Annotated in this window: 48 protein-coding genes and 2 pseudogenes; 23 read left to right on the top strand and 27 right to left on the bottom strand. The window is 63.6% G+C overall.

Going from position 1 to position 52,790, the window contains the following annotated elements:
* Nucleotides 1-16 precede the first annotated feature (16 nt).
* The 10 genes and pseudogenes from MRBLAR12_RS08030 to MRBLAR12_RS07985 form a co-directional block, all read right to left on the bottom strand.
* Nucleotides 17-265: pseudogene (locus tag MRBLAR12_RS08030) on the bottom strand (LexA family protein); the annotation flags it as partial.
* A gap of 5 nt (nucleotides 266-270) precedes the next feature.
* A complete protein-coding gene (locus tag MRBLAR12_RS08025) occupies nucleotides 271-1,044 on the bottom strand; it encodes an SDR family NAD(P)-dependent oxidoreductase (protein WP_229995471.1) in 774 nt (257 codons plus the stop codon).
* A gap of 191 nt (nucleotides 1,045-1,235) precedes the next feature.
* Nucleotides 1,236-1,379, bottom strand: coding sequence for a hypothetical protein (locus MRBLAR12_RS08020; RefSeq protein ID WP_229995472.1), 144 nt, complete (start codon nucleotides 1,377-1,379; stop codon nucleotides 1,236-1,238).
* An 11-nt stretch (nucleotides 1,380-1,390) separates the two neighbouring features.
* Nucleotides 1,391-1,504 carry a CAT RNA binding domain-containing protein gene (locus MRBLAR12_RS08015; protein WP_229995473.1) on the bottom strand — a complete coding sequence of 38 codons (114 nt, stop codon included), beginning with the start codon at nucleotides 1,502-1,504 and terminating at the stop codon, nucleotides 1,391-1,393.
* 395 nt (nucleotides 1,505-1,899) lie between these two features.
* Nucleotides 1,900-3,111, bottom strand: coding sequence for a serine hydrolase domain-containing protein (locus MRBLAR12_RS08010; protein WP_229995474.1), 1,212 nt, complete (start codon nucleotides 3,109-3,111; stop codon nucleotides 1,900-1,902).
* A gap of 2 nt (nucleotides 3,112-3,113) precedes the next feature.
* Nucleotides 3,114-3,938 carry an ABC transporter ATP-binding protein gene (locus tag MRBLAR12_RS08005; protein WP_229995475.1) on the bottom strand — a complete coding sequence of 275 codons (825 nt, stop codon included), beginning with the start codon at nucleotides 3,936-3,938 and terminating at the stop codon, nucleotides 3,114-3,116.
* The gene (locus tag MRBLAR12_RS08000) at nucleotides 3,935-4,885 is read right to left on the bottom strand and encodes an ABC transporter ATP-binding protein (protein ID WP_229995476.1); all 951 of its coding nucleotides are present in this window, start codon (nucleotides 4,883-4,885) and stop codon (nucleotides 3,935-3,937) included. Before MRBLAR12_RS08000 ends, MRBLAR12_RS08005 begins: the two co-directional genes overlap by 4 nt.
* Nucleotides 4,882-5,796, bottom strand: a complete 915-nt coding sequence (locus MRBLAR12_RS07995; protein WP_229995477.1) for an ABC transporter permease — start codon at nucleotides 5,794-5,796, stop codon at nucleotides 4,882-4,884. Before MRBLAR12_RS07995 ends, MRBLAR12_RS08000 begins: the two co-directional genes overlap by 4 nt.
* Nucleotides 5,793-6,809, bottom strand: a complete 1,017-nt coding sequence (locus MRBLAR12_RS07990; RefSeq protein ID WP_364744961.1) for an ABC transporter permease — start codon at nucleotides 6,807-6,809, stop codon at nucleotides 5,793-5,795. Before MRBLAR12_RS07990 ends, MRBLAR12_RS07995 begins: the two co-directional genes overlap by 4 nt.
* Before the next feature lie 96 nt (nucleotides 6,810-6,905).
* Nucleotides 6,906-8,501 (bottom strand): ABC transporter substrate-binding protein, encoded by a 1,596-nt coding sequence (locus MRBLAR12_RS07985; protein WP_229995509.1) that lies wholly within the window; start codon nucleotides 8,499-8,501, stop codon nucleotides 6,906-6,908.
* A 118-nt stretch (nucleotides 8,502-8,619) separates the two neighbouring features.
* Here MRBLAR12_RS07985 and MRBLAR12_RS07980 point away from each other — a divergent pair, with 118 nt between their 5' ends.
* Nucleotides 8,620-9,492, top strand: a complete 873-nt coding sequence (locus MRBLAR12_RS07980) for a LysR family transcriptional regulator (RefSeq protein WP_229995508.1) — start codon at nucleotides 8,620-8,622, stop codon at nucleotides 9,490-9,492.
* A gap of 515 nt (nucleotides 9,493-10,007) precedes the next feature.
* Here the strand turns inward: MRBLAR12_RS07980 and MRBLAR12_RS07975 are convergent.
* Complete coding sequence (locus tag MRBLAR12_RS07975; protein WP_229995507.1) at nucleotides 10,008-10,625, bottom strand: TetR/AcrR family transcriptional regulator; 618 nt, start codon at nucleotides 10,623-10,625, stop codon at nucleotides 10,008-10,010.
* A 163-nt stretch (nucleotides 10,626-10,788) separates the two neighbouring features.
* Between MRBLAR12_RS07975 and MRBLAR12_RS07970 the strand changes: the two genes are divergently transcribed.
* From MRBLAR12_RS07970 to MRBLAR12_RS07955, 4 genes are all read left to right on the top strand, one after another.
* Entirely contained in the window at nucleotides 10,789-11,640 is an 852-nt protein-coding gene (locus MRBLAR12_RS07970) for a carbon-nitrogen hydrolase family protein (RefSeq protein ID WP_229995506.1), read from the top strand.
* A gap of 10 nt (nucleotides 11,641-11,650) precedes the next feature.
* Nucleotides 11,651-13,081, top strand: a complete 1,431-nt coding sequence (locus MRBLAR12_RS07965) for an APC family permease (protein ID WP_229995505.1) — start codon at nucleotides 11,651-11,653, stop codon at nucleotides 13,079-13,081.
* 363 nt (nucleotides 13,082-13,444) lie between these two features.
* Nucleotides 13,445-13,723, top strand: a complete 279-nt coding sequence (locus MRBLAR12_RS07960; protein ID WP_364744956.1) for a hypothetical protein — start codon at nucleotides 13,445-13,447, stop codon at nucleotides 13,721-13,723.
* Between the two features lie 91 nt (nucleotides 13,724-13,814).
* The gene (locus MRBLAR12_RS07955; RefSeq protein WP_229995503.1) at nucleotides 13,815-14,207 is read left to right on the top strand and encodes a RidA family protein; all 393 of its coding nucleotides are present in this window, start codon (nucleotides 13,815-13,817) and stop codon (nucleotides 14,205-14,207) included.
* Nucleotides 14,208-14,436: 229 nt separating this feature from the next.
* On the opposite strand, the gene MRBLAR12_RS07950 is transcribed toward MRBLAR12_RS07955, so the two are convergent.
* From MRBLAR12_RS07950 to MRBLAR12_RS07925, 6 genes are all read right to left on the bottom strand, one after another.
* On the bottom strand, nucleotides 14,437-15,663 hold the full coding sequence (locus MRBLAR12_RS07950; RefSeq protein WP_364744953.1) for an MFS transporter: 1,227 nt from the start codon (nucleotides 15,661-15,663) through the stop codon (nucleotides 14,437-14,439).
* Entirely contained in the window at nucleotides 15,641-16,537 is an 897-nt protein-coding gene (locus MRBLAR12_RS07945; protein ID WP_229995501.1) for a dihydrodipicolinate synthase family protein, read from the bottom strand. Before MRBLAR12_RS07945 ends, MRBLAR12_RS07950 begins: the two co-directional genes overlap by 23 nt.
* A 149-nt stretch (nucleotides 16,538-16,686) precedes the next feature.
* Complete coding sequence (locus MRBLAR12_RS07940) at nucleotides 16,687-17,604, bottom strand: EamA family transporter (protein ID WP_414645477.1); 918 nt, start codon at nucleotides 17,602-17,604, stop codon at nucleotides 16,687-16,689.
* A 60-nt stretch (nucleotides 17,605-17,664) separates the two neighbouring features.
* Entirely contained in the window at nucleotides 17,665-18,405 is a 741-nt protein-coding gene (locus MRBLAR12_RS07935; RefSeq protein ID WP_229995500.1) for a B3/B4 domain-containing protein, read from the bottom strand.
* A complete protein-coding gene (locus tag MRBLAR12_RS07930; protein ID WP_229995499.1) occupies nucleotides 18,398-19,003 on the bottom strand; it encodes a helix-turn-helix domain-containing protein in 606 nt (201 codons plus the stop codon). Before MRBLAR12_RS07930 ends, MRBLAR12_RS07935 begins: the two co-directional genes overlap by 8 nt.
* 408 nt (nucleotides 19,004-19,411) lie before the next feature.
* Nucleotides 19,412-20,317 (bottom strand): LysR family transcriptional regulator, encoded by a 906-nt coding sequence (locus MRBLAR12_RS07925; RefSeq protein ID WP_229995498.1) that lies wholly within the window; start codon nucleotides 20,315-20,317, stop codon nucleotides 19,412-19,414.
* Between the two features lie 73 nt (nucleotides 20,318-20,390).
* On the opposite strand from MRBLAR12_RS07925, the gene MRBLAR12_RS07920 reads away from it, so the two are divergent.
* Nucleotides 20,391-21,398: an EamA family transporter gene (locus tag MRBLAR12_RS07920; RefSeq protein WP_229995497.1), complete on the top strand. Its 1,008-nt coding sequence runs from the start codon at nucleotides 20,391-20,393 to the stop codon at nucleotides 21,396-21,398.
* An 87-nt stretch (nucleotides 21,399-21,485) separates the two neighbouring features.
* Here the strand turns inward: MRBLAR12_RS07920 and MRBLAR12_RS07915 are convergent, their stop codons facing one another.
* The gene (locus MRBLAR12_RS07915) at nucleotides 21,486-22,262 is read right to left on the bottom strand and encodes an SDR family NAD(P)-dependent oxidoreductase (protein WP_364744949.1); all 777 of its coding nucleotides are present in this window, start codon (nucleotides 22,260-22,262) and stop codon (nucleotides 21,486-21,488) included.
* Nucleotides 22,263-22,475: 213 nt separating this feature from the next.
* On the opposite strand from MRBLAR12_RS07915, the gene MRBLAR12_RS07910 reads away from it, so the two are divergent.
* On the top strand, nucleotides 22,476-24,089 hold the full coding sequence (locus MRBLAR12_RS07910) for an FAD-binding oxidoreductase (RefSeq protein ID WP_229995495.1): 1,614 nt from the start codon (nucleotides 22,476-22,478) through the stop codon (nucleotides 24,087-24,089).
* Between the two features lie 62 nt (nucleotides 24,090-24,151).
* On the opposite strand, the gene MRBLAR12_RS07905 is transcribed toward MRBLAR12_RS07910, so the two are convergent.
* Nucleotides 24,152-25,126 carry a helix-turn-helix domain-containing protein gene (locus MRBLAR12_RS07905; RefSeq protein WP_229995494.1) on the bottom strand — a complete coding sequence of 325 codons (975 nt, stop codon included), beginning with the start codon at nucleotides 25,124-25,126 and terminating at the stop codon, nucleotides 24,152-24,154.
* Between the two features lie 515 nt (nucleotides 25,127-25,641).
* On the opposite strand from MRBLAR12_RS07905, the gene MRBLAR12_RS07900 reads away from it, so the two are divergent.
* From MRBLAR12_RS07900 to MRBLAR12_RS07890, 3 genes are all read left to right on the top strand, one after another.
* Nucleotides 25,642-26,220 carry a TetR/AcrR family transcriptional regulator gene (locus MRBLAR12_RS07900; RefSeq protein WP_229994210.1) on the top strand — a complete coding sequence of 193 codons (579 nt, stop codon included), beginning with the start codon at nucleotides 25,642-25,644 and terminating at the stop codon, nucleotides 26,218-26,220.
* A 456-nt stretch (nucleotides 26,221-26,676) separates the two neighbouring features.
* Entirely contained in the window at nucleotides 26,677-27,897 is a 1,221-nt protein-coding gene (locus MRBLAR12_RS07895) for an acetyl-CoA C-acyltransferase (RefSeq protein WP_229994209.1), read from the top strand.
* Nucleotides 27,894-28,307 (top strand): PaaI family thioesterase, encoded by a 414-nt coding sequence (locus MRBLAR12_RS07890; RefSeq protein ID WP_229994208.1) that lies wholly within the window; start codon nucleotides 27,894-27,896, stop codon nucleotides 28,305-28,307. The genes MRBLAR12_RS07895 and MRBLAR12_RS07890 overlap by 4 nt, the downstream gene beginning before the upstream one ends.
* 142 nt (nucleotides 28,308-28,449) lie before the next feature.
* Here MRBLAR12_RS07890 and MRBLAR12_RS07885 read toward each other — a convergent pair whose 3' ends face one another.
* The 4 genes from MRBLAR12_RS07885 to MRBLAR12_RS07870 form a co-directional block, all read right to left on the bottom strand.
* On the bottom strand, nucleotides 28,450-29,769 hold the full coding sequence (locus MRBLAR12_RS07885) for an NADH:flavin oxidoreductase (RefSeq protein WP_229994207.1): 1,320 nt from the start codon (nucleotides 29,767-29,769) through the stop codon (nucleotides 28,450-28,452).
* A 125-nt stretch (nucleotides 29,770-29,894) separates the two neighbouring features.
* Nucleotides 29,895-30,923 (bottom strand): ABC transporter permease, encoded by a 1,029-nt coding sequence (locus MRBLAR12_RS07880; RefSeq protein ID WP_229994206.1) that lies wholly within the window; start codon nucleotides 30,921-30,923, stop codon nucleotides 29,895-29,897.
* Nucleotides 30,920-31,879, bottom strand: a complete 960-nt coding sequence (locus MRBLAR12_RS07875; RefSeq protein ID WP_229994205.1) for an ABC transporter permease — start codon at nucleotides 31,877-31,879, stop codon at nucleotides 30,920-30,922. The genes MRBLAR12_RS07880 and MRBLAR12_RS07875 overlap by 4 nt, the downstream gene beginning before the upstream one ends.
* Entirely contained in the window at nucleotides 31,876-33,384 is a 1,509-nt protein-coding gene (locus tag MRBLAR12_RS07870) for a sugar ABC transporter ATP-binding protein (RefSeq protein WP_364744942.1), read from the bottom strand. The genes MRBLAR12_RS07875 and MRBLAR12_RS07870 overlap by 4 nt, the downstream gene beginning before the upstream one ends.
* Before the next feature lie 126 nt (nucleotides 33,385-33,510).
* Between MRBLAR12_RS07870 and MRBLAR12_RS07865 the strand changes: the two genes are divergently transcribed.
* The 3 genes from MRBLAR12_RS07865 (at nucleotide 33,511) to MRBLAR12_RS07855 (ending at nucleotide 37,231) form a co-directional block, all read left to right on the top strand.
* Entirely contained in the window at nucleotides 33,511-34,770 is a 1,260-nt protein-coding gene (locus tag MRBLAR12_RS07865; RefSeq protein WP_364744939.1) for a substrate-binding domain-containing protein, read from the top strand.
* Nucleotides 34,771-34,784: 14 nt separating this feature from the next.
* Nucleotides 34,785-36,197, top strand: a complete 1,413-nt coding sequence (locus MRBLAR12_RS07860) for an MFS transporter (RefSeq protein WP_364744937.1) — start codon at nucleotides 34,785-34,787, stop codon at nucleotides 36,195-36,197.
* A 668-nt stretch (nucleotides 36,198-36,865) separates the two neighbouring features.
* A complete protein-coding gene (locus tag MRBLAR12_RS07855) occupies nucleotides 36,866-37,231 on the top strand; it encodes a DoxX family protein (RefSeq protein WP_229994201.1) in 366 nt (121 codons plus the stop codon).
* 384 nt (nucleotides 37,232-37,615) lie between these two features.
* On the opposite strand, the gene MRBLAR12_RS07850 is transcribed toward MRBLAR12_RS07855, so the two are convergent.
* Nucleotides 37,616-38,635, bottom strand: a complete 1,020-nt coding sequence (locus MRBLAR12_RS07850) for a dihydrodipicolinate synthase family protein (RefSeq protein WP_229994200.1) — start codon at nucleotides 38,633-38,635, stop codon at nucleotides 37,616-37,618.
* Nucleotides 38,636-38,662: 27 nt separating this feature from the next.
* Nucleotides 38,663-39,676: an ornithine cyclodeaminase family protein gene (locus MRBLAR12_RS07845; protein WP_229994199.1), complete on the bottom strand. Its 1,014-nt coding sequence runs from the start codon at nucleotides 39,674-39,676 to the stop codon at nucleotides 38,663-38,665.
* 144 nt (nucleotides 39,677-39,820) lie between these two features.
* On the opposite strand from MRBLAR12_RS07845, the gene MRBLAR12_RS07840 reads away from it, so the two are divergent.
* The 10 genes from MRBLAR12_RS07840 to hxlA all read left to right on the top strand — a co-directional run bounded on the left by MRBLAR12_RS07840 (nucleotide 39,821) and on the right by hxlA (nucleotide 50,847).
* Nucleotides 39,821-41,197 carry an aldehyde dehydrogenase family protein gene (locus MRBLAR12_RS07840; RefSeq protein WP_364744932.1) on the top strand — a complete coding sequence of 459 codons (1,377 nt, stop codon included), beginning with the start codon at nucleotides 39,821-39,823 and terminating at the stop codon, nucleotides 41,195-41,197.
* Between the two features lie 106 nt (nucleotides 41,198-41,303).
* Complete coding sequence (locus MRBLAR12_RS07835; RefSeq protein ID WP_364744929.1) at nucleotides 41,304-42,809, top strand: bifunctional 3-(3-hydroxy-phenyl)propionate/3-hydroxycinnamic acid hydroxylase; 1,506 nt, start codon at nucleotides 41,304-41,306, stop codon at nucleotides 42,807-42,809.
* Nucleotides 42,810-42,850: 41 nt separating this feature from the next.
* Nucleotides 42,851-43,789, top strand: a complete 939-nt coding sequence (locus MRBLAR12_RS07830; protein ID WP_364744927.1) for a VOC family protein — start codon at nucleotides 42,851-42,853, stop codon at nucleotides 43,787-43,789.
* A 30-nt stretch (nucleotides 43,790-43,819) separates the two neighbouring features.
* A complete protein-coding gene (locus MRBLAR12_RS07825; RefSeq protein WP_364744924.1) occupies nucleotides 43,820-44,851 on the top strand; it encodes a fumarylacetoacetate hydrolase family protein in 1,032 nt (343 codons plus the stop codon).
* Entirely contained in the window at nucleotides 44,848-45,699 is an 852-nt protein-coding gene (locus tag MRBLAR12_RS07820; protein WP_310060594.1) for an ABC transporter substrate-binding protein, read from the top strand. Before MRBLAR12_RS07825 ends, MRBLAR12_RS07820 begins: the two co-directional genes overlap by 4 nt.
* An 86-nt stretch (nucleotides 45,700-45,785) precedes the next feature.
* Nucleotides 45,786-46,802: a fumarylacetoacetate hydrolase family protein gene (locus MRBLAR12_RS07815; RefSeq protein ID WP_229994193.1), complete on the top strand. Its 1,017-nt coding sequence runs from the start codon at nucleotides 45,786-45,788 to the stop codon at nucleotides 46,800-46,802.
* Nucleotides 46,802-47,410: a cupin domain-containing protein gene (locus tag MRBLAR12_RS07810; RefSeq protein ID WP_229994192.1), complete on the top strand. Its 609-nt coding sequence runs from the start codon at nucleotides 46,802-46,804 to the stop codon at nucleotides 47,408-47,410. The genes MRBLAR12_RS07815 and MRBLAR12_RS07810 overlap by 1 nt, the downstream gene beginning before the upstream one ends.
* Nucleotides 47,407-49,377 (top strand): acetoacetate--CoA ligase, encoded by a 1,971-nt coding sequence (locus MRBLAR12_RS07805; RefSeq protein WP_364744920.1) that lies wholly within the window; start codon nucleotides 47,407-47,409, stop codon nucleotides 49,375-49,377. Before MRBLAR12_RS07810 ends, MRBLAR12_RS07805 begins: the two co-directional genes overlap by 4 nt.
* Before the next feature lie 41 nt (nucleotides 49,378-49,418).
* Nucleotides 49,419-50,108 carry a 6-phospho-3-hexuloisomerase gene (gene hxlB / locus MRBLAR12_RS07800; protein WP_229994190.1) on the top strand — a complete coding sequence of 230 codons (690 nt, stop codon included), beginning with the start codon at nucleotides 49,419-49,421 and terminating at the stop codon, nucleotides 50,106-50,108.
* Nucleotides 50,109-50,223: 115 nt separating this feature from the next.
* The gene (gene hxlA / locus MRBLAR12_RS07795) at nucleotides 50,224-50,847 is read left to right on the top strand and encodes a 3-hexulose-6-phosphate synthase (protein ID WP_229994189.1); all 624 of its coding nucleotides are present in this window, start codon (nucleotides 50,224-50,226) and stop codon (nucleotides 50,845-50,847) included.
* 1,362 nt (nucleotides 50,848-52,209) lie between these two features.
* Here the strand turns inward: hxlA and MRBLAR12_RS07790 are convergent.
* Together MRBLAR12_RS07790 and MRBLAR12_RS07785 are read right to left on the bottom strand one after the other, a co-directional pair.
* Entirely contained in the window at nucleotides 52,210-52,623 is a 414-nt protein-coding gene (locus MRBLAR12_RS07790; RefSeq protein WP_364744915.1) for a hypothetical protein, read from the bottom strand.
* 41 nt (nucleotides 52,624-52,664) lie between these two features.
* A pseudogene (locus tag MRBLAR12_RS07785) lies at nucleotides 52,665-52,790 on the bottom strand (IS5/IS1182 family transposase); the annotation flags it as partial.

Raw genomic sequence — 52,790 nt, 5'->3', positions numbered from 1 at the left:
TTAGACATGGCTGGCCTCAGACATGGTGCAGGCACCGGGTCGCGACGCCCCAGATGACCAGATCCGAGACCGACGGGACCCGGATATCCGGGTACGCCGGGTTCTCCGCCTGCAGCACGACGCCGGCTCCCGTGATCCGCAGCCGCTTGATGGTCAGCTCCCCGTCCAGCACGGCGATGACCACGGACCCGTCCCGCGGCTCGAGGGCCCGGTTCACGATCAGTTCATCGCCGTCGCTGATGCCGGCGCCCTCCATCGAGTCACCGGCGGCTATTGAGCTGTGTATCCGCCGTCTATGGGCAACGAGGTGCCGGTGATGTAAGAGGCTTCATCCGAGGCCAGATATGCCACGGCTCCGGCCACGTCGCTTGGAAGTGCAAGCCGTTTAAGGGGGATTTGGTCAACAACCCTTGCTTCGGCCGCTGCTGGATCTGCATGCGTTTCCAGCCACTCGTCGTACAGCGGTGTCTTTGTCATGCCTGGGGCAACGGCGTTTACTCGGATGTTGTAGGGGGCCAAGTCCACGGCTGCAGCCTTCGTCAGCGCCAGCATTGCTCCCTTGCTGGCGCTGTAAATCCCCATGGTGGGCACTCCGATTGAGGCCAAACGTGAAGTGATGTTGATGATCGATCCGCCAGCTTCCTGCATGGTTCGGGCGGCCGCTTGCAGAAGGCGGATGGCAGCGAAAGTGTTGACTTCGAAGACTTCTCGGATCTCCTTGTCGGGAACTAACAGAAGGTCTCCCGTGTGATCGACCGCGGCGTTGTTGACCAGCACGTCGAGTCGACCAAAGCGTGAAACTGCTGCGGACGTGAGGGAATTGCCTGATTCTTCGTCTTTGATGTCCGTGGAATAGAAGTGCAGCTGGGAACCGAGTGCCGCTTCAAGTCGTTGCCCTCGCTCGATTGACCGCCCGGTTGCCAGCACCTGGGCACCTTCGGCTACCAGTCTGCGGGCGATTGTTTCCCCGATACCGGAAGTAGCGCCTGTGACCAACGCGACTTTGCCCGCTAGACGGGCGTTGGAAGTTGATTGCGATAGCACTTTGAATCCTCTCGTAGCCACATTTCGTGCGTGCCAGATGTCTTCGCCTCCGCTTTCCAAGCATTCCCTATCGTTTGGTGCTCTACCGGGGTACAGGTGTTGATTCCTTAGATGCGATGGCCGCAGGTGACTGCTAGTACGCCAGCACTGTCGACTGTGTTTGGAGTGGGCAGGCTGGTCCCTGCTCACCGTCAGGAAGAGGCCGTGTTTGTACCGCTGTGGGCAATTTCCAGTACCTGGTCGGCCAGTGTCAGGTGTTCGGGAGGAATGGCCGCCACCAGGGCGCCGAAGTTGTCTGCGTTGCGCCCGTCCTCGGGGACAAAGACGCGTACCACTTTGGTTTCGTCTACCTGCTGCCCAGGTTTCGCTGGAACCCGAGGCCGCGTCCGGTGAGAATGACCACTCCTTTGTTGGCGGCGCGGGCGAGGACGTTGTTGTTGAATACGCGCAGCACCTCCACGTCTTCCTCCTCTCGTCATTGACCGGGATTGAAACTGGGGAGCTTTTGTCCAGATACGGCGACTTCCTGCGCCCTTACACGGTGCCGATAAGGGCCCATATGTCGGGGAAAGGGGGGAGGACCGCCAGGAGTGTCAGGTTGCGTCCGAGCCTTTGTGGTTCGTTGTCAGGAGCAGGAATCGAACCCTGAAGTTCAGGGGCAGGCAACGAGCAGAGTGGGAAACCGGGATTTGCAGCAGTCGGTTTGGCTCTGTGATGGGCAGCGGAAGGCCGGCAATTGGGTGCACAGCCACCGGGCGGCGGTCTGCTTCGGATTACCTGTGGAGGCGATTTTTATCCTTTGACCTTTATTTAGTGGGGATTCCTGAGGACCTGCGCTCCGAGGGGTCGCCTCAATCAGCTGGTGTATTCCAGGATGCTGACCATTTGCTTGAAGCCTTCAGCGTGTGCCCGGCTGAGTTCGAGTGCAACCGGCTGTGGGCAAGAGGAGAACTTCGCTATGACAGTGTCGCTGACGGGGTCAATCCAAATGAATTGGCCGTGGATGCCTGCGGCGTAGACCGTGCCTCGGCTATCTCCGGGGACCCACCACTGGTTTCGGTAGGAGCCATTGGGGTGGACTTTCTGGTAGCCGGTTCCTCTGGCCAGTTGCGGGTCTCCGCCGCGCATCGTGTCGTTGATCCACCATGATGGGACGACCGTTTGCCCGTTGGCTTTCCCGTCGTCCAGCATGAGCTGTCCGATCTTGGCCAAGTCTCGTGCGGTACAGGCGATTCCTCCGTTCGCAAATGCGAAACCACCGGAATCAGTGGTGATGAGTGCATCATCGAGTGTCCCGAGCTGGGACCACAGTTCGTCGGAGACGACTTTGGCGTATCGCTTGCCGGTGACGTTCTCGATGATCCATGCCAGCACGTCTGTACCGGCTGAGCAGTACTGAAATGATCGGCCGTGTTCTCCGGCAGCTTTGAGGAGCGTGAGGAATTCGTAAGTGTCCTCTGGGTCTGTTTCGAGCTTGGGGCGCCAGCCGGCGATCCTATCCTGCTGCTGGACTTCAGCGGCCGCATCCAGGTAGTTCTCGCTGTAGCGGACTGCGGCGGTCATGTCGAGTACTTGGCGGACCGTCGCGTTCCCGTAGGCGCTTCCCTTCAGCGGCGGGACGTAGTGGTGGACAGGCTGTTGCGTGTCTATGAGTCCCCGGCCCACCAAAATACCCATGGTAAGCGCGCAGACGGATTTAGAAACAGACATCAGGACGTGCCGGTCGTGCGGCTGGAAAGAGCCAAAATAGCGTTCCAGGACCAGTTTCCCGTGTTGAAGTACGACGATGGCATCTGTGTGCGTGGATTCCAGGAACTCCTCAACACTGTGCCACCTCTCCGCGTGTTCCGTGGTGACTGAATCGTTTCCAGTAGAGGGCAGGGATGTGCTGCCTCGACGGATCGTTGCTGTGGTAATGAGTTCGCTGATGTGAGCGAAGCCCCAGCGATTGAATGGGCTTTCTTGCCAGTTGTCCAGGGTGACGTGCTCGTTGAAGTCCTGGCCGGCATAGCGGTCAATCTTGCCGGGGCTGGTCAGGAGAGAACTGTTAGCTGTTGCCTTTAGCATGTTTAGTCGTTGCCTTGCGTGGTGAGGGTGGGGAGAGTGTGGGAGTCGGCCATTTCGGGTCGGCCGTGCCCTGGGGCTGCCTCGAGGAGTCTGCGGGTGTAGTCGTGCCGTGGGTCTGTGAAGATCCGTTCGGCTGTTCCGCTTTCTACGATCTTTCCGGTCTTCATAACCGCAACGTCATCGCTGAGATAGCGGACGACGTCCAGGTCGTGGGAGATGAGCAGATATGTGAGCCCTTTTTGTTGCTGCAGGTCCTGGAGCAGGTTCAGAATCTGGGCTTGGACGGAAACATCAAGGGCGCTGGTGGGTTCGTCCAGGATGAGGAGACGGGGCGATGTGGCCAGGGCGCGTGCGATGCCGACGCGTTGGCACTGTCCTCCGGATAGCTGATGCGGGAGCCGGTGGGTGTGTTCGGCTCCCAGTCCGACCTCATCAAGCAGATTGTTTATTCTTGCTTGGAGGGCCTGCCCTTTCAGGGCAGTGTGGGTCCGGAGGGGCTCTGCCACTGAAGCGCCGATAGTCATGCGTGGATTCAAAGACGCCACTGGATTCTGAAGTACCATTCCCATCCGGGAACGAATGGTGCGCAGTGCCTTGGGTTCGAGCTTGCCGAGGTCATGTCCTTCAAAGACAGCCCGCCCGGATGTTGGGCGCATCAGCTGCATGGCGCAGCGGGCGAGGGTACTTTTGCCGGAGCCGGACTCTCCGACAAGGCCGTAGACCGTACCTTCCTTGATGCTGAGGGAGACGTTGTCGACTGCGGTGAAGACTCTTCTTTGGTGCGGGAACGTTTTGACGATGTTTTCGAGGGTGAGAACGTTGGTCATAGTTCGCCTTCCTGGAGGCAGGCGACTGCCTGGTGTGGCCCGGTCTCGGTGAGCAGCGGGTCGGTGAGGGAGCAGTCGGTGACTGCATGTGAGCAACGGTTTCTGAAGGCGCACCCGGTGAGGGATAGGAGGTTCCCCGGGACTGTTCCAGGGATGGCGGTCAGTCGCTGGCCGTGGGTTCGGCCTGCTGGGAGGGCGCCGAGGAGGCCGCGGGTGTATGGGTGGCGGGGGTTGTTCATGACCGCGTCGACGGTTCCGGTTTCGATCACCCTGCCTGCGTAGAGGACTGCCACGCGGTCGCAGACATCGCGGATGATGCCAAGGTTATGGCTGATGAGCAGCACACCGAACCCGAACTTGTGTCGGAGTTCGTCTATGAGGACCAAAATTTGCCGGGCAACAGTGACGTCAAGAGCCGTTGTGGGCTCATCGAGGATCAAAAGCCGGGGCTTGCGTAGCAGAGCCATGGCAATCATGGCCCGCTGCAGCATTCCGCCGGACAATTGGTGCGGGTAGCTGCGGTAGACCCGTTCAGGGTCGGGAAGGCCGACCAGGCTTAGGTGACGAATGATTTCAGCTTTGCCTTCGGACCTCGAGATTTGCCGGTGCCGGCTCAGGACATCGCTGAGTTGGCGGCCGAGCGTGAAGACAGGGTTGAAGGCAGTTCCGGGGTTTTGGAATACGATGGCCACCGAGCCGCCTGCTTCTGACGAGGCCTGTGAGGGATCGTTGCCGATGGTCACTTGCCCCGTGCGCCGTGCGCCGCGTGGAAGGATCCCCAAGGCTGCGAGTCCTGTCAGGGACTTGCCGCACCCGGTTTCCCCCACCAGGCCGAGGATTTCACCGGCGGAAACATCGAGGTCGATCCCGCGGACGGGGCGGTTGGTGAGCGTTCCCCGGTCGGTGAATTCGACGTTGAGGTCGCGGATGCTAAGTACGTGGGTCATCGCTTTACCTGCCTGGGGTCAAGGAGGTCGCGCAGCGAATCTCCGAGGAGGTTGAATCCCAGGACGGCCAGAAAGATGGCCAGGCCCGGAAAGGTGGCTATCCACCAGGAACTGAATATGAGCCCGCGCCCTTCAGCGACCATGAGACCCCAGTCGGGCAGGGGCGGCTGCGTTCCAAGGCCGATGAATGCCAGGGACCCGGCGGCCAGGATCACAGTGCCGATGTCGACGGTGGCTTGGACGAGGATGGGTGTCATGCAGTTGCGAAGTACATGGCGGCTGATGATGAGCAGTTGCGGAATGCCCATGGCGCGGGCTGCTTCGACATAGGAGCGTTCCCGAAGGGATTTTGCTTCCGCTCGTACAAGGCGCGCATACCAGGGCCACCAGCTGATGGCCAAGGCGATGCCGGCGTTGGTCAGGCTGGGCCCCAGGATCGCAACGGTCACCATGGCCAGGAGCAGAGGCGGGAAGGCTTGGAAGATCTCGGTCACACGCATCAAGGCTTCGTCGAGCCAGCCGCCGCAGTATCCGGCGACAGCGCCGAGGGGAATGCCGATGAGGGCCGCGGCCGCGACAACGACGGCAGAGATGGTCAGCGCCGGGTTCGCGCCCATGATGATGCGGCTGAGAACGTCACGACCGAGTTGATCGGTGCCGAGCCAGTTCCAGGCGTTGGGAGCGAGGTTTCGGGCCGAGGCATTGGTCGCCCCCATGCCCTGATCAGGGAAAGGTGCCAGCCATTGCCCAAAAACAGCAAGGATTACGACAAGGACTATGATCATCGCGCCAACAGCGGCCAAACGGTCACGGCCCAGGGTCTGTTTAAGTAGTTTGATCGGTTTGAGGGTGGCCTGTTCTCCGGCCGGCCCGGAACGGGTCGGGGCGGGGATTTGGGTCGTGGGGCTCATGACATGCTCACTCTGGGGTCGATTCGGGATTGCAGGATGTCCACGAGGAGGTTGGCCAGCAGGTATGCTGTGGCGCCCATGAGCGTAATTGCTATGATGGCTGGGTAGTCCACTGCAAGCATCGAAGATGTAGCGAACTGCCCAATTCCTGGCCAGTTGAAGACAGCTTCGACGAAGAATGTTCCGGTCAGGGCGTAGGCGGCAGCCATTCCGGCGATAGACAGGACTGGTGGTAGAGCATTTTTCAGGGCCAGGCGCCAACGGATGGCGGTCTCCCTCAGACCGTAGGCCTTGGCGGTGAAGATGTAATCCTGGTTCATGACATCGAGCATGGCGGCCCTGGTCATTCGTGCAACGAGTCCGAGAGGGTATGCGGCCAAGGTGAGGGCCGGCAGTATCACGTGCTGCAACCCATCGGTGAAGGCCACGCCGTTGCCGGTGATCATGCTGTCTAACAGGGGAAGCCCGGTCACGTGAGAGATGGGGTTGGAGTATTTGATGGAGTTGCTGAATTGCCCAGTGGCCGGAAGTATGCCCAGCCCCCCAACGAACAACAGTTGAAGGAGTAGTCCGAGCCAGAAGGCGGGCACGGAAATCCCTCCGATGGAGAGGAAACGGATTGCTCCGTCGATGAATCCGCCGGGCCGGTGGGAGGCAACCACGCCCAAGATGACCCCTGCCGAAACAGCGAGAACCATGGCAAACCCGATGAGTTCCAATGTGGCTGGGAGGCGGGTGAACAGCTCGTCCAACACGGGGCGTTTTGTGGCAAGGGACTGGCCCCAGTCCCCGGTGATCAGCTTTGCGACGTAGTCGAAGTACTGCTCGAGGATCGGACGGTTAAAGCCGAGGTGCTCCCGGACCCTGTCCAGCTCGGCTGGGGGCGCCTTCGGGCCGGCGTAGATGACGGCCGGGTCGCTGGGAACGATGCGGGCAAGGATGAAGACGTTCGCTGTGAGCACGGCGAGAACCAGCACCGAGGTGATGAGCCGCCGGGCGACGAAACGCAACATGGTTCTCCTTTTCTTGATTGGTGTGGCGGGATGGGCGGGCAGGGCAAGGGCCCGGGCTTTGTTGGTGCAGCCCGGGCCCTGACTGCGTCGTATCGTTTAGGCGGCGCGTTTGATGGGGGCGAAGAAGGCCGTGAACGGGTAATTTTCGTTGAAGGGGGGAACTTCCAACCCGGCCGGAACGACTGAGACTGTGCGGGCATCGTAGAGGAATGCGGCAGGTGCTTCCCTATAGAGGAGGTCCATGGCTTCCTTATAAAGGCCCTGGGCTGCGTCCCTGTCCGTTCCCGTCAAGGTTGCCGCCTTGTCAACCAATTTGTCGTACTCCGGGGAATTCCAATAGCTCAGGTTGAAGGATGGCTTTTCGCTGGAATGGAACAGCGTCGTGAGATTGTCGCTGCCGGCGTCGCTGTAAGTCGGCCAGTAGTTAAGTACAAAGATGTCCTGGGCGCTCTGAGGATCAGCCTTTGCGCTGTCCCATTGCTGGTTGAAAAGTTCGGCTTTCACGTCCAGCTTCACACCGATTTTGGCGAAGGCGTCCTTGATCAGTGGTACAAACCGTGCTTCCGCGGGATTCTCGGAGGCGTAGGTGAGTTTGAGGTTCATGCCGTCGGCATGACCAGCTGAGGCCAATAGTTGCTTGGCCTTTTCCAAGTCCTGGGAGTACTGCGGGACGTCCTGGCTGTAGGGGAAGATGCCGCTGGGAGCAGGGCCGTGGGACTGCGTGCCGTAGCCCTGCCCTCCGATGTCAATGATCTCTTTGTACGGAATCGCGTAGCTGAGCGCGCGGCGGACCTCCGGGTCGTTGAGTGGTGCGCGGCTGGTGTTAAACATGGCCAGGAAGTTGAACGGTGAGTTGAAGTCTTTCACCGTGAACTTCGGATCGATGGCCAGGGTCTTGACGTTTTCCAAGGGAATGTTGGTCGCGTAGTCCACCTCACCTGCGGTCAGCATCTGCTGGGCCGTGACTGCATCCGGGGTGATAGAGATGTCGACAAAGTCGAAGTGCGATGTAGCCTTTTTGTTCCAGTAGCCGTCGTACTTCTTCAGCACGACCTTAGAGCCGGGCTTGTAGGAGTCGATGGTGTAGGGGCCGGAGCCCGCGTCGATTCCGGCCTCGAAGTACTTGTCATTCTTGGCGGATGCGGCCAGGGCCTTCGGGGCAACGATCCAGGCGCCGTAGGTCGAGGAGGCGACGAGGTCCATCGGCGCAGCGTACTTCAGCTGCAGCGTGACAGTGGAGTCGTCCGGGGCGGTAACGCTCTCCACCGGTGCCCAGATGAAGGATGCCGCTGCATGGTCCCTGGCAGCGTCGATGCTGGCTTTGACCGCCGCGGCATTGATCGGCTCGCCGTCGTGGAAGGTGGCTCCGGAGCGGATCTTGAATGTCCAGGATTTTCCGTCGGCACTGGCGCTCCAGGACTCGGCTATTGCCGGGGAATACGCTTCTGCGGAACCTGCAGGGTTCTTCCAAAGCAGGGGTTCGTATATGTTGCCCATGTAGAGGGCTTCGGTGGAAAACGAACGAACCGGATCCCACGTAGTGATGGCTGCAGATGCGGCCACAGAGAAAACGTCGGGGCCGGAAGAAGCTTTGGGTGCGGCAGGACTGCATCCCGCCGCGCTAAGGGCAACGACGGCGGCTGTGGCCGTGACAAGCACGGTCCGAGCCGGGTGTGGAAATGAGAGTGCCAACAGAGACTCCTTGAAGAAGGGTGGGATGTGTGACGAGTCTAACTAGGTGTACCTATGCCTGGGAAATGCCTATGATGAGTAAAACTCATACCTGGGAGGCATAGTGGACTTGAGGCACTTGACGTATTTCCTGAGCATCGTTGATGAAGGATCAATCAATGCTGCTTCACGCTCTTTGCGGGTGGCCCAACCATCGTTATCCCGGCAGCTTCGCTCCTTGGAGCAGGACCTGGGACTCACCCTCTTCGATAGGTCAGGAGCAAAATTGTCGCTGACCGCGGCGGGCACTGCGTTTCTGCCCATCGCCAAGGACCTGGTCACCCGCGCCGCCCAGGCCAAATCATCCGCGCGGGCGATGGCCGGAGGTTCGGTGCAACGGCTTACGATAGCGGCAGCCTCTGCCACCGTTGCCGACATCATCGCCCCTTTCATTGTTTCGCAGGGGCCCGATGGAGTCCTGACCAATGTTGTCGAGGCGACCCCTGAGTTTGTCTACTCGGCGTTGCAGGACGGTAAGGCTGACTTTGCTCTGGGAACAAAGCCCCCACCATCCGAGCTCGAATCGGTTGTAGTTGGCAGGGCGTTCCTTTGGGCCCAGTGCAACGCCGAACACCCTCTTGCCGGGAGGGAGAAAATCAGCCTCCAGGAACTCGTCCAATGGCCTCTCATAACCATGACCGCTGATTTTGGTGTCCGCACAATGTTCGATGATGCTGTTAGCACTGAGCGCCTCACCTACACGACCGGATTTGAAGTACGCTCGGCCGTGGTCGGCCAAGCCTTGGCAGCCGCCGGCAAAGGCATCTGCGTGCTCTCGGATGATCCGAATTTCGGGGTGCACGCCATGCCCATCACTCATCGGGGAAAGGACCTCGTGTTCACTCTCTTCGGCGTCTGGAATCCGCTGCATTTCGCCGCGCCTGCGATAAGGGAGTGCCTGCAGAACCTTTCACGTTTCACCTCGCAGCTGTACCCCGCCGCTCGAATATAAAAAGGGATGCAATCCTCAACTCCCGGCCCTGTGGTTGAGGGGCCTCTCGAACTCTGAGTGATAGCTCACGAGATTCGCGGGGCGCGGCTCCGGGGGCAGTGGCCATCGACAGGAGCTCTCGAAGCTACTTCCACTGCCTATATAACGCCGATACTGGACCTTTCGTGAACCTGGGGGAGTGGTCGAACCAGGCACTCTTCGCGCGCAGGAGGCTGGGTGCGAGAGCCTGGCGAGTCTTCCTTGACTTCTTTCAGGACCGCACGCGCGGCTGCCGCGTCGTGAAGCTCGGCAGGTACTTCTCCTGTTCTTCGATCTTCCGGCGGTAGAAGTCGTGGGCGCTTTTTTTGTGATCCCCGGCGATTCGCGGATCTGGGCCCACGTCGGTCCGGATGCCGCGGCATCCTTTGGGGTCAACGACCCTGAGGACTGCATCGCCGGAGCATGCCGACGCACCGGGGCGGGCGCCCGATGAGTGGCGCCCGTCAACTTGCCTGTGTCCGCTGTTGCTCGGGGAGTCAGCTGAGATGCAAGTTGTTGCCGGTCTTGGCTTTTACCATGTTCGTCGCGTAGCTGATCAGGAATTCGTACTCGTCTTCCGGCGTCAGGTCGCCGAGGAGTACATCCATAACGAGGCCGTCCTCGAGGGCTACGAAGCTCCGGGCCAAGAATCCGGCTGGCGCTGAGAGGGTGAAGGCATCCTCCTGCGCGCCTCGTTCCAGGATCCCTTTGTAAAGGTTCGTTTGACGCTCCACGAACGCCATTTGCTGCCGAGCGGCTGCTTTGTTGCGCAGATAAACTGGGATGAGTTCCACGAGGATCCGGGAAGCGGTTTCGCTTTCCCCGGGCCAAGGTACGCCCGAGTGGATGCAGGCCCTCAGTTGCGCTTCAGGGTCGCTTTCGGCTTGGATGCGGGCCTCCCGGCGGTCACAGTACTCCGTAACTCCTTGATGGAAGACCTCGCTGAAGAGCTCGTCGACGTCCCGGTAGTAGTACAGCACCGCAGCCGGGGTGACGCCCGCTTCGTTGGCAATGTCGGAAAGGCGGGCCGCTGATGACCCTCTGTCCAGCAGGACTCGTCCTGCTGCTGCTACGAGTTGATCCCGGCGGGCTGTCTGATTCCGTGGTCTTGCCATGCTCACCATGCTTTCACACGGGCCTCGAAGTGACCCTTGACACACCCAGGTCCGTTAATTATTCTTTAATTAATCTTTAGTTAATGAAATCTCCCACGCTAGGAATGCTACCGTCATGACTCGACTTCTCCCTCTGGCTCTTGTGCAATCACCCGCTGAGTCCTTGACTGATTTTGCTGCCGGTCTCGAGCGAAGGGTCAAAGCGCATGCCGTCGCCGACCTTTTCGTTTACCCGGAGCTTCACTTGAACACGGTAGATTCTGCCGGGTTTGTGGACCGGCAGGCCTACATGGAAGCCTCGGCCGAACCTCTTGATGGCCCGCGCGGCCGTACCCTTGCCGAGCTTGCTGGAGACCTTGGGATCTGGCTTTTGCCTGGCAGCGTGCTTGAACGTGGTACGGACGGGCATATCTACAACACCGCCGTCGTCTACTCTCCACAAGGAAAAGCAGTAGCCGCGTACCGAAAGATCTTTCCCTGGAAGCCCTATGAGACTGTTTGTTCCGGTAAGGACTTCGTGGTCTTCGACATGACCGGCTACGGCCGCGTCGGTTTGTCGATTTGCTACGACGCATGGTTCCCCGAACACAGCAGGCACCTGGCCTGGATGGGGGCAGAGCTCGTCCTCAATGTTGTCCAGACCCCGACCAACGATCGTGTGCAGGAAGTTGTTATCGGCCAGGCCAACGCAATCGTGAACCAGAACTTCGTTGCGAGTGTGAACGCGGCGGGCCCACACGGGGTTGGACGGAGTTTCCTGGTTGATCCTGAAGGCCGCGTGCGAATTTCGGCAACCGGACCCGAAGACGCGACATTGGTTGATGTCATCGACCTGGACCAAGTAGGGAACGTACGCCAATATGGCACAGCGGGCGTCACCCGCCCCTGGGACCAGTTCGCTGAAAACGACGACAGCATTCCATTGCCGCTCTACGCGGGCCAGCTTGATCCCCGCCTGTGGCGGCAGACCAACGCCCCGTCACCCCTGACCAACCTCAGCACTGCCCCAGCCTAAGGAACTCCCCATGTCCGCTGAGAACATTAAACTTACCCCCAAGCTATCCCTGCTGTCGGTGGTCGTGTTCGGCTTGGCCTATATGGCTCCGGGAATCGTAATGACGATCTTCGGTATCATCTCCTCCACCAGCGACGGAACAGCCCCGACAGCATTCGCCCTCGCCACGGCCGCGATGCTGCTGACTGCCCTCAGCTACGCGAAAATGGCAAAGATCTTTCCGAACTCGGGATCGGCCTACGTGTATGCACGACGGCTCCTCGATTCCCGTGTCGGTTTCCTCGTCGGGTGGGCGATCCTCCTCGACTACCTCTTCCTTCCCACCGTGGCCTGGCTGTTCCAATCGTTCTACCTTGCAGCGCAGTTTCCCGGCATCCCCGTCTGGGCCTGGCTCGCTCTGAACGCTGGACTAACAACGATCATCAACGTCACGGGAATCGTGCTCACTGACCGTGTCAATAAAACGCTGACCCTTCTGGTTGTTACCCTCATCGGGATCTTCATCGCCTACTGCCTGGCCTACCTCGGGGGAAACCCGCCCGCGTCGTTCACAGACCCCTTCTGGAACAATGCCACGACGGTCGGCGGCGTCGCTGCCGCAGCCGCTATCGCTGCCTACGCCTTCCTGGGATTCGACGCCGTCAGCACACTCAGCGAAGAAACCAAAAACGCCCAGCGCAACATTCCCCGCGCGATCCTCCTGACCGTCCTCGTCGGCGGAATAATCTTCGTCGTGGTCTCCTACATCATGCAGCTCGTTCACCCCGGCGGAGACTTCGAGGAAGCAGCGACAGCAGCATACTCCATGCAGGTCCTCGTCGGCGGGCAGTTCTACGCCAACATCACCAACATGCTCTTCATCATCGGTGGGTTTGCGTCCGGGCTCGCCATCCAGGCCAGCACCAGCCGCCTCCTCTACGTCATGGGCCGCGACGGAGTCCTACCCCGCCGGCTCTTCGGCCGCCTCCACCCCCGAACCAAAACGCCCATCTTCAACCTGGTCCTCGTCGGTGCCGTGGCCATGCTGGCACTGAACATCTCCTTGGAAACCGCAACCTCCTTCATCAACTTCGGGGCCTTCCTGGCATTCACAGCCGTCAACCTCTGCGTCATCGCCTACTTCATCCGAAACCGCCGGCAAGGCAAAAAGCTTTCGATCATTGGCTTCATCGTCCTACCAATACTGGGCGCCGCCGTCGACATCTACCTTCTAACCCAGCTCAGTCCCATCGCCATCACCATCGGCTGCTGCTGGATCGGTCTGGGCGTTCTCTACCTCGTCTTCCTCACCAAAGGATTCCGCAAGGAACCACCAGAGATGGACCTCCACGACCGTGAGAGCCAGCCGGGCGAACCCACCAAGGAGGTTCAGCAACCAAACACTGACGACACACAGTCAACCAAGCAGACTGCCACCCAAGCGCAGCCCACCGAAATCTAAAACCCCGAGGAGCCATAAGGACGGGCCAGGCGCCAGCCTCCAGGCCCGTCCCTGTGTGTGGCGTACGCGATCTCAAGAAGCGGGACCTTGTCAGTTTCATTTGCCACCGTTCCCGTATCACGATGGGCGCTCTCCAAAGTCCGTACCGTTCCGAGTGACAACCCACTGCATCCCGGGCTGCGGAACCGCAACCCGGGATGCAGTGCAAGTTCGGGGGCAAACCTCCGGTCAAGAGAAATCCGATCGGGCGAGTCTGCCATCGCTGAAAGCCATTTCTTCGTCCCAAAGAGCCGATTCGCTACGTGCGTGCCCACATCATGAGCATCAAATCAAAGGCGATATTAAGAGCAAAGCAGGAGTCCAATGATTATCACGATCGAGGCCGACCGCTACTTCCACATCACAGGCCTATCCCCGACGGAAATCGAAGACAGTATCAACACGGCTGTCGAGATGGCCCGTGACCACTCGGTGAGTGAAGGATGGCAGGGCATTCTCGTCACCCGCCACGGACCTGACAATTACACAGTGAACCTCAGCGCTGATGTTCCCGACGGAGTAACTGTGGAACGGGACCTGCCGCAAGAAGTCCCGAGCAGGTGCCGGACGGCTGAGAGCTCACCGCAGCCGTGCCGGCAGTAGACTGAACATCAGCGAGCGGACTGCCGTGGTACCCGGTCGCCGGCCGGTACGCTCCGGCAGCGCGCGTCGTCCGACGGAGAGGACCTCAGCGATGGAGCTGACCTATGTGATGGCCGAGAGCGCCCCGGCGCCCGTGGGCCCCTACTCCCAAGCGTGCGGTATACCGAATGGTCTGCTGTTCCTTTCGGGGCAGACGCCCATCGACCCGGCGACCGGGCAGCTGGTCGGCGGTGGCATCGAGGAGCAGACCGCACGCGTCTTCGACAACCTTGGCCTCGTCCTCGAGGCGGCCGGCAGCAGCTGGCGCGATGTCGTCAAAGTCAGCGTCTTCCTCGTCGACATGGACGACTTCGCAGCGATGAACGCCGTGTACGCGAGGTACTTCGACGGCCAGTACCCCGCGCGCACGACGGTCGCCGTCGCCGGGCTCCCGCTCAGGGCGCGCGTCGAGATCGAACTGCAGGCGATGCGCCGAGTGGGGTGATCCAAACGCACGAGCACCTCGATTCGCTCACTCCCGAGATCGTCGACACAGCCAGAGAAGCCCTACCCATCGGCAACTAAGGCCTGCGAATTTACTGCCAAATAGCGCTGCGATCCACAAAATAACCGTGTGAATCGCAGAGCTATTTGGCGTTGTTTTGGCGTGCCTCTGGTGCACTCGCCGCGGCGTGCTGCCGGCCCGGGCGAGGGTGCTGTTGACTGCAGGCGGGCTAGTGCTTGGACAAGCGTGGACGGGAGCGCTCGATGATGCTGGACGTGGCAGTTGCTGCTGTGAGGGCGGTCGCCAGCAGAAGCGGTGCCCAGACCGTTTGTGTGATGGTTGCACCCGCGACGGCTGTTCCGGCTGATCCTGCAGCGATCTTGAGTGCGCCTACCCAGATGAAGACTTGGCCGCGAGCTTCGATGGGGGCGTATTCGCTGCGCGCGGCGAGTGTTGAGGCGAAGAACATCGCGTTGGCGATCCCTGCCAGGCCGAAGGCAATGAGGGAGGTGGGGAGTGTCGGAGTGAGCATCACCAGTATCAGCGTTGCCGCGACGAGTGCGGCGAGGGAGCTCATGAGAGGGTCTGCGTCGCGGCGAAGCGGTCGGAGCATGAGCCCTGCTGATCCGAGGAGATTTCCTATCCCGTAGGCTGCGACCAGTGTTCCGGCGGCTGAGGCCCCGCCGTACGCGGGAGCTGTCGCAACGGCGTAGATCGGTAGCGCGGCGACAGAGAATGCGACGGTCACGGTGAGTCCGAGGGTGCGGCGAAGCGGACCACGTGCCCAGATGAGGCTCAGTGTTCGACCGGGGGACGGCACGTCAACGGCCTTGTTGGGTGGCTCTTGCCTGGGGAGTGCGAGGACGGCTCCCGCACCAACGACGGCGGCTCCGGCCAGAACCAGTGTCGCGGTGAGTGCGTCAGATGCTGCCGCGATCCACGCGACCGCTGCGGGGCCGAGGGTGCCGCTGAGTCCGTAGCTTGCGACGTCCCAGCTTTGTGCTCTGCGTTGGCTGCGCTGCCCGGGGCCGGCGATGGAGGGCAGGCGGCTGCTGATCCCGCCGGTGAGCATCGGCCCGAAGATGCCCGAGGCAAAGAGCAGCATGGCTGGCCAGATCGCCCAGGCGACGGGCAGGAGCAGTGCAGCAGCACCGAGCAGCACGCCGTGGAGGACGGCAGCGGATGCGATCACTTTGCGTCCGTCGCGGGCTGTATCGAGGCGTCGTGCGATGAACGGGCCGAGCAGGTGGGGTGCGGTGATTGATGCTCCCAGGAGCCCGGCCAGCCAGCCAGGCATCCCGCAGGCGTGGGCTAGCAGCACGATGGCGACTACTGCGCCGCCGTCGGCGCTGCGAACCAGGGTCGCGGCGAAGACGTATCGGGCCAGCGCCCCGACCCGGCGGTCCTTCCTGCGTGGAACGCCGAGGCCGGCGCTACGAGTTAAGCCCGAGCTCATCGACAATCCTGCCAACATGGGCGCGCTGCTTCGCGGTCAATCCCTGGAGGGGAAGAGGCAGGCACGATGTTGATGCCAGTCCCAGCTGTTCCGCTATTGCCGCAACGACCCGGATACTCCCGCCAAACTCAGCAAACGACTCCCACAACGGTGCAAGCCGTTCGGATTCAGCGGTCGCGTCTGAGGCCCGCCCTTCCAGGACGGCCCGGGTGATCCGCATCGCCAGGGCGGGCAAGGTGCCGCCGATGACGGAGTACCAGGCATCGCACCCGGCGGCCAGTCCGGCGGAGGCTTTTGCGTCACCGGAAACTCCGATGGTCACGTGCGCCGGGACGGACGCCCGGATTTCCTGAACCCGCGCCTGTGCCTGCTCCGGATCGACTGGCACGCCCGGGATTTTGATGGAGGCGATACCGGGCAGTTCCGCGATGCGTCCGTAGAGTTCGGTGGTGAACGTGAAGTGGGTGGTGCCTGGGTTGTCATAGACGATGACGGGCAGCGACGAGTTCGCGGTGACGGTTCGGAAGAGTTCGAACACGTCATCGTCGGTGAGGGGTTGATAGGTCATGGGGGCCAGCAGGAGACCGGAAGCCCCCGCCTGTTCTGCCTTTTCAGCGTTGGCCAGGACGTGTGAGGTCCGCAAGGCCCCGATACCAATGAACACGGGTGTTTTGCCGGCGTGTTCGACGGCGAGACGGGCGACGCGGTTTCGTTCCTCGCTGCTCAGGTAGGCGTAGGAGCCGGTGGATCCGAGTGCGGTAATGGAGTCGACCTTCGCCTCGGCGAGCCGTTCGATCAGGCGGACGAAGGCGTGCTCGTCGACAGCATCGTTGGCCAGAGGGGTCAGGGGGAAGGCGCTCAAGCCGGTGAACATGGGTATAACTCCTTTGTTTGAATCACAGGGAAGCAAAAATCTGAGGCAGCTGCCGGTGCCTAGGCGGGCTGAGCTGCGGGGCCCTGTAAGCAGGGGAATTCTCCCGCAGCGACAGTTCTGGCGGACGCGCCTATTTGGAGGACTGTCGTCTACTTCGGTCCTTGGCTGATGAGGCCGGGGTCGGTGCGGGCGGCGGCGTGTTCGCGGGAGCGCGGTTGCCGTCGGCCACCGCGTTGCGCGGCGGCGCCGGCAAGGACGACGAGCGTGATGCCACCGAATTGGGTGAGCGAGGGCTGCTGGTGCAGCACGAGCAGCCCGAGGAGCACCCCGAAGGCGGGTTCGAGGGCCATCAGGGTACCGAACGCGGTGGGCGTCATCCGGCGCAGGGCGAGCATCTCGAGCGCCATTGGCAGCACCGGCATCAGGACGGCCAGTCCGAAAGCGACGGAGAGGACACCGAGGTTGAGATGTCCGGCGGACTGCGGGATGCCGACGACCGCTGCCGTGGCAGCGGCGACGGGAACGGTGAGTGAAAGCGCGCCGATGCCCGTGAAGCGGTCGCCGATCCGTTGGGTGAGCACAATGTAGACGGCCCACCCGACGGCCGCGAGCCCTGCCAACCCGATACCGGCGAGGTTGATCTCACCAGCCCAGGGTTCGGTCAGCAGGACGACGCCCAGCAGCGCCAGGGCTGGCCAGATAAGCGCCCGTGCGCTGTGGCTGCGCACCGCGGCGACGGTCAGCGGACCGAGGAACTCGATCGCGACGGCGGTGCCGAGCGGGATACGTTCGATGGAGGCGAGGAAAGCGATGGTCATCAGTCCGGTGGCGACGCCCAGCCCCAGGAGCACGGGGACGTCGTGGCGGCGGAGCGTGCGCAATGGGGGTCGGGCGATGGCCAGGAAGACGAGTGCCCCCACGCTGAGTCTGAGCCAGGCGGTTCCGGTCGGCCCCACCGCCGCGATCAGATCCACTGACAGGGCCGAGCTCAGCTGGACCGAGAGCATGGCGGCCACGGCCAGTCCCCACGGCGGAACGGGGACATTGTTGGGGGCGCGCTGGCTCACGGCTGGCCCTTTCGGGCCTGCCGGTCACCGATCTCGCGTGTCCGGGAGTGGATGAGCATGTCAGTCTCCTTCATTGACTATCGGGCCGGCGGTTATCAGGCGGCGGGCGACCCTGACGTCGGGACCGAGCCGGGTCAGCCGGGCGGCGAGGTCCTCGGCTGCGGCGTGGAGCGCCGCATCGGTCATGGGTTCGAGCGCGTCGAGGATGAACAGCGCGGAGGTGGTGTGCTCGCCGAGTTGGGTGCGGCGTGCCTGGCGCCAGTTCCAGCGCCGGCAGGTCACGCCGGCGTCGTCGCACCACACCACCTCGCCAGGTTCCGGGTGTTCGATCACCGCGGCGCCGTCGGCGGCGGTATCAAAGGGCTCCTTGCCGGTGGCGCGGACCAGCCGTGGCGCACCGCTGTAGCGGGTCAGATCCTCCCCGCCCAGCGGGATCTGGTGAATCACCGAGACCGCGTTATAGAGGTCGGTGAGACGGTTCACCCGGGGCAACCCGGACACCGCACGGCGCAGGAGCGCTTCCAGGCTGTTGCGCGTGCGGCTGGGTTTGGCACCGAAGGCCTGGTAAGCCTCGCGCCACGCAGCCACGTGCGGGAGCTGCTCAACCGGCCGGCCGTTGAGCAGCTCCCGGGCTGCGGATTCCGCCGTCCGGAGCAGCTCCTCACCGGCCTGGTCACTCGGGCCCGGGACGAGTCCGTCAACGGCCAGCAGCAACGCCCGGTAGTCGGGCCGCAGCGCGAACACGGCGGCGTCAACCTGGCCGCCGTCGAGAAATTCCTGAAGCATGCCCGACTCAGGCATCGGACGCCTCCGGACGGTGTCCTGTCCCCACGCCCGGCTCGAAGACGGCCAGGGAGAACCTCGCGGGCTCTGTGCCCGGGTTGGCGTAAGAGTGTGCCACGTCGCCCGGGAACGTCAACGCATCACCTGCATCGAGGGTGACTGATTGACTTGCGACCTCCACCGTGACCGTGCCCTGCTGGACCTGCAAAAGCTCCTTGGTGCCCGATGTGTGGGCCTCGCTCACATGGCGATCGCCGGGACCCAGCGTCCAGTCCCACAGTTCAACCACGTCCGGCGGTTCGGTGCCGGCCACCAACACCCCGCGGCCGCCGGACTCACCGCTCCACAAAGCAGCGCCCTCACCACTGCGCGTGACCTTCACCGGCTTCGGGCGAGGTGGCTCGACCAACGCCGGCAGCCCCACACCCAGCGCGTCGCTGATCCTCAGCAGGGTTCCCACGCTGGGATTCGCGGCACCCTGCTCCACGTTGACGACCATCCTGCGGCTTACCCCTGCGGACTCCGCCAGCTGATCAAGCGTCCAGCCCCGCGACTGCCTCTCCTGCTTAACCCGGGCGCCGATTGCCAGCGCCAGGCTCGTTGTACTTTCATCCATAAGTGCATCATACTGCACTTCTAGTGCACTAGACTACTGACCGTCGTTCGGCCGCCCATCAACGAGTGGCCAAAAAGACCCTCTTGAGCTTCGACGTCGCACGTCATGCCGCCAATCAGGACCAAACCGTGCATGACTCTTGTCGACGACCTTTTGTGAGACTACTCGGAAGTGTCAATTTTCGAAGTCGTCTGCACCACTTCATGCGGAAGTACGGGGTTGTGCAGGCGATTTTGAACATCTGAGTGTTCAAAGTTGCCTGTACGGTCTGCATTTTGATCCGTAGTCGGCTGCACAAACCGTCAGGGCACGCCCGGAGACGGGCTTCTGGGCTTAGTGATACTCGGCCGTCAGAGTCTCCGGTGGTGATGCGGAGAGGGCGCCTGTTACTTTGCGCCGGGGGCGCCTCTAGCTCGCAGCTGGGCCTGCAATCTTGCGCAGGAGGCCGGCAAGGTGCTGAATGCCCGGGCTTTCGGTCATGGTCCTGCGGTGCACCATCCCCACACGACGAGCCGGCACGGGATGGACCGGTACAGTGACCACATCCGCGGGCAGTGCGGGCCTGCCGAGACGAGGCACGAGCGCCACCACGGCCCCTTGCTCCACCAGCGCGATGTGGGTTGCGAAGTCCGGATCGTAGACCTGGATATCCGGGACACGGCCCAGATCGGCAAAAATCCGCAATAGGGCTTCGTTGCAGATGGCGCCGTGCGGGGTGCTGATCCAGCGCTCATCAACCATATCGGCAGCTTCCACCTCCGCCCTTCCTGCCAGGGGGTGGTTGCGGTGAACCAGGAGATCCGCGATGTCATCGCAAAGCCACTCGAGCTTCACGTGCTCTGGAATCACAAGCGGGACGGAGTTCCAGTCGTGGACGATGCCGAGGTCGGCTTCCCCGCCGGCTACACGTGCCACGGCTTCACGTGGGTCCTCGGCCAGCACGGTGACGTCCAGATCAGTTTCGGAGGAAGCGAGCATGCCCAGCATCGGCCCCACCAGCCCCCGGCACGCGGTGGAGAAGGACACCACCTTCAAGCGGCCATACGGTTTGGCGGGATCGGCCAGGAGCGTGGACTGGAGTTCTTCCAGTTCGGCGAGAATGCGGCGCCCATAAGCGGCCAAGGCAAGTCCGCGTTCAGTCAGCAGCACCCCTCGGCCATGCCGCTCCAGGACCGAGAAACCAGTCTGCTTTTCCAGCTTCTTGATCTGCTGCGATACCGCCGACGGGCTGAAGCCCATCACCCCTGATGCTGCAATGACGGAACCATGGTGCTCAATCGCTGCCAGCGCACGGAGCGCTCCGATGTCTATCATGAAGCAAACGTACATGTTATTCGGTATGAATCAATGCTGGTGCTTCATTCTCCTCTCTGTCAAGGTGAGGAGCGTGAACCTTCGCCATTCCTTGCTTGCCACCCTCGTCGCTGTCTTGTGGGGCCTAAACTTCGTGGCCATCGACTTGGGCCTCCACACCAACGGACGCGACGTTCCGCCGTTGCTGTTCGTGGCCATGCGGTTTGTCCTGGTGGTCTTCCCCTGGATTTTCTTCGTGCGCAAACCTGAGGTCAGCTGGGCAGCAATAATCGGCGTCGGACTCTTTATGAGCGCCGGCCAGTTCGGGCTGCTGTACCTGGCCATGGCGCTGGGCATGCCGGCTGGTCTGGCCTCACTGGTACTCCAGGCGCAGGTTCTGCTTACGGTTCTGTTGGCCGCCGTGTTCCTTGGCGAGCGGCCCAGCGGGCGTCAGTTGGCCGGCGTCGTGCTTGGCGTCGCCGGCCTGACGGTAGTGGCGGTGGGCCGCAGTGCCGTTGCCCCGCTACTTCCGTTCCTCATTGTGCTGGCCGCGGCGCTTTCCTGGGCTGTGGGCAACGTGGTTGCACGCAAAGCCAAGGCGGCCTCGGGGCTGGGGCTGGTGGTCTGGTCGGGTGCGGTGGTCCCGCTCCCGCTCGCCGGACTTTCACTGATCATCGATGGTCCCGATGCCATCACCGCAACGATCGGAGACCTCCAGCCCGCCACTGTCCTGAGCGCGCTCTACACCGCGGTTTTCGCTTCGATGGTGGGCTACGGGATCTGGAACCGGCTGCTCGCGAAATACTCGCCGTCGGCCGTGGTCCCGTTCACGCTGCTAGTGCCGGTCGTGGGGATGAGCGCCGCGTGGCTGGCCCTGCAGGAGGTGCCCTCGGCCACGGAAGTGGCTGGCGGACTGCTCCTGCTGGGAGGAGTGGCGACGGCGGTGCTCACCAGAAGCGGTGGGCGGATGCAACGGCAGGGCCCCGCTTTGCCGCCAGCTTTGGGCCCGGCTTCGGCCAGTGGCTTGCGGGTCGCAGACGCCGACGAACAAAACCTACAGCGACTGCAGGGATCAGCCAGCGGAAAACCGTCCCAGAACTGACATGAAGGGATCGACTGCCCGTCTCGCTGAGGTCCTGTTCGGTGGTCCATACAGGTTTCACCGATTGAGGCCCGGTCTCGCTCGGACCTACATCATCGCGCTGGCTCCGCCGTCTACAACCAGGTGGGATCCCGTGACCCATTTCGCTTCTTCGGAGGCCAGGTAGAGGCCGGCATACGCGACGGCGATCGGGTCCCCGGGTTTGCCGTCAATCGTGCGCTCGACGATCGGGGCGACCGGTGCGTTCTCGCCAAATTCCTCGAACATCGCGAGTACCGGCGGAGTCGCCATGACACCAGGACTCACGCAATTGACGCGAATCCCGACGGCGACACCTTCGGCGGCGAGCTGCCGAGTCAGGGCGATAACGGCCCCTTTCGCGGCGGCATGGGCGGCCTGCGGCAGGGCTCGGGCACCCTGGATTCCGGCGCCCGAACCGATGTTGACGATTGCACCGCCGACGGCGGCCAGATGCGGCCAGGCGCTTTGGCAGGCATGCCACACCAGGTCCAGCTCGTTCTGGATGGTGAACCGGTATTCCTCGCCGCTCATCTGGGCGAACGGCGCGAATTTCGGCATGCTGGCGTTGTTGTAGAGCACGTCGATGCGGCCGTGGCGTTCGATCGCGCCGGCGACCCAGCGATCGATGTTTTCCCGGTTGCCCAGGTCCAAGGGGGCGCTTGATTCGATCGCGCCTCCGTCGGCCTCCACCAGGCGGACCGTCTCTGCAGCTCCGTCGGCATCGAGGTCGCAACCGACGACCGTGGCACCCTCACGTGTGAACAGCCGGGCGGTCACCCGGCCCATTCCGCCCCCGATTCCTGTCAACAGGACGACTTTTCCTTCCAGACGACCACCGGCCATGGTTCCTTCTCCGTTCAACTCGTCATATGTATTGGGCCCCATGCAACCACGGCGAGGAGGGGGCCAGAGGCCGGAGCGGTGTGATGGTGCAGTTTGTGCACACTTCTGTGCACGAACTGCACCATGGGGCCGGAATCTCCCCACTCCGGTGCCAGATGGCACAGGATGAACGGCACGTGTTAGACACGACACACTGCATCAAAGGAGATCCAGATGAGCAACACCCCCATGACGTCGACTCGCCCGCTCCCGCCCGGCGTTACCGAATCCGACCTCGAAGAGGCACTGGCCGCGTTCGCCGTCGCGATCGGCGAAGACAATGTCGCAAGCGATGCCGAGTCCCTGCAGGACTTCCAGGATCCCTTTCAGGTTCCCGGCTCCGCCACGAATCTCCCCTCCGCCGTCGTCAGCCCGACGAGCACCGAGGACGTCCAGGCGATCGTTCGGATCGCCAACGAGCACCGCATCCCGTTGTGGCCCATTAGCCGCGGCAAGAACAACGGCTACGGCGGTGCCGCACCTCAGGTGCGTGGCTCAGTAATGGTGTCGTTCCGGAGCATGAACCGCGTTCTGGAGATTAACGAAGAGCTCGGCTACGCGATTGTTGAGCCCGGCGTGAGCTGGTACGACCTGCACGAAGCGATCAAGGCCGGCGGGCACAACCTTGTCGCGTCCATCGTCGACATAGGTTGGGGAGGCGTCGTCTCGAACACGCTCGAGCATGGGCTCACCTACATGCCGTACTCGATCGACCAGGCCTCGCACTGCGGGTTCGAGGTCGTGCTCCCGAACGGAGACCTCATGCGAACCGGCTCGGGCGCGATGGACAACAACCCGACCTGGCCGCTGTACAAGCGAGGCCTGGGGCCGACCTCGACCGAGATGTTCATGCAGTCGAACTACGGAATCGTCACGAAGATGGGCTACTGGCTCATGCCGAAGCCCGAGGTGTACATGCCGCTCTGGCTGCGCGTCTGGGATGACGCGCAGATGCCCGCCGTGGTCGATGCGCTGCGCGAACTCATGCTCGCCGGCGCCATCGACATGCGCCCGCAGCTGTCGAACACGCTGTGCATGGCATCGATGCTCACCACGCGCGCCGAGTGGTTCGACGGCGAGGGGCCGATGCCCGAGGAAATCATCGACAAAATCGCCAAGGAGTTGGGACTGGGACGCTGGATGATGCGGTTCGCGCTCTACGGAGACGAAGCGGTGGTCGATCACAACTTCGAGAAGCTCAAGACGCGCTTCTTGCAGATCCCGAGCGTAGAGCTCATGGGCGAGAAGCACGGGGCCGATGCGTGGGAGACGCTGCCCAATCCGCACGAGCGCGTGCAGATCGGCGTGCCGAGCCAGGATCTCTACAAGATGGCAGGATGGTCTGGCGGCGAGGAGGGAGGCCACGTCGATTTCTCGCCGGTAATCCCGCTCACGTCCCAGCACGCGATGGCCGCGCAGAAGCTGATGGCCGAGATGTGCGCCGAAGCGGGCCTTGATTTCCTTGGTGGCATGCTCCCCATCAACGCGCGCGCAACCACGTTTATCAACGTCATCCCCTTCGACACGAAAAACCCGGAGCAGGTCGCCAAGGCGTACGCCGTGGCCAAGCGCATGGTCGCCGAGGCCGGCAAGCGCGGCTACGGCGAATACCGGGCGCACCTGTCCTTCATGGATCTCGCGGCCGACCAGTTCGGCTTCAACGACCACGCGCTGCGGCGCTTCAACGAGACGATCAAGGACACGCTCGACCCGAACGGAATCATCGCTCCGGGCAAGTCAGGGATCTGGGGCACCCGACTGCGGGAGGCCGGCTTCCCCCAGGCCTGATCGCGCATCTTTGGGGAGCCCCCCGCCCCGCCCAACGGGCGGGTGCTGGGGAAGATCCCGCCCTAACAAACGGGCGGGGTCTTCCCCACAGGCTCCGGCAGATGCCTGGCTTCCCGTGGGGCGCAGCCGTGGACCTCGCGGAAGGCTCTGCTGAAGCTTGCCGGATGGCGGTATCCCCACCTCGTCGCGACCGTCGCGATCGTCGATTCCGGGGACCGCCGCAGCTCGCCCACGGCACCCTCGAACCGGCGTTCGCGGATCCAGGCCGACACTCCGGTGCCGGAGGCCGAAAAGAGCTTGTGGACGTAGCGCGTGGACACGTAGTGGGCCCGAGCGATCCGCTCTGGCCCGAGTTCCGGGTCGTGCAGGTGGTCCATCACGAACCGCTGCATCCGCGCAAGCAGTACCTCGGGCCGGGAACGCGGATCGGAAATCTCCTGCGCGCCGTACATGCTGCGAAGCAAGGGCAGCAGCATCTCTGCAGCGCCTTCCCCGTCAGGGCTTGAGAGCCCGCCGCCGCTCGTTGTGGTTCGGGCTAGCTGTACGAGGAACGGGGTTCCCGGCCCAGCGAGCCGTCCCTGGCCCGAATCCACCCGTGTCGCGGAACGCCGGGCGATGCCCTCGGCCTGCGCCCCGATGAACCATTTGGGAATGCTGAATACGAGCACCTCGAAACCCTTGCGGCCCTCAAAGGTGGAAGGCCGCGACGTATCGTGGCACGCAATGTCACCGGGGCGAAGAAGGCAGCTGCGATCGTCCTGTTCGATATGGATCGTGCCCCTGGTCATCAGATACAGCAAGATGCACTCCGGATCGGCGGTCGCGATCATCCGCTGCGTGCGTGCCACCCGGTGGGCAAGCCCCTGGATGGACCGGACCCCGACCGGCCCGACCTGGCCACCGGCCAAGCGGGCGTCGAAGGTGGGCGCTCCGACCGATTCGACGTGCATCGGGAAGAAGCGTTCGGCGATCCCCGCCGACCAGTAGTCCCGGCGCTCGGCCGGAGGAACCGACCGAGTATCCAGGACGGAAGTCATTGGTCCACCTCAGATGAGGATCCGTCGTAGATCTGCGGTGCAGCTAAGCACATGCCGAGTAGGGGAGGGCGGGCGTTGCCGTGGGCCCGGGGCTGGATCGGCTTCGTGGGCGCCGGGTCGATTCCGGGCGTCGCCGATGCTGCCGGCGATTTGTGAGTCCGACAGCCCACGACAACCGAGCTCACCGTCAAGTCCCTCGCCTGGGCTGAACCTCCGGCTTCCATGACCTCCGTGGCAGAAGACTCAGTCACGGCACCTCCCTTAAAGATTCGATCCGTTTCGTACTGAGTGTAAGGTGAGTCACAATTCCATGCAAAGATGCCACGTCACCTCTTTCGTGGCCCCAGAAGACCCTTTGTTGCCAGGCCACTTGGGGCGTTGTTGTTCCTATATACACAGGCTGACGCTTTTTGCCGGGCCCCATCGCCAGTACCTCGCGATACCCGGAAGACTGAAGCATCAAAGTGTGATCGTGTACGTTTCGTATTGGATGGCTAAGCACGTATGGTTGACCCATGGCAATCAGAAGCGAAGAAAGTCGTCGGGCCATTTTGGAAGCAACCATGAAGTTGCTCGAAGATTCGGGGCCTGACGGATTTACGGTGCAAAAGCTCTCGATCGAGCGCATTGCCCGTGAGGCCGGAGTCAGCAAGACCACTATCTACAGGTGGTGGTCGAGCAAGGTTGCCGTGGTTATCGATACATTCCTGGACAACCATGTCGCGCGTACTCCGGTGCGCCAGGATGTCCCTGCGATCGACGCGCTTCGTGAGCACATGGCCTCACTTGCGGAGGTCTACGCGGGCAATGAGGGCCGGCTCGTGGCGCAACTCATCGGTGAGTGCCAGGGCGACGAGGCAGCGATGGCTGAATTCAAGAAACATTTCTGGACCCCGCGCGCGCTGGTCGTTACGTCCCTGGTTGAACGGGCCATCAACGAGGGGTCGATGCGCAAAAATCTCGACGCCCAGCTCGTCACGGAGCTGCTCTATGCCCCCGTGTACTTCCGCCTGTTGTTCCAATCGGGCCCCCTCGACGCCAAAGCCACCGATGCCATCATGCAGACGGCACTTGAAGGGCTTGCTGCAGGGTAGCGGCCCCAAGTATTACTTGTGTTCCGTCCGGGCCCATGGGCCCGATCGGCTCCGTGACTGAAGAATGGACCCTATAACCTTGGGTTGCCGCGGCATGTTGGGCGAATAGCATGCCGGTGCTGGCTTTAGCCGGGGCGCAGCCCGGCGCCCGCGTTGAGTGGCGTGCACCCATTTGAGGGTGCGCAAGAAGTTTTCGGCGGCGGTCCGGTAGGCGGCGACGCCCTGTCATCGCCTGCTCCCACCGTGACTTCTTTGCGACATGCCCGTGGCGCCCTTTGCCTCCCGATTTCCCTTCCACGTGTCCGGTGTGGGCGTGGGAGGCCTCGAGTCTGTGCAATACGATACGGTTCGTATATATTGGATGTGACGTTAGATGTAGGAAACTGACCCTGATCTGTCCCTGCCCGTGGAGCCAGCCCGTTAGGGAAGCCGTCCACACTGAGAGGAAACATCATCGTGAAAACCGCCATCGCGCCGAATGATGCGGTCGTCGTCGCCTATCGCAGGACACCGATCGGCCGGGCCCGCAAGGGGTCTCTGGCCGGTGAGCGCCCCGAAGACCTCGCGCTGGCAGCCATCCGGGGAGCGCTCGCTGCGGTTCCGCAGGTTGACTCCGCCGAGTTTGCGGACGCCTACGTGGGGTGCGCGGTACCGCAGGGCGCGCAGGGCGACAACATTGGCCGCCGCATCATGGTTCTTGCAGGGATGGACAGCGTCCCCGCGGTTACTGTGAACCGCTTCTGCGCGTCCTCGTTGCAGGCCACCGCGATGGCGGCCCAGGCCGTGCGGGCGGGCGACGGGGACGCGTTCCTGGTTGCGGGCGTCGAATCGACCACCTCGACACCGCCCGTAGTTGAATCACTCCACCCCGCCTTCGCGGACGCAGCACGGCGTGCCGATGGCATCTTCGAATCCGGCCAGCCTTGGTCCGACCCCCGGGATCACGGGGAGCTGCCCGATGTGTACCTCTCTATGGGCAAGACCGCCGAGTTCGTGGCCCGTCAAACCGGCACCACGCGCCGCGACCAGGACGAATGGGCTCTGGAGTCCCAGCTCCGGGCGGAACGGGCGATGGAGTCCGGCTACTTCGCGCGCGAGATCGTGCCGGTGGCCACGGCTGCCGGCACGGTGGTGCGGGCCGATGACGGCCCGCGTCCTGGCACCACGCTGGAGGCCCTCTCGGGCCTCAATCCCGTGTTCCACGAGTCCGGTACCGTCACCGCGGGCAACGCCAGCCCGCTCAACGACGGCGCGTCGGCCTTGGTGGTGATGAGCGCCCGGCGCGCGGGCGAACTCGGGCTGAAGCCGCTGGCCCGCATTCTGGGCAGTGCCGCAAGCGGCCTCTCGCCGGAAATCATGGGGCTGGGTCCGGTGGACGCATCCCGCCGCCTGCTGGATCGTTTGGGCCTGTCGATCGGTGACATCGACATCGTCGAGCTGAACGAGGCCTTTGCCGCCCAAGTGGTTCCCGTGGTGCGGAAGCTGGGGGTAGATCCCGAGCGGGTCAACCCGTTTGGCGGGGCGATCGCCTTGGGCCACCCATTCGGTGCGACCGGCGTGCGGCTGGTCGGAACGCTCATCAACGGACTGCAAACCAAGGACGGATCGCTCGGCCTGGCGACGCTCTGCGTGGGCGGCGGCCAGGGCATGGCGATGGTAGTGGAGAGGTTGTCGTGAACCAGCCAGCGATCATTGCCGACCCGGCCCGCTCGATGCTGGCCGCCGACCGGAGCCTGGAAGGGCTCGGCATCCAGGTGTTGCGCGCCAGCGAGGGCCGTGCCACGGCCGTCCTCCGGGTCACGCCCGAAATGGCTAACGGGCACGGGATTGCCCACGGTGGATTGGTCTTCGCGCTGGCAGACACCGCGTTCGCTATGGCCGCAAACACATTCGGCGCCGGAATCGCGACCGCCGAGGCTTCCATCTCCTACATTTCCCCGGCCTGCATCTCGGAGGAGCTAGTCGCCTCCGCTGAAGTGACCTTTCACGAGGGCCGCCGGATGATAGTGGATGTGGTGGTGCGGGCGGGGGAGCGGACTGTCGCCATCTACCGCGGAACGGGCAGGGCGCTGCGCCCGGCGGACTGAGGCTTCTTGAACAGCTGCCGATATGGGGCGGCAAGACATGCGTGTGTGCCCGGGCTCCAAGTCGGAGTCCGGGCACACAAGTATTTGTAACAAGGTTGCCGCGCCGGCTCCCGCCACGGGTGGGGCCGGCGCGGCGCAGGTGTCAGCTCTTGGATGCCTTCGAGCCGGCGGTCGCCAGTTTGTCGGCGATGCCCATGAGGACCGGTGACCCCGTCGCGGCAATCAGTAGGCCCTGGACTGGACGCTTAAGCATTACCGATACAGGTTCCTTGGCCCCCGCAAGGACCGCTTCGCGTCCCATGGCCGGGTTCTTGTGGCACCGGACCGGCACATTGAATATCAGGCGGCGCAGGCATGAATTGCCGTGGTCGCACCACACGATCTCATCCTGTCGTCCCTCGAGGACCTTGTTGGGGAATTCCGGATCGGCCAGCATTTGCCGGGCCAGCATGATTCCGTCCGCGAACCCGGCGGTGATGGCGTCTGCACACTGTTGCGGGTCGAAAGTGCTGCTGAGGAGCAACGGGACCTCGGGCATGGCGGCGCGGAATGCTTGCGGCTCTCCGTGCTCCAGGATGGCGCCCGAAAAGGAGGTGACGTTATTGTCCATCGACTCGTAGTTCGCATCGCTCAGGGCGATATATCCAACCCCTTCCTTTTCAATGATCGACGCAACTTCGGCGAACCCCTCAGGTCCCTGACCATCGGGAAGGTGATCGTTGGTGCTCATTCTGAGGCCCACCGGATAGTCGGTTCCGACTTCGGCCCGGATCGCCCGAATCGTGTCCGTGAGGATGCGGGCGCGGTTTTCGGCACTCCCGCCGTATTCGTCCGTCCTCCAGTTGGTGCGCGGTGAGAGGAAGGAGGAATAGAGGTAGCGCATGTGCGCGCCCAGCTCGATGCCGTCGAAGCCGGCCGCCTTTGCACGCCGTACGGCGGCGACGGACTGCTCCTGGACCTCGAGGATTTCCTCCTTGGTGATCTCCTCCGGCGTCGGGTTCGTTCGACCGCCGGGAATGTAGAAACCGTGAGGCAGGCGGGGTGCGGCCATGCGGACGGGCTTCGGGCTCGCGGCCCTTGTGGGCCGGCCGTCGCCCGGCACGCCCATGGCGCCGAAGCTCGGGAAGATCTGGGCGAAGATGGGTACATCCTGCTCGTGCACGGCATCGACCATGCGCCGCAGCCCCGGAATGAACTCGTCCCGGTCGAAGCGCATCAAGGGCTGGAACGGCGCCTCCTGGTTCCCGCGCTCGGTGGCCACGCCGCCACCGATGATCAGCAGCCCAGCGCCGCCGCGTGCCCGCGTGGTGAGGAACGCGATTGTCTGATCGCTGGGATGGCCGTCCTTTGTCGGCTGGAGGACGGCCATGGGGCTAAGCACATAGCGGTTCTTGATCGTCAGGCCGTCGATTTTCCAGGGGCTGGAAAGCACTTCGGCGACAGTTGCTGTCTCGGGGGACATTTATTCTCCTTGGTTTTCAGTTGGACCAGGATGAAATGACTCATCCAAAATTGGCATCCGACTCGGCTCGTATCGTGACCGCGCGTCGCAGTGGACCGCCGGAAGTAGGGGACCCGGACCAGGCCTCAGAACCTGTCTCGGACGTGGCGTTCCCGACCGTAGAGCGAGACCACGGCAAGGATGATGACGCCGAAGACGATGCGGCTCTGGGCTTCCGTCAGCCCATTGCTGACGATGATCGTTGACAAGAGGGTGAGAGTGAGTGCGCCCAACAGCGTGCGGGTGTAGCTGCCGCGAATCGAGCCGAAGATCGAGCCGCCGACGAGGACCGCGGCCAGGCCGGAGAACAGGTAGGGTTCCCCGATGGTTTGCGACCATCCCGCGCCGAAGGATGCGATGAAGATGCCGGCAACCCCGGCCAGGGCTCCGGAGGCCGCAAAGACCATGGTCCACACGGCAGCGGTCCGGACCCTGGCCAATCGCGCGGCCCGGAAATTGATTCCCGTCGCGTAGAAGCGACGTCCCGCCGCGGTGCGATTGAGGAAAAGCCACATTCCCGCCCCGCAGAGAAGCACGATCAGGATGATCGGGGGGAACGGCAGGCCGAGGGTGGTCCCCCTTAGGCTGGCCAGGGAACGCAGCGCCTCCGGCGGGGCGGAGGAATAGTCGCCGTCGGCGAGGAACAGGGTCGCGCCCGTGATGGCCGCGCCGGTGCCCAGCGTGACGACTAGTGGCTGGACCGCGAAGCGGTGGCAGATCCAGCCGATCAGGGCGCCGATGCCGCCGCAGGCCAGAACTGTGATCAGCAGGGCTACGACCGGAGGGACCCCGAGCTTGCCCGCGACGTTCGCCGCCATGAAGGCACCGAAAAGGATGTAGCCCGGTGCCGCCAGGTCAAGTCCGCCCAGGATCACCACAAGCGTCTGGCCCATGGCTGCCAGGGCCAGCAGGGACGTGATGACCAGTATCGACGTGATTGACCTGGGGTTCGCGACGGCCGGTATGGTGATCACCAGCCAGGCTGCCAAGGCCGCCACGACGAGTACCTGGAGTGCCGGTACCTCGAAGGCCCAGGCCCTGAACGTGGTCCAGGGCCTGGGCCGGACCGTCGGTGCCTGGGTTCTTGGTGCGGGGGACAGGGTGTCACCAGTCATGATGCGTTCCTCTTCAAACGGGGGGCCAGCAGCGTCGCGCCCAGCACGACGCCAACGACGAGGACGGCGCCGTAGGCAAATTGGATGAGGCTGGGGGCCACGCCCGAGGCCGTGAGCAACTGCTGCAGCAGATAGATGGAGACCGCCCCGAAGAGGGCACCCAACAGCCCGCCGCGGCCGCCGGCCAGGCTCGTCCCGCCCAGCACGGCCGCGGCGAGCCCCAGCAGGGCATAGGTGGAGGCGAGCGAAGACTGCGATGACTGCACGATAGCCGTCAGGGCGATTCCCGCGATTCCGGCGAACAGGCCGCCGAGGGTATAGGCCAGGATCCGGATTGCCTTGATGTTCACGCCGGAACCGTAGGCTGAAACATCACTCTCGCCGGTCGCGAGGAGATTGCTGACGAAGGCCGTTCGGCGCAGGGCGAACCAGATCAGCCCGGCGACGCCGATGGTCAAGAGAGCGCCCGGGACGACGCCGATGCCCCCGGCGAAGACCTCCGTCCAATTATTCGGGGCGGCCACCGGATTCTGGGCGATGGTCAGCGACAGGCCAACGAGCAGGAACAGCATCCCGGTGGTTGCGACCACCGGATGCAGGCGCAAGACGGCGACCAGGATTCCGTTCAGGGCTCCGATTCCGGCAGCCACCGCCAAGATGATGGGTGCCGCGAGATCCCAGTTGCCCAGCCCCGCGGGAATGAGGATGGCGACGAACAGGCAGTTGATGAAGGTGGCCAGGGGACCGACCGAAATGTCAATGCCACCGGCGAGGATCGAGGGCGTGGAGGCGAATCCCACCAGCACGAACGGCGCCAGCGTGGCCAGGGTGCCGGGGAGACGCGCGGGGGAGAGGAAGGACGGTGAGACGATCAGGTTCAACACCAGCAGCACCAGTGCGAGCAGGAAGGCAAAGGCGAAAGGCCAGCGCTGGAACAGGGGGAGGACGCGGTTCATGTATGCACCTCTGATTTCTGGCCGAAGTATGCGGCGACGATGGACTCGGTGGAAAGCTCGGAATGGGGGATCTCGGCAAACACTGATTGGTCGCGGAAGACCAAGACGCGGTCTGCGAGGTCAACGAGTTCGTCGACCTCGCTGGAGAGGACCACGACGCTCATGCCTTCGGCACTGAGTCGGTGCAGGATTGCGTAGATCTCCCGCTTGGTCCCGATGTCGACCCCTCGTGTGGGGTCGTTAAGCAGCAGGACCTTGGGGTCCGTGGCAAGCCAGCGGGCCAGCAGCACCTTCTGTTGGTTACCGCCGGACAATGTTGAAATTGCATCCTGCGCTGCACCGAAGCGCAGGGACAAGGTCCGAGCGAACGCATCGAAACGGCGGGCAATGCTGCGGGTGTCCAGCAACCCGCCGCGGCGGTCCTTGGCCAGGGTCGGGAGCGCGAAGTTTTCGCGGATCGACATGGACTCGAACAGCGACTCGCCACGACGTTCGCGCGGCAGGTAGGCGACCCCCAGGGCATCCCCGTTGCGCTCGGTAAGCTCTGCGGCGCCCTCGGGACGGATGCGAACAACACTGCCGGGCCCGGCAGCCACGCCGGCCAGGCGTTTGATGAAGTGGTCCTGTCCGTGGCCTTCTAGCCCGGCAAGGCCCACGACTTCGCCGGCGCGCAGCTCGAAGTCGATGGGTGCCGAGGCCGACGCCAGGCGGACGGCGGATCCCCGAAGGCTGACGTCCCCGGGGTCGTGCGGTTGCCGCCGGGCCTCGTCGTGGCCGGAGTTTCCGGTCATGTCCGCGATCAACCGGTCGACGGACAGGTCCGAACGTTCGACGGTGGACACGCTCCGGCCGGACCGCAGAACGGTGACCCGGGCCGAGATCTCCGCGACCTCGTCCATCCGGTGCGAGATAAACAGGATGGCGGTTCCCCCGGCCGCGAGCCGGCGCAGCTCGACGAAGAGACGATCACGGGACCTGACGTCCAGGGAAGCCGTCGACTCATCAAGGATGAGCACCTTGGGCTTTCGCACGAGCGCCCGCGCAATGCAGATGGACTGTCGCTCGGAGAGCGAGAATTGGCCGGCGGGAAGATCGAGGGGCACCTCGCCGGCGATACGCGAGAGGACATCCTGCGCGATCGATTGCTGCTCGGCGCGGCCCAGCCGGCGACGGAACGTCCCGTGGGACCCGAGCCAGACATTCTCGAGGACCGACTGGTTCCCCGCGGTGAGGACCTCTTGGAACACCGCCGCAATCCCCAGATCCATGGCCTCGCGGGGCGATCGGCTGTTGACGGGGACGCCGTCCAATGTGATGGAGCCGGTGTCAGGACGGTGAACCCCACCCATGATCTTTACCAGCGTGCTCTTCCCTGAGCCGTTTTCGCCCAAGAGCGTGTGGATCTCGCCCGGCCGGAGATGGAGGTCACCGTCGATAACAGCGCGCGTGGCACCGAACCGCTTGCTCACCCCGGCGAGCATCAGGCCGGATGGTTGGTTGTTCACGGCGAATCTCCTTTGAATGGCCGATAAATGTGTCGCAGGTCATATTCGAAACTAGACGAATCGTACCGCATACGCCTACCCTGATGCCATACGATACGAATCGTTTTATACGGCAGGAGATAATCCATGAAGAAGACGACCTTTTTCCCCAGCTTCCCGACGGTCGGCGCCGCGATCCTGGGGGCCGGCGCCCTCGTCCTGACGGGCTGTTCGGCATCGGCGCCGGCGGCCCCGGGCTCCTCCGGAGGGGCAACCCCCGCCAAGGTGTCGCCCGCGGCAGCCGGGACCTGCGGGTCGCTGCCAACGGATGCAGCGAACGATCCGAACGTCCTGCTGTCCGGTTTACCCAAGGAGATCGCCGCGGGCTACAACCTCTACCCGTACGAGATCCGGAAGTCGGCATGGGCCGACTACAAGTCGAAGAAGACTGACGGTTTCACGGCCGCGATCGTGGGCATGCCACCTGCCAGTCCCTTCATTGCCTCCATGTCGGCGGCCATCCGCACGAGCCTGAAGGCCAATGGAGTCAAGATTGTCGGCGACTTCGCCCCGGATGACCCGTCGAACGTGCCCCTGCAGATCCAGCAGTTCAACGAAGCGCTCTCGCTCAAGCCGGACGTGATCATCTACACCGCCATCGCACCGGAGCCTTCCGTGAAGCTGGCCAAGGCCGCCCATGACGCCGGCATCCCGCTGGTCGCCGCCCAGGTGCCTATCGATTCCGAATACGCCGTGAGCGTCACGAGGAATACCCCCCTCGCGATCGCCCAGGTCACCGCCGGCACGGTGGCGGCAATCGGGGGCAAGGGCAACGTCCTGCGCGTCGACGGCATCCCGGGCATCCCGGTCTCGACCTTCGCGGGCATGGGCATCGACGCCATCCTGAAAAACTGCCCGGAGGTCAAGGTCGCCGGGTCGGTCACGGGCTTCTTCCAGCCGGCCACGGCCCAGGCGGAGGTCCAGAAGTTCCTTGCGACCCACCCTGCCGGGGTTGACGCCGTCTTGCAGGCCGGAACGATGGGCGTAGGCATCCGCAACGCCTTTGTGGAATCGGGCGTGGAGGTGCCGCCGATCGCGGACGACGGGTCCAGCCACGGATTCTCCTCCTGGGCGCTGGCAAACTCCGACTACCCCTACTTCGGCACCACGACCCCGTCTGTGCGCACCGGTGAGGCGGTGGTCGATGTGGCCCTGCGCATCCTGAAGGGCGAGGGCCCGAAGATCAACCAGATCGTTGAGCCCTCGGTGATCGTCTCCCGGGAGAACCTCGCCAAGGTCGCGGACCCCTCGTGGGACCGCAATGACCTGACCGACCTGGCCGGCGCCCCTGAGGACTACCTTCCCACCGACCGGCTCAATGCATTCTTCTCAAACCCCGGCAAATAGGGATGGTGCGATCCTTGAACACGAGAAGTGGGTCCACCGCGCGGTCTGCCGACAACGCGAGCCCCGAAAGCCTGACTCCGAGGCACTGGCTCTACTTCAGCCTGATCACGCTCGTTCTGCTCTCCGATGGTATGGACGTCACGATCGTCGCCCATGTCTTTCCGACGCTCATCAAGAGCTGGGGCGTCTCCGTCGGGGGCGGCATCGCGTTCGTGGTCGCTGTGGGTTTCCTGGCCATGGGCCTTGGTGCCGTTGTCGCCGGCGGCATGGCCGACAGGTGGGGACGCAAGACAGTGCTCATCGGCAGCGTGGTTGTCTTCGGCGGGGCCACCGCCCTGGGCGGAACATCTGGCGACTTCACGGCATTCGCCGGCTGGCGAATCCTGGCCTGCCTGGGGATGGGCGCTGCCATGGCATCAGGGAACGCCCTGCTGGCAGACCTGATTCCCGAACGGCGGCGCGCGGCATTGATCGCGACGGCCTACGCCGGAGTGGGTTTGGGGACAACGTTAGGTGCGGTTCTCGCCGGCGCCTTGATACCCACCTCGGGGTGGCGCCTGCTGCTCGTGGTGGCAGGCTTGATCCCCTTGGCAGTGATCGCTGTGCTTGCCGCCGTCGTTCCCGAATCTCCCGCGTTCCTCTTGGCCAAGCGCCGGGTGGACGGTGCAGCGTCGACGGACGGACGTGGTGCTGAAACATTTGATCCGGGTTTGAGGGTTCGGCCGTCACTTGCGGGGTCCGCGGTGTCGGTGCGGACCGTCCTGTCCCGTCCACTGGCCCCTAAGACCCTCCTGCTGTGGCTTTTCGGCTTCTTCTCCCTGGGCACCCAATTGCTGATCGCCCAATACATGCCAACCTTGCTGCAGCTGCCCAAACCGGGGCTCGACACCGTGCAGAGCAGCACCATCGTCGGGGTCTATGGATTGGCCAGTGTCGTGGGAGGGGTGGTGCTGGGAGCCATTCTGGCCCGGTTGTCACGCTTCCTGATCATCGGGATTGTCCTCGGATTGGCTGCGGTGATGTCCATCGTGGTTTATCTGCTGCCCGATCCGGGGTTCGGTTCCCTGCTGGTCGTATTGGGGATCGCCGGATTCATTTTGCCGAGCGCCTTCGGCCCCACGCGGAGCGTCCTGGCAGCCATGGCCTACCCGGCCGGCATGCGGGGTGCGGGAATAGGCGTGGCGGAATTCGGCGGACGTTTGGGAGCGGCTGCCGGCGGTGTTGCCGGCGGCACGCTCATCGCCGCCGGAATGGGGCTCTCGGGTCTGTTCCTGGTCCTACTGTTGCCAATCGGCGTGCTTCTTGGTTCCTTGACGGGGCTTCGTGCGCAGTCACGGCGGACCCCGGTGTCTGAACAAGCGGAGGTCGGTCCAACTGGCCCCGCGCCGGCGGAAGGAACCCCCGAACGCGCGGCCGCCATGGACTGATGACTTCCCTGGTTATGGCTGTCCGTAGCCACGCATCGTCGAGTGCCGGGACGAACGGCGCACCGGTGAGCGATGCATTGCGTCCCTCGGATCATCCCGGCGCCTGATGCCAATGCGGGAACACGCTCATCACCAGGCTCGATGCGGAACCGAATACTTTGTCCCACGGTGGACGTCGAATCGACATCCACCGTGGGACGAAGCGTGCAGTTGTTTGCACCGCGAAACATGGTTACCGGCCCGGAAGCGGGGACGCAGGGCATACGGCCTCAGAAGAACATGCGGCTGCTGCCCCGTACAACACAGGCACACGCCGGAACTGGCTGCCGGCGTGTAAAACAAAGCGAGCGGTGACACGCCGTCGAGTCGCATCGGTCAGGACCGAGCCGTTGGCCCTGAATATTCCCTGGCAATCGATACCAGACGTACCGCCCTGCTCTCCATGCAATGACAAAACGTTCGGCCCTGCAAACTTACTGGGGAGCTTTAACAATGTTTCTTGCACTTCGGCGCCATTGCGACGCCTCGAACCCTTCGTCCCTTTGCTCCTGCGAATCGCGATCAGTGCAACGCTGATTGCCCACGAACTCCAGTTCGCGCCGGCGAAGTTCGCCGCGATTGTAGAGGGCGCGTGAGGACTTCCATTCCCTCTTCTGATCGGTTCGTACGTGACGCTTCTGATGTTCGTCGGCGGGAGCTTCATCGCGTTTGGTTTCCTCACCATGCCGGTGGTAATTCCGCTAGTGGTATGCATGCTCCTCGCGATCTTCATGGTCGAAATCAATAGGGGGTTCGCGCCCGCGGAAGGCGGCGGCATGCAGGTACCTGTTGCGTTGGTCGCGGGGTTGTTCGTTCTCCTGGTGACAGGTCCGGGACCGGTTTCCATCGATCGCCTGTTTGGCTGGGGACGGCGGATTGGCGCGGGAGGCCACCCCGGATACGCAAAGGCTTGCATCGATGAGCTGACCGAGCCGTTCCAGAAACGGAACCGAGGGCCCTTCGCAGGTGGATGTTGCTTCGACCCCCACCTTTGAAGGAGCCTTTGCCCGTGGGTGGGCTTCATCGCGAACACGGGGAATGGCTCGAATGCCCGGGGGGAGGGCAGATGGCGGGCGGGAAACGCCCGTTTTGCAGCTTCCGATTTCATAGTCGGCGAGCCAGTTGTTCACGGCGGCTTCCGGTTGGTCCGCGAAGGGTCGTCTACGAAGCTGTAGCGCGCTGGTGCAGGGAATATCCCAACTATCGACGAGCGCAGCCGCTTCGACAAGCCGCCGTCGTGGCGTCAACCCTCGGTTCGGGTGCCGCGTTGTGTCCGGCACTTTCGGTCACACGCAAAGAAGCCCCTTGGACCAACGAACCAGCCAGCCGGTTCAGTGGTCCAAGGGGCTTTGCAATGCCGGCACGCGGCCGGGCAAGGCTTAGGCGCTGACGCGTCCGCGCAAGAATTCAGAGTCCGGGGAATCGGTGACGGGCAGTCCCGAGGCTTCCAGGCTTGCGCGCAGCTGCTTCATGAAGCGGTCGGGAAGTCTGACTGCTGGCGGGCGCAGGGCGCCGCCGTTGAAGCCGGAGAGCCACTCTTGGTACTTCCACTGGGTGCGGTTGATGGAGCTGGTGCCCGGTGTGGAAGTGGACGATACAGCCATATTGGCGGCCCGGGCCGGCTGGACCTCCCAGTAGCGCTTCATGGCTTCTTCCCACTTGCCGGTGCGCGCCAGTTCGAAGGCCTTGGGGTAGTAGTCGCCCATCCAGTTCGTGTTCGCGGTGCCGGAGAACTGGACGTCCAAGACCGACATGAGGGGGATTATTTCCGCCTCGATGGGGCAGGAGATCACGACTTCATCGCGGAAATGGTGGTACATCTCCATGACTCCGGGGATGCCCGGGTAGCCCTGTTCGGCCTTGATGGCAACGATGCTCGGCATCGCGTCAAGGACGCGGCGCACGAAGTCAACGCTCATGCCTGCAGGGTGGATTCGCTCGAAGCCCCAGGCCGGCAGGGGGAAGAGCATGGTGGCCAGATCGGTTTCGTCGGTGAACCGCTTGGTGTAGTCGAAGACCTCGTCGTAGGAGGTCGGCCAGAACGAAGAGGGGTAGGCCAGCAGCGCTCGGTCGGCGCCGGCCTTGGTAGCCAGGTTTGCCGCGTGGATGTTCTCCTCCAGGGTGCCGAAGATGGCGTGGAAGAAGAGTGCGAAGTCCGGGCCGGCTGCTTCGCGGGCGATGGCCGTGATCCGGGCGTTCTCCTCCGGGGTGACATTGGCTTCGGCGATCAGCAGGGAACCCTTATAGCCACGTTCCTTGAGCAGGAGGATGTCGTGGCGGATCGCATTTTCGTTGATGCCAGAGAAGTCCGGGGTGAAGGATGGGTGCGTCACCGCGACGGTGCCGACGAAGTTCTCCCGGGCCCAGGAGCGGGCTTCGGATTTGGTGTAGTCCACCATGTTGTTCTCCTTTTGTCTGTGAGGGGCCTATTTGCGGCTGGTGACGATGCCGACGGGCAGGACAGTGCCGATGCCCTCGGCACGGGCGCGGTCCACGAGCATCTCGGCAACCACGATGTCCTGCAGGCCGGACCCTGTTGACTTGTAGATCCGGATCCCTTGCTCTGCGTCGATCTTGGTTTCACCGGTCAGGACGTCATTGAGGGTGACGACGAGCGAATCGACATCGACGCCATGTGCCCGGGCCGCAATCATGTCCCCGCTTCCGTGAACAACCTCGTCACGGGCGTCCACCACGACCACCGCGGCGCGGGCGATCAGCTCCGCGGGCAGTTCGCGCTGGGCGGGGGTGGTTGAACCGATCGAGACCACCGCGGCGTTCGGGCCGACCCATTCGGGCAGCAGCGTCGGGGATTCATCGCGAGAGCGTGCAGCGCACAGGATGAGATCCGCGCCTTCTGCGGCCTCCTGGGCCGAGTCGACAGCTCGTGCGGGTGCGCCGAACGCGCCGTCGAACTCGCGTGCAAAGACCTCGCGGTTGGCAGGGGTCGGACTGAACACACGGATGTCGGCGAACTCCAACAGGTGGGAAAAGGCTGTCAGGTGGGAACGCGCCTCAAAGCCGGAACCGATCACACCGACGATCAGCGGCCGCTGCGGCACGATCGTGGAGGTGCCCACCGCAGTGGTCGCGGCGGTGCGCAGGCCGGTGACGCGGTTTCCGTCAACCAGCGCCACCAAATCTGCGGTGTCCTTGTCGAAGAGTGAAATCAAGTAGCTGACGCGCAGGCCGTCCGCGAAGGACCCGGCGATTGACTTTGAGCCGAAAAGTTGGCCGCTGGGCGGTACCGAGGGCATGATCCGCAACCATTTCCGAGGTGTCTGGGCGAAGATCCGGCCCGGGGTTCCGGCCTCGTCGCCGGGGGCCTTGTAGGCGGTGCGGACGGCTTCGATCGCCCCGGCCCAGTCCGAAAGGCTGGCGACGTCGGCGTCGGTGAGAAAGAGCGGAAGGCTGTTTGGTAACTCGCCATTGGTGCTCACGGGGGCACTCCTTGGATGTCGGGCAGCCGGTCCACAGGCTGCGGGTGTGGGTGGATTTACTAAGTAGACCCAAATAGTATCCGATACGAATCGTATCCTATATAGTCGTGACAGAGAACACGTCTCCAGGAAAGGATCCCAACCATGGCAATCGCAACCGTCAACCCAACCACCGGTTCGACCGAAATGATCATTGAGCCGCACTCGGCCGAGGAAGTCCAGGATCGCATCGCGAAAGCCGCCGAGGCGGCACGCCTGCTGCGCGGCAGTACGTTCGCCCAGCGTACGCAGTGGATGCTCGCCGCGGCGGACATCCTGGAGGACCAGGCCGAGGGCTTGGGCGAGCTAATCACCGTCGAGATGGGCAAGCCGATTGCGCAATCGATCGCCGAGGTGCACAAGTGCGCCAAGGCCATGCGTTTCTACGCCGCGAATGCCGAGGAATTCCTGGCGGATGTTCCGCTGAAGGACCCGTCGTCGGTCGGCGCGAGCCGCGCGTGGACCCGTTACGAGCCGTTGGGGACGGTCCTGGCGGTCATGCCCTGGAACTACCCGCTCTGGCAAGTCATCCGATTTGCGGCCCCGGCGCTTATGGCTGGCAACTCCGGCCTGCTCAAGCATGCCTCGAACGTACCCCAGGCCGCACTCTTCCTCGACACACTCTTTGAGCGGGCAGGGTTCCCGCGCGGCTCCTTCCGCACCCTGCTGATCGGCGGCTCCGAGGTGGCCGGCGTCCTGGCAGATCCGAGGGTCAAAGCGGTGACCCTGACGGGTTCCGAGCCGGCGGGGCGCTCGGTCGCCTCCATTGCCGGGGACCACGTGAAGAAGTCCGTGCTGGAATTGGGCGGGTCGGACCCTTTCATTGTCATGCCATCGGCGGACGTCTCCGCGGCGGCGGCGACCGCCGTGCGTGCACGGATCAGCAACAATGGCCAGTCCTGCATCGCCGGCAAACGGTTCATCGTGCACACCGAGGTCTATGACGCGTTCGCCGCCGAATTCGTGAAGCTGATGTCGGAGCTTAAAGTCGGGGACCCGCTGGATCCCGCGACTCAGGTGGGGCCCTTGGCCACCCGCGCCGGACGCGACGAACTGGCCGGGCTCGTTGAGGACGCCCGCGCCCTGGGTGCCCAGGTGCTGACCGGCGGGGTAGTTCCCGAGGGCCCCGGCTTCTTCTATGCCCCCACAGTGCTCGCCGGACTCAGCGAAGAGATGCGGATCATCCAGGAGGAGACCTTTGGGCCCGTCGCATCGCTCTACCGTGCCCAGGACCGCGAGGACGCCCTGCGGATCGCCAATCAGACCACCTTCGGGCTTTCCAGCGCGGTGTGGACCGCCGACGCCCACGAGGAGGAATGGTTCACGGCCAATCTCGACGCCGGCGCGGTGTTCGTCAACGGCATGACCGTCTCGCACCAGGAGCTTCCGTTCGGCGGGATCAAGCGCTCCGGGTTCGGGCGTGAGCTCGCCGCGGACGGCATCCGGGAGTTCTGCAACCTCAAGACCGTCTGGAAGGCCTGAGTCGCAAGGCTAGACGCGCATTCAAGCCCACCCGTGCCCTTGTGCGGTCGAGTGATGGGTGTTACATTTTATTCGAAACGATACGTACTGAATACGAAGGAGTAAGATGGCAAACTTCGTCAATGTTGACGTGGTGGTGGTCGGGGGAGGACCCGTGGGGGTCACGGCACTGGCGTTGCTGGGCCGCGCCGGCCTGAGCGCAGTCGGCGTGGAACGCGAGGTCCAGGCTTGGCCCACCGCGCGTGCCGTGCACTTCGACGGCGAGACCTTCCGCACGCTCCAGTCGCTGGGAGTGGCCCAGCGCTTTGCCGAGGCCACGTTGCCAATGGCCTCGTTTCACATCGAGAACGAGGAGCGCGAAGTCCTGGTGTCCGTGCCAACCGGTCAGCTCGGTACCCAGGGTTGGCACGATGACCTCACCTTCCACCAGCCGGACATCGAAGTCCTGCTTCAGGAGGTCGTCCAGGAGCTTCCCGGCGTCGAGCTCCGCCGCGGCCTCACCGTGCTCTCGGTGCGCAATGTCGGGCAGGGCGTCGAGGTGGCGGTGCGTGACGCGGACGGCGCGGATTCCGTCATCCGCGCCCGCTGGGCCATCGCGGCGGACGGGGCGCGCTCGCAGACCCGCCAGGCGCTGGGCATCGAGTGCGAGCAGCTGGGCGAGGATGCACAGTGGCTTGTCGCGGACGGGATCCTGGAAGAAGGCCCGGGCCTGTCTTCCGACATGATCTTCCTGGGTCATCACACAAGGCCCGCCCTGTGGATCCGCCTCCCCGGCAAGCGGGTGCGGATGGAGTTCATGTTGATGCCGGGGGACGACCCCGAGGAAATTGCGACTCCCGCGGGCGTTGAACGGATCAGCCACGGCGTGCTGCCGGCAGACAAGTTCACTGCGGACCGGCTGGCGATATATACGTTCCGGGGCCGCATCGCGCAGCAGTGGCGCGCCGGGAACATCTTCCTGGCCGGGGACGCCGCCCACCAGGCTCCGCCGCTGTTTGGTCAGGGCCTATGCGCCGGAATGCGCGATGTGGCCAACCTGGTGTGGAAGCTCGATGCCGTCAAGCGCGGTGCGGCCGACGAGAACCTCCTTGACACCTACGAGAGTGAACGGAAGCCCCACGCACGGTTCTGGGTCGAGCAGGCAACCCGTGCCGCGGGCTTCCTGCAAACCACCGACGCCGGCACCGCGAAGCAGCGTGACGCCTTCATCCGCGCAAACCCCGCGGCATCGGCACCGGTCGCCCCTGCGCTGGGTCCAGGCCTGCACGGCGGCGGCACCGACGAACGCGCCGGCCGGCTCGGCATGCAGCCGATCCTCGCCGACGGGGTGCGCTTGGATGACATGGTGGGAAGCCGTTTCCTGGTGGCAACAACCCGCGAGCTCTATGCCGCGGTCCCGGCCCCGCTGCGGGAACTACTTGAGGAACATGCCGACGTCGTGGTCTTGTTCGATCCGGCCAAGGTCGGCCAGATCCTTGCCGCCGCCGGCGCCCAGGCGGTCGTCGTTCGCCCGGACCGCTACATCCTGGGCCTCGGCGACACCCCCGAGGCCCTGGAGCGCCTCATCCGCAGCATTCCGCAGGCCGGCCGCAACGTGCCGGCACGCATCTAAACCCACATCCGCGTCAAACGGACAGAACACAGGAGACCAGCATGGCATTCAGCCCGATCACACACCTGAGGCACTTCGACATCGCGGTGCCCGACTATCAAAAGCAGGTTGAGTTCTACAAGAACCACTGGGGGCTCACCGAAATGGAGAACGACGGCGGCGTGACCTACTTCGCCGCCGAGGGCTCCCCGGAACAGTATTCGGTCCGCGTGCGCGAGGCCGAGGAGAAGCGCCTTGACATGGTCGCGTTCGGCGCGGCGGACAAGGCCTCGGTGGACCAGCTCGCCTCGGACCTCATTGCGAAGGGCGTGAAGCTCATTGGCGAACCCGATGACGTCAAGACCCTCGGTGGGGGATACGGTTTCCGCTTCTTCGACCTGGAGGGACGCACCATCGAGGTCTCCTCCGATGTTGAGGTGCGCAAGCACCGCAAGATCGAGGAACGCGAGGCGATCCCGGTGCGGCTCTCCCACGTGGTGCTCAACTCCCCGGAACCGGAAAAGATGCGCGCCTGGTATGAACAGCATCTGGGCTTCCGTCTCTCCGACACCCTGAACCACCCGCACATGGGCGACCTCTTCTACTTCATGCGCTGCAATGCACAACACCACTCCATAGCGATCTCCCGCGGTCCGCATGCCTCGCTGCAGCACGCGTCCTTCGAGCTGCGCGGCATCGACGAGTACATGCGCGGCAGCGGCAAGCTGCTGCGGTCCGGGTTCAAGAAAATCTGGGGCCCTGGCCGCCACAAGGCCGGGGACAACACCTTCACCTACTTCCACGATCCCAACGGGAACACCATGGAATACACCACCGAGCTGGATTCGGTGGATGAGGATACGTGGCATCCAAGCATCTTTGACACGCGCGACCCCGAGACCTCCGACCAATGGGGAACCGGCGGCGACATGGACGAATTTATCGCCCGCGAAATGTTCAACGACCGCGACAAGGGCCTGTACGTGGCCCCACCGGTATAGCGGCAGCAGACAATGACTAATGGAGGATTCATGGAAGAGGCACGCGTGAACGGATTCATGCTGGGCACTTTCGAGGACGGCGGGGAGGAGTTTCCCGGTGTGGTCTTCGGCGACGACGTCGTTGACCTGCGCACAGTGGTGCCGGGAATCGGGCGGATCGGGGACCTGTTCGCTGACTGGGATGCGCACCTGGACGCCCTCGAGGCCATCGATCCGGCCGCAGCGGGCGCACGCCCGCTCGACGGGCTGCGGGTGCTGCCGCCGGTGCAGCCGGTGGGCACCATCATCGCCGCGGGGGCGAACTACCGTGAGCACGTCCTGCAGATGAGTGTGGCCCACAAGCTCGGCAAGGAAGGCGCCGATGCGGCGCAACTGGCCGCCGACGCCGCAGCCGAAATCGACGAGCGCGGCCGGACGGGCGACCCCTACGTCTGGACCGGGATCCCCTCGGCGGTCTGCGGCGCCTACGATGACGTGAAGTTGCCGGATGTCGGCGGAAACGTCGACTGGGAACTGGAGCTTGGCGTGGTAATCGGCCGCAGGGCGCACCGGGTCGCGGCCGAAGACGCTTTCGACTACGTGGCCGGGTATACGATCGTCAACGACATCACGGCGCGCACGCTCGTACCGCGCAACGACATCGCGATGATGGGCACCGACTGGTTCCGGGCGAAGAACCAGCCGACGTTCTTTCCCACCGGCCCCTACGTGGTGCCGAAGCGGTTCGTCCCGGATCCGGCGAAGCTCCGGATCCGCTTGAGCCTCAACGGCACGCTGATGCAGGATGCCTTGGCCGATGACCTGCTCTTCGACATCCCGAGCCTGATCGCCTACGCCTCCTCGGTGGCCGTGCTGCTGCCAGGGGATGTCCTCATCACCGGTTCGCCGGCGGGCAACGGTTCGCATTGGGGCCGTTTCCTGAGGGACGGCGACGTGATGGAGGCGGAAATCTCTGGTCTCGGCATCCAGCGTTCAACGGTCCGTGGGCCCAGCGGGCAGTTGCCTCCCTGGTATGTGGATCGCCCGGACGCGGTCGCCGCGGCCGGCGGGGCCTCCTCATGAGCCTGCGCCAAAGCCACTTCGTGCCGCCGGTTTCCTATCTGCTGGCGGACGAGCTGGGATTCCTGCGCTCAGTGGATGTGGTGCCAAGCCGAACCACCTCGAGCGCGGAGCAGTTGCGTGCCCTGCTCGCCGCGGAACAGGACATGGTGGTCACAGCAATTGACAACCTGTTCGAATGGACCCGGGCTGGGGCCGACCTGCGCCTGGTGGCCCAAGTCGAGGCGACCACGCCGCTGGGCATCCATGCAGGCGGTGACGTGGAATCCATCGCGGACCTGGCCGGTTGCCGGTTCGCGGTGGACGCGCCCGACAACGGTTTCGCGCTGATCGCCAAACGCCTGTTGCGGGACGCCGGCGTCGAGGTCGACTACGTGCTGGTGGGTGGCGTGCGTGAACGCCTGGAGGCGCTGGTCGAGGGGCGCGTGGACGCGACCCTGCTCGGGCCCCCCTTCGACAAGCATGCTGAGCGGGCCGGGTTCCGGGCCCTTGCAGATGTCAACGCCCTGCTGCCCGGACTGCCGGGCCAGGGCTTGGTGGCCCGCGCCGATCTTCTTGGTTCCGCGGAGCTGGAAGACTACCTGCGAGCACTGGTGCGGGGGGTGGAGGCCGGAGCGTCGATGGCCGAGGCGCAGGGCATCGAGTTCCTTGAACGGCGCGGTTACCAAGCGGCGGCCGCGACGGCCTGGGGCACACGCGCCTGCACGCTCACCGTTGATCACCACGGCCTGGAGCTACTGACGGAGATTCGTCGAAGCCTGGGCATGCTTCCGCCCGACATCGGCCTGGAGGAACTCTGCGACGCGGGACCTCTCCTGAGGGCCACTAGGTCCGCCACTATCGGTAGCTGAGCTTCACCCCCACGTAGTTGCCTATTGCAACTCCACTAACGCAATACGATACTGTACGTATCGTATTATTCATTCAAAGGAGCACCATGAAACTGGGACGTATAGCAGTGCCCACGCCCGACGGCGAACAGATTCGACTCGTCGCAGCCCAGCCAGACCAGGGCCGGGTCATTGATCTCGCCCGCGCTTATGCCCTGACGCTTCAGCGCAAGGCGGCCGATCCTGACCGGGCTCGGGCGCTCGCCCTGGCCATTCTCCCCGGGAGCCTGGCTGCAGGAATCGGCGGAGGTGCGATCTTCATGGATGCGGCCCACGAGGCGCTTGCTGCTGCTGATGATGCTTCGTACGGCATCGACGAGGTCTCATGGCGCGCGGCTGTCGACTCCCCGGTCATACGCGACGGGCTGACGTTCGAGAAGCACATCCAGAACTTCCACCGCATTGTTGCCAAGGCCCAGCCGGCACGCTCGATCTACGATCGTCCGGGCTATTTCAAGGGCACCACTGCCATGTCCTACGGACACAACCAGGAGCTGCCCTATCCCGACTTCACCGAGGCCCTGGACTGGGAACTTGAGGTCGGGTACGTGGTAGGCAAGTCCGGCAGCGACCTGACCCCGGACACGGCGCTGGACCACCTCTTTGGCATCACCATCTTCAACGACTTCAGCGCACGCGATATCCAGGGCGCCGAAATGGCCATCGGCATGGGCCCGCAAAAGTGCAAGGACTTCGGCTACGGCATCGGCCCCTGGGTCACCACGATGGATGAAATCACGTCGATCGAGGGGTTGCGCGGCCAAGTCCGTGTCAACGGGGAAGTCCTCTCCGACACCAAGGTCGAGGACTTCGTCTACACCCCCGCAGAACTGCTGGCCTACGTCTCCATCTCCGACCGCCTGCAGCCCGGGGACATCATCGGTTCCGGCACAATGGGCTTCGGCGCCGGCGTCGAAATCGGGAAGTTTCTGAACCCCGGCGACGTCATCGAGTTGGAATTGGAAGGCGTGGGCACTTTGCGCACGCCGATTTCGACCGAACGCCACAAGGCCCCCTGGTGGCCCGAGCCCCGCACCTACCCGCACGAAGAATGGGTGGCGTGATGACCCGGCCCCCAGTTCGCCGCATCGTCACCGGACACGACGACCAGGGACGCGCCATCATCCTCTCGGACGGGGCCGCACCCAACCACTGGTCCTCGGACATGATCCCTGGATTCGGTGCCACCGTGCCCTGGCTGACCCAAGCTGGGATAATCGACCACGTTAGTGACTCGGATCCGGCAAGCGCCGATGCGGAAATCCCCAGCTTCCCGGCCCCGGGCCAGACGATCATGCGCATCGCCGACTTTCCGCCGGACTCCGCGTATCCGGACGAGGCGGGTTCGGTGATCTTCAGCGAGCTCGACGGACACGACGAAGCCGAAGCGGGAGCCGAGCACAGCGGCTCCAGGCACTTCTGGTTCCACCGCACCGACTCCCTGGACTACGCCGTCGTCCTTGAAGGTGAAATCACCCTGCTGGTCGATGAAGGTGAGGCGACCATGCGCGCCGGCGACGTGGCAGTGCAACGTGCCACCAGCCACGCGTGGTCCAACCGCACGGAGACAACGGCCCGCGTCCTTTTCGTGCTGATCGGGACCGAGCCCCTCACAGCGGCCCAGATTGCCGAGCGGCGCAAGGAAGCCTCGCAGACGCTGGAGAGGGCATGATCACCGACGCCCAGGCTGCAGACGGGGAGGTGATCTGGGAACCTGACCTCGAACACAGCGCCGAGACCGGCGTCGCCCGTTTCGCCGCCTTCCTGGGCGGCCAGGGCATCGAGATCGGTGCTGGCTATGAGGAGCTGTGGCATTGGTCGGTTGATGAGCCCGAACAGTTCTGGGAACTCTTTGCCCGGTTTGCGGGAGTCGAGTTCGGCGGGGCGGCAGGGCCGGTCTGCACCACTGACCCCATGCCGCACACGCGGTGGTTTCCGGGACGCACCCTTAATTTCGCCCGGCACCTGCTGCAGGGCCACGAGGGGACCGCACTTATCGGCATCGCCGAGGACGGGACACGCGAGGAGGTCACCTGGGATGCGCTGAGGCGCGAGGTGGCCTCCCTCGCCGCGCACCTTCGTGCCCGCGGTGTGAGCCACGGGGACCGGGTCGTCGGAATCCTTCCGAATGTCGCTGAGGCCGTCGTCGGGCTGCTCGCCGCTGCCTCGATCGGCGCGATCTGGTCCGTCTGCGCCCCGGAGTTCGGCCCCGGCGCGATCGTTTCAAGGTTCGCCCAGCTCGGTCCAAAGGTCGTCATCGCCGCGCCCGGCTACCGGCTCGGCGGGAAGGACCGGGACCGACAGGCGGAGCTGGGGGAGATCTTCGCCCAACTCCCCACCCTCGAGCACATCATCTGGGTGGGGCGGCACACGTCCGTCCCGAGTATCCCAACCCGGGTTCCCGCCGTGGACTGGGCACAGGCCGTGGCCGAACCGGCGGAGCTCGCCTTCGAAGACGTCGAGTTCAGCCACCCCCTGTGGGTCCTGTTCTCCTCCGGGACAACAGGCATTCCCAAGGGCATCGTGCATGGCCACGGCGGGGCGCTGCTTGAGGAAATGAAAATGCTCCTCATCCACTCCGACCTGCGGCCCGGGGACCGCTACCTCAATGTGGCCTCGACGAGCTGGGTGCTGTGGAACGCACTCGTCTCCGCACTGGGCGTGGGGGCGACGGCGGTGCTCGTCGACGGAAACCCCACCTTCCCGTCGATCGACCGGGTGTGGCAAATTGCCGCGGCCGAGCAGGTCGCGGTCCTCGGTGTGGGTGCGGGATTTGTCCATTCCTGCTCGAAGGCCTCCCTGGTGCCGATGCGCGACCACGACCTGGGTGCCCTGAAATCCCTTCAGGTCACCGGATCGCCGCTCTCGGCCGACGGCTACCGCTGGGTCTACGGCAATGTGGGTGACATCTGGTTGAGTTCGATGAGCGGTGGAACCGACATCGCCTCTATCTTCGTAGGAGGATCCCCGACACTGCCGGTCCGTGTCGGCTACATCCAGGCTCCGGCCCTCGGAGTGCGCGTGGAGTCGTGGGATGAAGCCGGCAATCCCACGACGGGCAAGGGTGAACTGGTGGTAACCAAGTCAATGCCCTCGATGCCGCTGAGCTTCTGGGGGGATGACGGCAGCCGTTACCACGAGAGCTACTTCGGCATGTATCCGGGGGTGTGGCGGCACGGGGACTACATCGAGTTCACGGACTGGGGCATCCTCATCCACGGCCGTTCCGACTCGACCCTCAACCGCAACGGGCTCCGGCTCGGTTCGGCAGATATCTACGCGGTGGTTGAATCGCTGCCGGAAGTCGCCGAGGCACTGGTTGTCGGCGCGGAGCTGGGCACTGACTACTACATGCCGCTGTTCGTCCACCTGGCCGGAGGCACCAAGCCGGGCGTGGCCCAAGAGGCGATCACCAGATCCATCCGTGAGAACCTGTCGGTCCGATACCTGCCAGACGAGATTGTCTTCATGCCTGGAATTCCGCATACCCGCACCGGAAAGAAGCTGGAGGTTCCGGTCAAGCGGCTTCTGCAAGGGGCGCGCCTGGAAACGGTCGCGGATCTAGGGTCGGTGGATGATCCCGTGCTGTTGGAAGAATATGCCCGGTTTGCCCTTGAACGGCAGACGACCTCACCCTAAGTGGCACCGCTACCGGCTTCCGACAGGTTCAGGCCGCCGTAATGGGCGATGGGCGCCGGGAAGTATCGAGGATAGAACATCAGACGACTCCACGGATCGCTGAATACGGCTCACCCCTCAAAGGAGAGACATTGGGAACCACGCCACTAGCAACACCTGCCAGTCAAGAAACGGCCGACGCCATCGGGCACAGCATCTCTCTGATCCGGGGCGAGGTTGGAGAGACGGCAGACCGCATCAATGAACAGGAACTTGCTCTCCTGGCCGCCCATCTCACCACCGTTAACCGGGTGTTTGTCGCCGGGGCAGGCCGCAGCGGCCTGGTTCTCAGGATGGCCGCCATGCGGCTGATGCATCTTGGCCTCACGGTCCACATCGCAGGGGACACCACCACTCCTGCGATCCGCGCAGAGGATCTGCTGGTGGTGGCCTCTGGATCCGGAACGACCTCAAGCGTGGTGAAGGCGGCAGAAACTGCGGCAAAGGCCGGTGCAAAGGTGGCCGCGTTCACTGCCAACATAGATTCCCCACTAGCTGCAGTAACCGACATGCTCGTGGTTATCCCGGCCCCGCAGAAAACCGACCACCAATTGGATGCTTCCCGGCAATATTCCGGAAGCCTCTTCGAACAGGTGCTTTTCCTCGCCACCGAAGCGGTGTTCCAAGCCCTCTGGGAGGAATCCAGCATTTCTGCCCAGCAGCTCTGGACCCGGCACGCCAATCTCGAATAGTAGAACCCAGAATGGCGACGACGACGGCGGCGGCGACCGACGCAGCGGAAAACACTAAGCAACCACTCACCCCTAAATTCCTTCAACCTAACAATTCCTAAAGAAAGAGCCGATCATGAAACTCCAAGTTGCAATGGACCTCCTCACCGTCGAAGACGCCCTCGAATTGGCCGCCAAGGTAGCCGAGTACGTGGACATCATCGAACTCGGAACACCCCTGATAAAGGCTGCAGGTCTCTCCGCTGTCACCGCCATCAAAAATGCCCACCCCGACAAAATCGTTTTCGCTGACATGAAAACAATGGACGCCGGAGAATTGGAGGCCGACATCGCCTTCAAAGCCGGCGCCGATCTGGTATCTGTCTTGGGCAGTGCAGACGACTCGACCATCGCCGGCGCCGTGAAAGCCGCCCGGGCACACGGCAAAGGCATCGTTGTTGACCTCATTGGGGTACCCAATAAAGTCTCCCGCGCCAAGGAAGCTCGTGCCCTTGGCGCCAAGTTCGTGGAATTCCACGCTGGCCTTGATGAGCAGGCACAGCCCGGCTATGACCTTAACGGGCTCCTGGCCGCCGGCGAAGAAGCGCGCGTCCCCTTCTCAGTAGCCGGAGGAGTGAACCTCTCGACGATCAACGCTGTCCAGCAGGCAGGGGCGGACGTGGCCGTAGCGGGCGGCTCAATCTACGGAGCCGCGGATCCCAGCCTGGCCGCCAAAGAACTGAAGGCCGCCATCATCTGACGTTTCTCTTCCATGACCTGCGGCGGCCCGCCCGTGCAAAACGTGCGGCCGCCGCATCCAGTCCACTCACAAGGAACCGGACCGATAGAAAGCGGGTATGCGATGAATGCTGGAGCCACGCTTCAGCCTCGGCCCACCCATCAGCCCATCCATCAATGGGAATACCTGAGCCTAGGCGACAGCGTAAAGGTGTGTCTGGAGGATCTCCAGTACGCCGGATGGGCAGAGGCGGTCGGAGACCGGGGGCATCTGATTTGGGTGATTGAGAACGGTACGGCTGACCGCCGACTGTTCCTGCGCGGGGATGGCGTCACACTATGTCCGATCTGACGTTGCTTCCCAACCCGACTCCGACCAGGTCCGCGGTACACGGTCAAAGCCCTTCCCTCCTGGCGTATTCGGAAGAGCGGCGCGAGGTGTCCACTGCTAACCCAAATCTTGTCGAGCAGTTACTGAACGAGGCTGAGTCGTCGCTCATCGAAGTGGCTCTGAACCGCCGGCCCGCCGGCATTTTGGTCACCCGCCATCACTCAGGCCGGTACGTCCTAGAGCTCAGTGAAGAAGTGCCGTTCGGGGAATCTCGGGAGCGGTCCGCCTGGTAAGAGCGCGTACCTGCTTCCGGAACCACGTGGTCGTTAGCCATGCATCCGTTCGAGAGCCAGCACGCAACGCAGCCTGAACCTAGGAGTAGTAGTTCAGCCGTGCTTCAATCCGTTGCCATGCCGTCCGGCCGAGGGCTTAATCCGCTTTGGGATCCGTGGGATCGCCGTTTGAACCGGATTGCCGTCCTCGCTGGTGCTCTTTGGAGTCACCGGTGACCTTGCCCCTAGGAGCTCATGCCGGCGGTGTCTGACCTGGCGAACCCCTTTGGCAGCGCATGGGGGTCCTGTGCAGGAAAACTAAGGCCTTAGGTGAAGCTGTGCCGCCGCCAGGATGCCGAAGGCGCAATGGAGCAAGGACGAGCGTTTCATGAGACTTTGGCCCTTGCGGGGGGTAATCCCCGTATGGCTCAGACGCTTACACGCAGTCTTCTTGAGACCGCGAGGGCCTACCACGTTGGGCCCGGAATGCGCCCCTATTTGTGCAGCAGTACCGAAATTACCGAGCATGCTATTTTGCTGCCGTCTCTGCGGGGACAGCGGCGGAGCTAGGCAAGCAATGCGTTGGCACTTGCAGTCCATTCGGCGTGCGGTCGTTGTGCAGTTCGCCTGGATTGTGATGCCAATATCTGCTGGACAAATGGGCTCCATTTGTCTGCAAGGCCCTCACATATGACGCACACGTTGTAGGGACTGGGCTTCTCATGCCTCAACATTTAGAATCGTGGCCACTGCTTCTAGCCGGGTCGAAGCGTGACGCCGTTCAGCTCTGGAGCTGTGCTGCTTTGAGTGTGTTGCGGAGGAGTTCGGCGATGGTCATCGGACCTACCCCGCCGGGGACTGGGGTGATTTTTGACGCGACCGTGCTGGCTGCGCTGAAGTCGACGTCACCGGTGAGTCCGTCCTCGGTGCGGTGGATGCCGACGTCGATGACGACGGCCCCGGCGGAAATGTGTTCGGCGCCGATCAGGTGGAGAACACCGGCTGCAGCTATCACCACCTGCGCCTGGAGCGTGGCGGCAGCCAAGTCCTTAGTCTTCGAGTGCGCTACGGTCACCGTGGCGTTCTTCTGCAGGAGGAGTTGTGCCAGCGGTTTGCCGACGAGGTCTGAGCGTCCGATGACCACCACATTGGCGCCCTGCAGCTGGACCCCCTCATTCTCTAAGAGAGAGATCACTCCGAGCGGAGTGCAGGGCCGCAGTCCCTCAACGTTTCGGGCTAGGGCGTGTCTCCTAATACTTTGAGCCAGACGGTGATCGCGCGAAGGACGACGGCGCCGCGGTACGTGAGGGCGAGCTTGTCGTATCGGGTGGCGAGCCCGCGCCATTGCTTGAATACGTTGAA

This window comes from Arthrobacter sp. LAR12-1-1.1 (genome assembly GCF_040676555.1).
Taxonomy (GTDB): domain Bacteria; phylum Actinomycetota; class Actinomycetes; order Actinomycetales; family Micrococcaceae; genus Arthrobacter.
The sequence above is the reverse complement of the archived record's forward strand: the minus strand, read 5'-3'. Positions and strand labels throughout refer to the sequence as shown.

What these genes read in the sequence shown, in the direction of transcription:
- MRBLAR12_RS08010 (WP_229995474.1), bottom strand. Translation starts at nt 3,111, where the DNA reads ATGCTAAAGGCAACAGCTAACAGTTCTCTCCTGACCAGCCCCGGCAAG.
- MRBLAR12_RS08005 (WP_229995475.1), bottom strand. Translation starts at nt 3,938, where the DNA reads ATGACCAACGTTCTCACCCTCGAAAACATCGTCAAAACGTTCCCGCAC.
- MRBLAR12_RS08000 (WP_229995476.1), bottom strand. Translation starts at nt 4,885, where the DNA reads ATGACCCACGTACTTAGCATCCGCGACCTCAACGTCGAATTCACCGAC.
- MRBLAR12_RS07995 (WP_229995477.1), bottom strand. Translation starts at nt 5,796, where the DNA reads ATGAGCCCCACGACCCAAATCCCCGCCCCGACCCGTTCCGGGCCGGCC.
- MRBLAR12_RS07990 (WP_364744961.1), bottom strand. Translation starts at nt 6,809, where the DNA reads ATGTTGCGTTTCGTCGCCCGGCGGCTCATCACCTCGGTGCTGGTTCTC.
- MRBLAR12_RS07975 (WP_229995507.1), bottom strand. Translation starts at nt 10,625, where the DNA reads ATGGCAAGACCACGGAATCAGACAGCCCGCCGGGATCAACTCGTAGCA.
- MRBLAR12_RS07965 (WP_229995505.1), top strand. Translation starts at nt 11,651, where the DNA reads ATGTCCGCTGAGAACATTAAACTTACCCCCAAGCTATCCCTGCTGTCG.
- MRBLAR12_RS07960 (WP_364744956.1), top strand. Translation starts at nt 13,445, where the DNA reads ATGATTATCACGATCGAGGCCGACCGCTACTTCCACATCACAGGCCTA.
- MRBLAR12_RS07955 (WP_229995503.1), top strand. Translation starts at nt 13,815, where the DNA reads ATGGAGCTGACCTATGTGATGGCCGAGAGCGCCCCGGCGCCCGTGGGC.
- MRBLAR12_RS07950 (WP_364744953.1), bottom strand. Translation starts at nt 15,663, where the DNA reads ATGAGCTCGGGCTTAACTCGTAGCGCCGGCCTCGGCGTTCCACGCAGG.
- MRBLAR12_RS07945 (WP_229995501.1), bottom strand. Translation starts at nt 16,537, where the DNA reads ATGTTCACCGGCTTGAGCGCCTTCCCCCTGACCCCTCTGGCCAACGAT.
- MRBLAR12_RS07935 (WP_229995500.1), bottom strand. Translation starts at nt 18,405, where the DNA reads ATGCCTGAGTCGGGCATGCTTCAGGAATTTCTCGACGGCGGCCAGGTT.
- MRBLAR12_RS07930 (WP_229995499.1), bottom strand. Translation starts at nt 19,003, where the DNA reads ATGGATGAAAGTACAACGAGCCTGGCGCTGGCAATCGGCGCCCGGGTT.
- MRBLAR12_RS07925 (WP_229995498.1), bottom strand. Translation starts at nt 20,317, where the DNA reads ATGATAGACATCGGAGCGCTCCGTGCGCTGGCAGCGATTGAGCACCAT.
- MRBLAR12_RS07915 (WP_364744949.1), bottom strand. Translation starts at nt 22,262, where the DNA reads ATGGCCGGTGGTCGTCTGGAAGGAAAAGTCGTCCTGTTGACAGGAATC.
- MRBLAR12_RS07910 (WP_229995495.1), top strand. Translation starts at nt 22,476, where the DNA reads ATGAGCAACACCCCCATGACGTCGACTCGCCCGCTCCCGCCCGGCGTT.
- MRBLAR12_RS07905 (WP_229995494.1), bottom strand. Translation starts at nt 25,126, where the DNA reads ATGACTTCCGTCCTGGATACTCGGTCGGTTCCTCCGGCCGAGCGCCGG.
- MRBLAR12_RS07900 (WP_229994210.1), top strand. Translation starts at nt 25,642, where the DNA reads ATGGCAATCAGAAGCGAAGAAAGTCGTCGGGCCATTTTGGAAGCAACC.
- MRBLAR12_RS07885 (WP_229994207.1), bottom strand. Translation starts at nt 29,769, where the DNA reads ATGTCCCCCGAGACAGCAACTGTCGCCGAAGTGCTTTCCAGCCCCTGG.
- MRBLAR12_RS07880 (WP_229994206.1), bottom strand. Translation starts at nt 30,923, where the DNA reads ATGACTGGTGACACCCTGTCCCCCGCACCAAGAACCCAGGCACCGACG.
- MRBLAR12_RS07875 (WP_229994205.1), bottom strand. Translation starts at nt 31,879, where the DNA reads ATGAACCGCGTCCTCCCCCTGTTCCAGCGCTGGCCTTTCGCCTTTGCC.
- MRBLAR12_RS07865 (WP_364744939.1), top strand. Translation starts at nt 33,511, where the DNA reads ATGAAGAAGACGACCTTTTTCCCCAGCTTCCCGACGGTCGGCGCCGCG.
- MRBLAR12_RS07850 (WP_229994200.1), bottom strand. Translation starts at nt 38,635, where the DNA reads ATGGTGGACTACACCAAATCCGAAGCCCGCTCCTGGGCCCGGGAGAAC.
- MRBLAR12_RS07840 (WP_364744932.1), top strand. Translation starts at nt 39,821, where the DNA reads ATGGCAATCGCAACCGTCAACCCAACCACCGGTTCGACCGAAATGATC.
- MRBLAR12_RS07835 (WP_364744929.1), top strand. Translation starts at nt 41,304, where the DNA reads ATGGCAAACTTCGTCAATGTTGACGTGGTGGTGGTCGGGGGAGGACCC.
- MRBLAR12_RS07830 (WP_364744927.1), top strand. Translation starts at nt 42,851, where the DNA reads ATGGCATTCAGCCCGATCACACACCTGAGGCACTTCGACATCGCGGTG.
- MRBLAR12_RS07825 (WP_364744924.1), top strand. Translation starts at nt 43,820, where the DNA reads ATGGAAGAGGCACGCGTGAACGGATTCATGCTGGGCACTTTCGAGGAC.
- MRBLAR12_RS07820 (WP_310060594.1), top strand. Translation starts at nt 44,848, where the DNA reads ATGAGCCTGCGCCAAAGCCACTTCGTGCCGCCGGTTTCCTATCTGCTG.
- MRBLAR12_RS07815 (WP_229994193.1), top strand. Translation starts at nt 45,786, where the DNA reads ATGAAACTGGGACGTATAGCAGTGCCCACGCCCGACGGCGAACAGATT.
- MRBLAR12_RS07810 (WP_229994192.1), top strand. Translation starts at nt 46,802, where the DNA reads ATGACCCGGCCCCCAGTTCGCCGCATCGTCACCGGACACGACGACCAG.
- MRBLAR12_RS07805 (WP_364744920.1), top strand. Translation starts at nt 47,407, where the DNA reads ATGATCACCGACGCCCAGGCTGCAGACGGGGAGGTGATCTGGGAACCT.
- hxlB (WP_229994190.1), top strand. Translation starts at nt 49,419, where the DNA reads ATGGGCGATGGGCGCCGGGAAGTATCGAGGATAGAACATCAGACGACT.
- hxlA (WP_229994189.1), top strand. Translation starts at nt 50,224, where the DNA reads ATGAAACTCCAAGTTGCAATGGACCTCCTCACCGTCGAAGACGCCCTC.